The sequence below is a fragment of the Peribacillus sp. NPDC006672 genome (assembly GCF_050274955.1).
In the GTDB taxonomy this organism is placed as follows: Bacteria; Bacillota; Bacilli; order Bacillales; family DSM-1321; genus Peribacillus.
The window spans coordinates 403,433-460,228 of sequence record NZ_JBNNOR010000002.1; the positions used below are offsets into that span (position 1 = coordinate 403,433).

Below are 56,796 nucleotides of genomic sequence, written 5' to 3' on the forward strand. Positions count from 1 at the left end.
TTTCCCGTCTTTTCCATTTCATTTCTCCCCTTAAGATAGATTTGTTTCGCAAACTTACCAAGGTTTTGAACAGTCATGAAATAACAGCCCAAAAAGTTTTCATTGGTCTTTTATGTCTGTGAATGATTACTGTTTCATAAACTACATTTGCTTATATAAAAGGATAATACATCCAAGATTTTAATAATATGTTAAATAGAAGGAATTTTTAGTATATTTCCTTTATTTAGAATGTGTTTTCTTATAAATCACCTTCATTTTGAAAATAAGCCCCATTATGGAAAAATTTAAGGTGAAATTAGCGGGTTACCGGCATGTCGGGGATATGCCTCGACCGTTCCAAGTTACTCATTAGCTAGCATCCATTCAAGGGTTGCCTAAATTAAAACAAGTACATCCCTTATCATCAAAATCAGGATCCAGCACAAAAAGACCCATTGTAATCATGGGTCTCAGACTGTTTATAATCTCGATAAATAATGGAGTTTGTCTACGGTTTATTTGAGGCTTTGTAGAATTTGAACGTGATTGGAACGTAGGGCATTCGCGTTCCGCGGCGCCCTTTTCGCCTGCTTGGTCTCCCTTGGACAATCAGCTTTGGTTTAACATGTAGATAGAACGCCAACAGTCTTTTTTGTTTTAAAATAGAAGCATAAAAACTTGAGTGATAAGGATGCTTTCTGAACATGATTCCATTCAGCGGGATCAACTGGAAATGATTACGTAGATCAACTGGTGCCAGCGAACCATTTGGTTCGTAAAATGGAGGCCGCCATTAATTTCTCGTTCATTTATGACTTGGTGAAAGACATGTATTCCGAGGTAGGCCGCTCAGGTATAAATCCAGTTATTTTAGTTAAACTGACATTCATTCAATATATCTTAGGTATTCGCTCGATTGAGGATTACTTTACCAACAAGATTTCATTTCCTTTACCCACTACACGGGTATTAGAAAAATCTATTTTTCAAATGTTCCTTTCACGACCGCTTCACCATTTTTGACCATAATCTGCCCCATCGCGATAACACTATTTATTTCTAATGTTTGTTTCTTCATTATGATGATATCGGCGTCATTTCCTGCCTCAAGCCGCCCCTTTTTTGTAAGTTTTAAAATATTGGCCGGATTTTCCGTCACAACTCTTATGGCATCCGCAAGTGTCACTCCATCCTCGATGACCGCATCTACGACAGAATCATATAAGGACATGCATGTACCAATGTTCAAACCGCGGAGGTTGCCGCTGCCATCGAAGTCAGGCAGGCTAGCTTGCCCATCTGAAGTTAAGGTGATCTGCCTGATATCTACCCCTTCTTCTAGTGCTTTCTTTATTGCTGTACTTGCTTTGACTTCCCCTTCTTCAAGGAACTTCTTGATCGTACTTGTCGTAAAATCAATATAGCCCCCTTTTTTTGCATATTCCATCCCTGCTTTGAATAAATGCGGATTTCGATTTATATGTGTAGGGTAAAACTGTGTGATCGGTATTTCCGTTGTCTCGACAACTTCTTCAATTACCTGCAAATGGTTTTGACTGTCGCCGACATGAATATTGACGATACCGCTTTTCCCGGACAACAGACCTCCATTACGTGACTGAGAAGCCAGTTTAGCAAGTTCAGCAGCAGTCGGCTGCGAAGAACGATGATCGGCAATGGCGATTTCGCCCACACCGATAATTTTATCCACTAGAATTAAATCATCTTCAATTTTACCGGTTAACGTCTTGACTGGGACTTGATATGAACCTGTCTGAACGAAGCAGCTAATTCCTTCTTCTTCAAGCGCTCTGGCTTTAGCAAGCAGCGCCGGCATCGTCCTTGTCGTACCGTCTGTTCCGATGACCCCTACCAATGTCGTTATACCTGCTAACGTTGCATCTGTTAATTGGATTTCAGGTGTCCTCGTTTTAAAGCCCCCTTCCCCCCCTCCGCCGATAATATGTACGTGAGCATCTATAAAACCCGGAACAACGATTTGCCCACTCGCATCAATCACCTCAAATTCAACGAAATTGGCAGGTACATCAATCATGTCCTCAATGAAGCCAATTTTATTTCCAACCAAAAGGATATCTTTTTGGCCCATATATTCTGGACCATAAATCTCCCCATTTTTTATAAGTGTGAGCATTGTTCCTTCTCCCTTCAAAAAATTGAAATTTTCAAATAGGTTTTAAAATCTTTTACTCGGGTAAATATACAACATAACCCGCTAACAATTACATAAAAGAGACCAACATTCTTGTTCGATTTTAAAAATTGTAGCTGAATTGACATCTTGATTATGCTTTTCCAAAAGTATACAAACAAAAGGGGTAAACGACATGAATAAAGTGATTTCTTCTGACATTAAAACAAATAAAAGATTATCCATGCGACAAATCATGAACCTATATCAAGTTACGAAAGAATTTAAAGGAAATATATATTTTATCTGCAACCATAAATTGGTCGATGCCAAGAAACTTTCAACATTTGTATCCTTTGTGCTAATTCTTCAAGAGTGTGCAACCATGAAAGTCATACTTGAAGGCAAGAATGTACATGCCATGCTCGAAAAAGTACAGGATATCTGTAAAGAAAATGATGACTTCGGTTTCCAATCGAACCAAACCGTTAACATTTAAATGCTAACAGAAAAGGAGTGTATAGAATGAGAACCATTTTAATGGTCATAGGCGCAATCGCCGTAATCGGAATAATAGCGAATCTTATTTTTTAATGAATGATGAAAGACTGTCAATGATTGACAGTCTTTTTTGGTTAATTTATTGGAAAGTACGCGCATGCCATGCTCCCTTTTCATGAAAATTACCACGGTACATCCCAATCCCTCCATTTATTCAAACCATCCCGAATTTCTTTTCCTTTATCAATCCAATATTGCTTCCTTTTCTCCCCTTCTTCCTTTGCCTGTTGCTCAGCTATAACTGCCTGTTTTTCAGCTATAAGCGGTCCGATATCTTGAGTCTTAAAAGATTGAGACGCTTGATTCTGTAAAGCTTTCGACATTATTTTTTGAAAGATGATTGCACTTCCCTGACTGCTGTGTGTCGTTAAATAATGTTTTTCATCCGTCTTATCATATCCAGCCCATACAGCACCGACCAACGATGGTGAATAACCGATGAACCATTGATCTTTAACCCCTGATATTCCTTTGATGGGAACTTGTGTGGAACCTGTTTTACCTGCTATTTCATAACCCGAAACAGCTGCGTTTTTCCCTGTGCCATATTCCACTGTACCAAGCAGCATGGAATTCATTTTATCGACGACGCCTTTAGAGGTTACTTTGGTGCTTTCCTTTTTCCAGGCGGCTACCTCTTTTCCATCATTATTTTCTATTCTTACAATGGCATGGGTTTCCATACGTTCCCCGCTGTTGGCGAATGCTGAAAAGGCTCCTGCCATCTGCAGCGGGGACACACCTTTCTTCATCCCTCCTAAAGCAAGCGACAGATTTCGATCATCCTTCTCATACGGAATCCCAAACCGTTTAAGTGAAGCCAGCCCCTTATCGATGCCAATCTCATTCAAAAGCCAAACCGTTGGTACATTCAAGGAATTCATCACCGCTTCATACATGGGCACTTCCCCTTTATATACACCGCTCAGGTTTGTTGGCTCATATTCCCCGAAGCTCATTTTTTCATCCTTTAAAGGAGCAGTGATATCGTATCCCTCTTCAACCGCTGGAGTATAAACTACAAGTGGTTTAATGGATGAACCTGGAGATCTTGTCAGCTGGGTTGCCCGGTTATATCCCATAAATTGATGCTTTCCTCTCCCACCGACAAGTGCCTTTATCCCGCCCGTTTCAGGATCAAGGAGGACTGATCCACTTTGAACCATTTCTTCTGTACTCGTTCCAACTGGAAAATTTGCATCATTTACATATACGGATTCTGTAGCCTGCTGCATGGATTGGTCCAGTGTCGTGTATATTTTATAGCCCTTTGAAAGCAGATCCTCAAGCTGTATTCCATATTTGCTTGATGCTTCTGATAAAACATGATCGACAAAATAAGGGTACTTTCCTTTTAATGGATCGGTTTCCTTCTTCCCCATGAGAAGTGTCACTGCATCTTTTTTTGCAGCCGTTTCTTCATCTTTCGTCAAGTATCCATGTTCCGCCATTCTAGAAAGAACCAAATCACGCCGCTTCACTGCCCCGTCTAAATTCTTGTATGGATCAAGTTTGGATGGCAAGTTGATGACACCTGCCAGCAAGGCTCCCTCGGCAACGGTCAATTCAGAGACCTCTTTGGAAAAGTAAATATTTGCGGCCTTTTTAATTCCCCATGCCCCATGGCCAAAATAAACTTGATTCAAATACATTTCCAGAATTTCATCTTTTGTATATTCATCTTCAACTTCCTGGGCCAGAAAAAACTCTTCAATCTTTCTCTTCAGTGTTCGATTCGACTCCAGCATCGTAATCTTCACAAGCTGCTGGGTAAGCGTGCTCCCTCCTTCAACAACACTTCCGGCTTTTGCATTTTTAACCAACGCTCGCAAAATCCCTTGATAATCGATGCCGTGATGTTCATAAAAACGGTGATCCTCAATGGAAACCACCGCTTGTTTCATATGTTCCGGTATTTCATCTATCGAAACACCTTCGGATTTATTTGCCGTGATCGTGCTGGCAAGATTTCCATCCTGATCATAAATTCCTGTTGGTTGCTGAAGACTATTTTGAAGATGGCTTATATCTGCACCCTGTCTGAAATAAAATAGTAAACCGGCGCCTAAAACCACAATCGCCAATATAATAATTAGACCTAATTTCACTAACCCTCTCATTTGTACCCCCATTTTCCCATCTGCGACATGTTTCATTAAAAATATTTTACCCCTTTTATTAAAGAAAACTCGTCGATTGACTAAAAGACCTAAGCTAAGTCACCTTTTCTTTAGCACTATACCCGGGTATCGGCTTCCTTGCTGATGATACCCCCTTCATCGAATGAACTAATTGAAGGATCAGGGTTTCATCCTACCATTTTTAACAATGGCCGTATCTATCCTTTACCCGTAATTTGCGATCCATATACCGATTAAAAGCGTGAAGCCCTTTAAAAGTGGGTATAACACTTTAAAGACTTATAAAAGGGGAGAGAGGGTATGAAAGATTTAAAACATATTGTCGTCGCTTTTGATGGAAATGAAGAGAGTAAACGTGCCGTGGAATATGGAGCAACATTGAAAAAGGCCTTTCCTGAAGCCGAGCTGACCGTAGTTCATGTCCTACTTGATAAGGTTGAGCAGCGTATCATGGGAAACGCCTCGGCTCCGGGGTTCGTACCGGCTGCGGGGTTTTATGTGGATCCCGTCCAGACACATCCCGTCGTTGAAGTCGAACAACCAAAACATCAAAGGGTAAATGATACCCCTTCCGCCATCGAGAGTAGTGTTCAGAACGCAAAAAGTAATATGTTGAGATTGCTAAGTGAATGTCAAGTCAAGGGGAAATTCGAGATATTGGAAGGACATGCGCCAGAAAGCGTATGTGATTATGCGGCAAGAACTGCTGCCGACCTCATCGTTGTAGGCAATAGCGCTAAAAGCGGTTTGGAAAAATTCTTTCTTGGCAGTACTAGCAGTTCCATTGCGAAAAACGCACCTTGTTCGGTATTCATTGCAAAATGAAGATTGAGCCGTTCTGCCCTGTTGCAGCTTATAAAACGCCTGTGATTACTGGAAACTTATTTGTACAGGAGATTACACCTGCCTTACCATATTACCACTAGTGGAAAACGTAATTAGAGGAGTTATAAAACATAAGCACGTGTTTCTTTCCGAAAGATTTTCTTTTCAAAATTGCGCTTATTCGCCTTTACATGTGTGGAATGAATTCCAATCAACGTTCAAAATTTATAAACCTTCAAAAAAACTGTAGACAAACTCAATTATTTATCGAATTTGTCTACAGTCTGAAGCCGGATTCATTATAGAATCCGGCTTTTTTATTAATAGGCTTTTTTCAGTAATACACTTGAAGCAGCCGAATATAACATCATCACCACAAGGGCAGATAAAATAAAACTGATCAGCATATAAGTCCCATTATAAATGAATGAATAAATCGCTACTGGCTGTCCTTTTGGAGCTGCAGAGCCAAAAAACACGATTCCGGATACGAAATGACACAGAAACCTCAGAAAACTGCCCAAAAACATACCGCAAATCCCAAACCACTTCGCTTTGGAACGCTTTTCCTCTTTATAGCTATTTACAAACTTATTCATGAATACACCGGATATCCCGACAACCGTAAAAGCAAGATAATAATCAATAAAGCCTTGAATCGGCGTGCTGATCCATGCTGTACCACTGACGATTTGCAAAAGCCCAAGTAACAATCCGGTTAACATCCCACCTTTGATGCCCCAACGATATGCCATCAGAAAAATCGGTACCATGGCTATTGATATCGAGCCCCCTTGCGGCCAGATTCTTGAAAAAATGAATCCAGAAACCAAATCCAGTAATAAAGCCAGTGAAGCAAAAATGGCAACCTCTGTCATGAATAACGTTTTATTTTTCATCATGTCTCTCCCTTCTCCAAAAATGAAAAGTGTACACGAGTTCCCTCCCTGCCAAATTTTACACAAACAAAAAAGCAACACCGGGGCGGTAATGGATGCCCAGTATTGCTTGTATCCAAAACCACATCCCTACGCTAGTGCTAACTATCAGGTTCATAGGGTCTGAACTTTAACCGTTCACTCTCAGCCTTTTGGCTCCCCTTGTGGAAGTATTTAATATTCGATCCTCGGTTAGAATATACTACTAGTTTCTAAAAAAGACAACTTAAAGAAAATGTCATATCATAAAAACTTGCCACTCCCATATTTATGGGAATACCCTTTCTTTTAACCAACTTCAATTAACCAAGTTAGATGGCTAAATGCAACAACTTTTCTAAGGTTTGTTTCCTAATTTACATCGGGGAGGGATTAGACATGGATAAACATTCGATTTCAGCCGAAAAAGGCGCCTACATAAGCATTGCCGCTTACATATTCTTGTCTGCTCTTAAATTATCATTTGGTTATTTCGGTGATTCTAAAGGGCTTTGGGCAGATGGTTTAAATAATACGACCGACATCATCGCTTCCATAGCCGTATTGATTGGTTTGAAAATTTCGAAGAGGCCTCCTGATGATAATCATTCATATGGTCATTTACGGGCGGAAACCGTAGCCTCGTTGGTAGCTGCCTTCATCATGATTACCGTGGGCATCCAGGTTGCTTACAGTGCTATAGAATCCTTCTTCCAGCAAGATTCAAAAACTGTTCCAAATATGCTGACCGGCTATGTCGCTATATTCTCTGCAATTTTCATGTACGGAATCTACCGTTATAACTTAGCGTTAAGTAAAAAGATCAACAGCTCTTCCATCTACGCCGTTGCACAGGATAATCGTTCCGATGCCCTTGTCAGTGTTGGCGCTTTTATAGGAATCATCGGTACTAAGATGGGAATCCCCTGGCTGGATGCGATAGCTGCAGCTGTAGTAGGGATCATCATCTGCAAAACGGCCTGGGATATCTTCCGTGATGCATCCATCTCTTTAACCGATGGTTTCGACGAGCAGCTCCTGCAAAAGATCGGACAAACCATTATATTGACAGAAGGTGTTAAGGACATGAGTGAAATTAAAGCACGTATGCACGGAAGTGAAATCCTGCTCGAAACTACCGTACATGTTAACCCTCTTTTGACCGTCATCCAAGGTCACGATATTACGGTTAAAATCGAAGAGAATCTTTTGAAGGAATATAACATCCAGCATGTAATCGTTCACATCGAACCATATGCATTCAATAAAAAAGGTAACCGTCATTAACTTTGCGGATACCTTTTTTTATTATTAAATCCTGTAATTCCTTTAATAAAAATGTGTCAAAAAAAGGTATTTATCGACTATTTGCCGAATATTTATTCCAATTGACACATGTGTAAAGAACTCTAATCTGTTATCATAAAAAACAAAATGTAATTATTTTAATATTTTGTAATTTTATTCAAATAAATTAATTTCTGGGCGAAAGTAAAATTCATTTTCCTACAGTATGGAGGGCAAAATGGTATCTAATCGAGAAATGACCATTCACTTTTTATCTTCTCAAAAAAACAGCATCATTTCCAAATGGAAAGATGAGTTGCTCCATTTACCGGACGGATATATGGGGTATTTTAAAGGAGAAGTGGAAAAAATTTTTAATCTGCTAATGGATCAGCTTGAAAAATCGGATACTGACATAGACGATGTGCTGAAGGTCGTAGGTGAAAAAATTGCGTGTGATCGAGTTAATAAACAATTAGATATGGAAAAATTCTTTTCCACAGCAACCATCGGCAGATCCACCATCGTTGAGCACGTTTTGAATTCCGAGGCAACTAAAGAAGAAGTATCCGATTTAATTAAGCAAATAAACGTTTACTTCGATAAACTCATTCATTTTGCATTATCCCGTTATACCGAATTGAAAACGATGGAACTTGAAGAACGCTATCATTTCATTAGCCCAAACCATAAAGACCGTTTGACGCTCCTTGGCCAAATGACATCAAGCTTCGTCCATGAATTCCGAAATCCACTGACTTCCATCATGGGATTCATCCAATTGTTACAGGCAGAACAACCGCAGATAAAATATCTTGATATCATTTCAAAAGAATTGGATCAGCTCAATTACCGGATCACTCAATTTCTTAATATTTCCAAAAAGGAAACTTCAGAAGCGCAACCTGATCTATTTTCGATTGCTCAGCTAGTGAATGAGGTGATCGAATTTCTATATCCCAGCATTTTGGAAGTAAATGCTTCGATTACATGTAATATTGCCGATGATGCCGTCATTTCCGGCTCTAAAGAAGAGTTTCGCCAAGTTTTACTTAATATCATTTTAAATGCCCTTGACGTGGTTGCAGGGATGCCTTCCCCGTCCATTTATATATCAGGCTCTGAATCACCACCCGGCATCCTTACTTTAAACATTTCCAACAATGGGCCTAAGATACCGGACGAAGTCATGCCGAATATTTTTGAACCATTCATCACCACAAAAAAAAGGGGAACGGGATTGGGACTATTCGTCTGTAAAGAAATCGTTTTAAAACATCAAGGAACCTTATCCTGCCACTCTACCGATTTCCTGACGACCTTTTCCATACAATTGAAAACTAAATAATGGATGAATATCCTTTTTTCCTTGGGTTTTCAGTTTGAATTTTTTGACTGATTGACGTCCAGTTACTTATACTAATAGTTAGGTTCCACTACTAATCGAGGTGAATGACCCTATAGATTGAAAATAAAAACCATCATAATTTCATACAAGATAAACGATACTTATTTTTCTTCTAACATTTAATACACACACCATCAGTTCATTCATTATTGGTTTTGGGAGGTGACTGGGATAATTAAGTCGTTCGGTACATCAGGCGATTCAATTAAGTCCCACACTAATTGGACATATTAAGTTTTTTATTAGTCATTATTTTAATCGCTTTAACTGCCTTTTTTGTAGCTTCGGAATTTTCGATCATAAGGGTTCGTAGCTCCAGGATCGATCAATTGATTGAAGAGGGAAACAAAAAAGCCATTGCGGCCAAAAAGGTTACATCCGATCTGGATGAATACCTATCCGCCACACAGCTTGGAATCACCGTTACCGCTCTAGGATTGGGGTGGCTTGGACAACCGACCATCCTCAAATTGGTCGGGCCTTTATTCAATGCCTTGAACATCCCACAAGAAGTTACAAGCATTCTGACATTTGTCATTTCGTTTTCCCTGATAACGTTCCTTAATGTGGTTGTAGGTGAATTGGCTCCAAAGACCGTTGCCATCCAAAAGGCCGAGCAAGTTGCCTTGGCTATTGCCAGCCCTCTGATTTTTTTCCATAAGATTGCCTTTCCCTTCATCTGGATATTGAATCATTCTTCTCGTTTCGTTGTCGGATTATTTGGCTTCAAGCCTGCATCCGAAAGTGAAATAGCACATACGGAAGAAGAGTTGCGTTTAATCCTATCAGATAGCTATAAAAGCGGAGAGATTAACCAATCGGAATTTAAATATGTCAGCAACATTTTTGAATTCGATGACCGTGTTGCTAAAGAAATCATGGTTCCAAGGACAGAAATCATGACCATATCAAAAGATGAAACGGTACAGGAATTCGTCGATGTGGCAAAATTGGAGAAATACACTCGATATCCTGTTGTCGAAGGTGATAAAGACCATGTCATCGGCTTAGTGAACTTAAAGGAAGTCTTCTCGGATCTTATCAAGAATCGTGAAATCCACAACAAAGCGATTGAAAATTACGCTCGTCCGATCATTCGAGTCATGGAGAATATACCCATCCACGATTTGCTGTTGAAAATGCAAAAAGAACGCATTCATATGGCTATTTTGATGGATGAATACGGCGGAACTTCAGGCCTTGTCACAGTTGAAGACATCCTAGAGGAAATCGTTGGGGAAATTCGTGATGAATTCGATATCGATGAAGTTGCATCAATCAGGAAAATTAAGGATGGACACTATATTTTAGACTCTAAACTTCTTGTAAAGGAAGTGAATGATTTACTTGGCATTCACTTAGAAGAAGATGATGTCGATACTATAGGGGGATGGGTCCTTACTGAGAATTATGATGTGAATGTAGGGGACATCATGGAAAAAGACGGATTCTGCTTTAAAGTGATTGAAATGGAAGATCACGCCATTCGTTCCATCGAGGTAACAAAAAAGGTCGTACAGCTTCATTTGGAAGAAGACCTTCCCCAAGGGTAAATTATTAAGAAAAACCACGTAAAAAGTCATTTTACGTGGCTTTTTTTGTGATGTGTTCACTTATCGGATAACCGCCCCATTTTTTTGACCGTTACGATTGGAGGTGTAGTATTTTTTTTCCATATGATATAAAGCAAAATAAGGGCAACGGAAAAACCAGCTCCAGGAATGATATAAGGTGCAGTTATTTCCCTGATTTGCTGCCAATTTTCGCCGAGTATCCGTCCTATGGATAGAAACAATATGGTCCAAGGGATGACAGCGGCAACCGTATAAAATATAAACTTCCATACAGACATCCTTGCAATTCCCGCAGGGATTGAAATGGCATGTCGTACCACAGGAATGAATCGAGCCGTAAAAATCACGCCTACCCCATAACGTTGAAACCACTCTTCAGCCATTACGATATGATTTTCTTTAATTAAAATATATTTTCCATACTTCAAGAGAAAAGGCCGTCCGCCATAATAACCAGCCCAATAGAGAAATAATTGTGCCATCGTCCCACCTACCACACCTGCAAGGACAGCTCCCCAAAAAGTCATTTTCCCCAGGCCAACCAAATAACCACCGTATCCGAGAACAAGCTCACTCGGGATGATTTCAACCATCAGCCCCAATAAAATCCCCATATACCCCATTTCTGCAAACCAATTCAATATAGTCATAATAAGCTGTGATATCATACAATCAGACTCCCCTTACCGCTGATTTCAAATTGTTTGTCCTTCTATCCTATTTCAGCTTCTAAGGTTCTATTCGATTTTTCATATCCTGCTTCACTGTATATCACTTTTAGGAATGCACAAAAAAAGACCAGCTGATATGTGCTCCGGTCTCATTGCATCAATATTCTTTTAGCTCCCGTTTTTGGGAAAATTGAGAAAAAGCAGCCGTGGTGAGTAAGGATGAATCATTTTGTGAAACATTAGTGAAAATCTCCTGGCGTGATTTCGTTTTTTCAATATGAATCCCGAGATTTTTATACTTGTTGATCATTTGATTATTCATGCTTACCCTCCTTTTCTACTGTATCGTTATCCTTTAACTTCCCATTTAACAAAAGGATAAAACCTATTTAAAACATTCCATCAAAAAACATTTTACACGGAGTCAATTTACTTGAATGGTTTGCAGTTGATGTTCATGCACTTCATCTTTTTCTACATGTACCTGCACCTTATATGTTCCCGATTCTTCAAATGATACCTTATTTTGATATGTCCCATTTCCATCTTCTTCTGCTTTGGTGAAATGACTCTCTTCACTGCCTTCCTTCCACACCTCGAAATTTACATCTGCATTTGTCAGCGGCTTCCCATCCAATTCTACGTTTGCTTCAAAGTTCGAACTGTTTCCTGCCTTTACAGGGTTACTTTGAAACTCGATTGATACATCCGTACTTGGATGAACTGATGCACCTGCACCTTCACTTTCATGTTCTGGAACGACCACTTCTTTTTCCGGCATCACATGAAGGTCTTTGGCAGTTACATGGGAAACTACAATATATTTGCCTTGTTCATCAAATGTATGCATCACTTGATATGTGCCACTTCCAGTATTCTTCGCTTCCAGCATTTGCCGTTTATCCTGTCCGGACTTTCTCACTTCAAACATTACTTCATCAGCTTCATTCACAAATTGGCTTCCTTGTTTTACTGTAGTTTCAAGAATGACTTCTTTTCCAGGCTCCAATTTCCCTTTAATGACGATCGATGCATCCATCGATTCTGGAACAGCACTGTTCACTTCTTTATCCTCTGGCATTTCAGACTCTTGGCACCCAGCCAGCATGAATAACAACGCAGTACACATATAGAATTTTTTCATAAGAACTTCCCTTTACAATTTATTTGACTAGAAATCTGCTCTTTCCATATTCCCCATCCTTTCCTTTTTTCGGAATTTTATACTTAATCCACTTCAACCAGTTCTCATCACGGTAACTGAAGTCAGCATGGCTACCGCGATGATGGTTAAAAATGAATATAAAAAAATTGAAGTACCGACAACGCTCAGTCCGCAAAGCAGTACGCAACCATCAATGATAAAAATCAGCAAACCGACATTGAGCCCACTCTTCCTGGAAAGGATCTGTGCCAACATATCCGTTCCGCCTGTAGAGGTCCCATACCGAAGCATCAAGCCTATTCCAAGTCCAATCAACCCTCCCCCAATTATTGCACTTGCATAAATTGGAAGACCCCATCCAGTGACGGCGTCGGAAAAAATATCGATGCATAAAGAGGAAAAAAGCAAGCCATGTAAGCTGTTCAGAAATAGTTTTTTTTCAAAGTACCAAGCATATATATATAATGGAATGCTGCTCAAAATCACAGACATGCCTGTTGGCAGTCCTAAATAGTAATGAAAAATCAGGCCAATCCCTATCATGCCCCCATCCAATAAATGAAAAGGTATCAGAAAAAAATTGATACCCACACCTACTAGCATGCTGCCGGCAATGATTGCTGCCATCCTTTCCATGATTTTCATGGCTGCCACCCCCATTAATCTGCATTAAAACCTGTCCAGTTTCTATAGAATATGTTTATACCGTCCAAAAAATAATGAAACTGATTAATTTTTTATGAAGCAGGTCTTCGGTTTTCTGAATATTCTATAATATAATGCAATAAAGTAGAGAAAACAGTCAAATATCGCTAAATATTAGCTCAAAATGATCCTTTACAAGCAATTTACCGGATTTAAGGAGCCGTAAGCTGTTTGACTCAATCATTAACTCTTTCTATAATGAAAGTATTTAAATTAATTAAATTGAGGTGATTTGATGGGGCATTAAAGAATGTTCGTTTTGACGGACGGACGCTGCTTTGCGTAACGGATATGTGCATACTCTTGAAAAATAGCTGCACTCCTTCATACAGAGATTCTTCTATTTCCCGTCTACGCATCGCTTATCGGCATATACTTTTATTCTCTTCATCACTTAAAAAAGTGGGAGTTCAAGCAGCTGCACATCCATTTACCGCAGCTAGTTTTAATGATTCCCGAAAATATTCAGCAAGGCAAAAAAAATATACTTGTATATTTTAAAAATGTAGGAGGTGGACTCCTTATTCGTCTCGTAGGCGAGTTAAGGGAGACTATTTGGACATAATAAACTTGGTTCTTATTGCCATTTTAATTGCTTTAACAGCATTTTTTGTAGCTACGGAGTTTGCGATTGTTAAAGTGAGAAGCACGAGGGTCGATCAATTAATTGAAGAAGGAAGGCCGAATGCACTTTCAGCAAAGAAGGTAATATCCAACCTGGATGAATACCTCTCAACATGCCAGCTCGGGATTACAGTTACCGCTTTAGGGCTTGGGGTGCTTGGGGAACCGACAGTTGAAAACATTTTGAACCCGCTCTTAAATCAATTGAATCTTCCGGATTCCGCTTCACATGCACTCTCAGTTGCAATTGCCTTTTCTTTCATTACCTTCATACATGTGGTTGTTGGGGAATTGGCACCGAAAACATTGGCGATTCAAAAAGCGGAGCAAATAACTTTATTGGTTTCCAAACCTTTAATTGGTTTTAACAAAGTCATGTATCCTTTCATCTGGGTACTGAACGGCTCTGCAAGGACGCTTACAAAAATGCTAGGATTAAAAGCAGTTTCCGAACATGATTTGGCTCATACAGAAGAAGAGCTACGTATCATTGTTTCTGAAAGCTACAAAAGTGGCGAAATTAACCAATCAGAGTTTAAATATGTGAATAAAATTTTTGAATTCGATGATCGGATTGCAAAAGAAATTATGGTACCACGTACAGAAATAGCAACGGTATCCAAAGATGATACAATTCAACAGTTTTTCACCGTTATGGCGGAAGAGAACTTTACACGATATCCTGTCATCGATGGGGATAAAGATCATGTTATCGGAATGGTCAATATCAAAGAGCTATTCACTGAAATGATCGACAAGAACAATCAGGCAGCATCAGCGATCAACCGATATGTTCGTCCGATCATCCGTGTCATTGACAGTATCCCTATTCATGATTTACTTTTAAAAATGCAAAAGGAACGCATTCACATGGCTATCCTCATGGATGAATACGGAGGTACATCAGGTTTGGTGACCGTTGAAGATATCCTTGAGGAAATCGTCGGCGATATCCGCGATGAGTTCGACCTGGATGAAGTGCCGGATGTCCGCAAATTAAAAGAAGATCACTATATCATCGATGCCAAGGTATTAATCAGTGAAGTGAATGATTTACTTGGATTGGATATCAACGATGAAGATATTGATACGATGGGCGGATGGATCCTTACCGAGAATTACGAGGCCAAACAAGGTGATATCCTGACTTATGGTCCCTATAACTTTAGGATAAAAGAAATGGAAGATCACCATATCTGTTATATTGAAATATATAAACCAGCTAAAGTCGTAAGCGAAGTAAAAGAATTTCCGATGATATCACAAACTGAAATCGTTTCATGATAATAACCCGCGTTCCTAATTGACATCAGGAACGCGGGTTATTTTTTTCCAACTGGTACACGAAATAAAAAAATACATATTATATAAAACCTGCTGCATTTAGATTGAATGATAATAATTAAGTATAGTTCTACCTTTATTGTTTCATACTGGTAGAAAAGCGATACTTTTTGAAGGAGTGAGGAATTATGAAACTCATAACCATTTGCCAACACTGCAAAGGGAAAGGGAAAACCCGTTATCTGCAATTCTTTTCCCGGGACTGCAATCATTGCAAGGGGCAAGGTAAAGCGGTAAAAGATATGTCAAATTTAAGAAATGAGGCAAAAAACCTCTAATAATCTTTCATATTTTGAAGTTCAATTTAATGACACCAGTCTTTTTTAACGTATCATAAACGATCAATATCGAAGGTCCAAGGAAAAGCCCAAGGAAACCAAGCATTTTAAACCCTAAATAAAGACTGACCAACGATGCCAATGGGCTCAATCCCATATTTGCTGAATAAATTTTTGGTTCGATGGTCCTTCTTATAATGGTAATGACCAGGAACAGGATAACGAGGCCAATCCCTAGATGATGGTTTCCTTGCGCCCAAACAATTACGGACCAAGGAACCAGTACAGACCCCGTCCCCAAGATAGGAAGAATATCCACAACAACTATTAACAGCGCCAACGGGATCGTATACTTCACATTTAACAACCATAGTCCTCCATAAGCCATGATGAACGTAATTAAACTCAATAGGATTTGTGCCTTGATGAAGCCAACTGCTGCCCTACTTAAATCTTGATAAACTAGCGATATCTTTTGATAGGTGGATATCTTTAAATAATGGAATGCTTTTTTTCTTAACTTAGGCAATTCAAGACTAATTAAGAATAAAGCGATTAAATAAATTAAAAAATCAATAAAAAAACCCGGAATAAGCGTAACGAACTGAACCATATCCTGAACAAAGCCCTCTGTGAACCCCTCTAGAGCCTTGACTCCCTTTTCTATCGTTTGTTCTATTGACAGAATGAGATTTGGCGGCAATGTTTGGGAATATCGTTCCCACTGCCTTATGACTGGCAATATCGCCGTCAAATACATTTCACGTATGAATCCAGGAAATTCTTCAGAATAAACAATGATCTTCTTGATTAAAACCGAAAAGGAAAAATAAGTGATGCTCATAAGCCCGCCTACATATAAAACAAATGAAATCAATACTGCCCAAAGCCGATGCAGTTTTGCCGTTTCACCAATCATGCGGACCAATCCATCCAATAGAATGGCTGTGAGTAATGCTAAAATCAATGCCCATGAATAGGGAATGACGATTAATATGCCTAAAAGGAAAATACCCCTCCAAAACCAGCGGAAAAAGACAGCGACATTCACTGAACAAACCCTCCTTGCACTTTCTTGTTCTCCTTATATTTATGAAACGGGGTCACATATATTTCGTTTATACGTTTTATTTTCTCAATAAAGGGAAAAAGAGTTATAAAGAGATGGAGGGATTGACATTGGATAGTAAAGATAAAGAAAAGTATCTTGAAGAGCGTAATGATAAATCCAAGGCATTCAAAAAAAATCAGGAAAAACAGCTGGAACGTGATCAAGTAGTCATGCCCATTGAAGATTTACCAATTGATGAAATTAATTATGAACGACAAGAAGAAAGAAATAAAAAGGAAACCAAACACCGCTCCACCAGCGAGAGGTTTTAAAGCAAAAACCAGCCACTAAAGAGGCTGGTTTTTGTTTGCAGGATATACTTCAAAGTATGCCATATGCTTGAATAAATACAGGTACCGATATGGGCAGCCTTTTGAATGATGATATTTCCCATCCCCGCTTCCACCATTGCTTTTTTTATCGCATCTGCTTTTCATGGGTAAAAAGTCCGTTTTCCGTCAAGTTACGGCAAAAATATTATTAAGCTTCCTATCGTCAGCTTGTATATCCTTCCCCCATTGTTTTTTGAGGATTTAGCGAGACTGAGCTCTCGCTTAATTCAATTCATTCAGCCATTAATCTTTCCCATTCCTGGATCGTTTCCAAAAATAAACATTGACTGAAATAAATGATTCATTACAATAGACTTTTAAGAATTAAAGAATATAATGGATTGGTCAACCATTATAAAGGAGAATCATATGACGAACCCTACTCAATTATTTCATCAATATTTACAAGTATCCAGATCATTAGTTAGTAAAATGAATGAACAAATTACAGCCCTTGAAATTTATCATAATCAGTGGACGATCTTGAATTATTTAAAGAACTGTGGATATTCCACCATACCCGATATTTGCAATTACTTGGATGTAGATAGTGTTATCATCACACGTTCGGTCAACAGTATGGAACAGAATAATATGATTAAGCAGGTCCCTGGTAAAGATGAACAGGAAAAGCGAATTGAGCTAACTCCCCGGGGCAAAGAGGTACATACAAAATGCCTTAAAATTGCAGAGAAAATTGAAGGAAAAGCCCTGGATGGCATTACTGAAGAAGAACAGGACTTGTTTTTCCAGACGGTCCTTAAAATCCTCAATAATATAAGAAACTAAATTGGGTGTCTTATATTATTGTTAAGAGAATCACGGCCTTTCCATTTTCCAGTACGAACCGATCTATAGCCATGCCTTTTTTAAAAGTCGGATTCCTTCTTCGATTTCCCTTTCGGTTAAACCACCATACCCAATTAAAATAGTAGGGTCTTTTACCTTCTTTGAATGATAAACCGAAGTTGGATGGACTCTCACGCCAACACTAGCAGCGGTTTGAATGAGCTCTGACTCTGTGCTACTGTTTTTAACTTTTAACAGAACGTGTAATCCTGACTTTTCACCGATTACAGTTACAAGATCATTAAAGTTCTCTTCAATTGCATTCAGCAACACCTTATTCTTTTTACGGTAAATCGTACGCATTTTATTCAGGTGGCGTTCCCAATGGCCATTTTTCATAAAAAGACAGAGCGTTTCTTGAATCATTCTAGAAACGGTCTGTTTGTAACCTTTTAACTTTTCATGATAAAGAATAGCTAACTCCTTTGGTAACACCATATAGCCCACTCTAATCGTTGGAATCAACGATTTTGAAAAGGTGCCTAGGTATAGATGACCCTTCCATTTGTCTCCAACCCCTGCAAGGATGGAATCGGTTTACCTACATGACGGAATTCGCCGTCATAATCATCTTCAATAATATAACCCTCTTTTTCTACTGCCCAATTCAATAATTCCACCCTTCTCGTTATCGGCATGATCATGCCGGAAGGAAATTGATGGGAAGGAGTGACATAGGCAACATTCGCTGCACTCTCTTTCAAAGAGTCCACACTAATTCCACCTTCATCTAATGGAATGAAAGCAACATTGGCTCCCTCCAACCTTAGTACCTCCCTAACCCGATGAAATCCAGGGTCTTCCAACCCAAATATCCGCTCATTTCCAAGAAGCAACCGCAGAAGATGTATGAAATACTGTGTACCTGCCCCAATGATGATTTGATCAGCGCCGCAGCGAACTCCTCTCGATTGAAATAGATAGGAAGAGATCTCAGCCCGGAGCTCCCATTCCCCTTGGGGATCACCACTCATGAACATTTTTCTTTCCTGGAGATACAAAGTATTGTTTAAACATTTTTTCCACACAGCATGCGGGAAAGAATCCATTTCCACCCGGCCATGATTGTAATCGATCATTTTCCTTTCATGCATAGGGCCCTTCACCCCTTCGGTAACATGCAGCGGTTCATTCAAAGGTGAGATCGGGTCTAAATCAGCTACGTAAAAACCTTTCCTTAATTGACTTTCCACATACCCTTCTGCCATCAACTGCTGATAAGCAGTATCTACTGTATTAAGGCCTATCCCTAAATGCATGGCTAGTTTTCGTTTAGAAGGAAGTTTCATACCAGCCTTTATTTGCCCATTCTGGATTTCCATTTTAAAGTATTTATACAATTGGACATATAAAGCTTCTTTATTCGTTTTATCTAAGGTTAGAGTGATTTCAAACATTTGGTCCTCCTTAAAACTGGTTCCATAAAGCATATCAGACTTGGTCCTTATTATAGGACCAGAATATTTTTATAATGAATATATCAATCAAGAGGAGGAGACTATGAAACATATCGAATTACTCGGGAAACACGTGATACTCACCCCAATGATGGAACATCATATCGAACCGCTTTACGCTGCTTCCCTTCCATCTGAAATATGGAAATGGAGCGCAACAAAGATCTTGTCATATGAAGAGGCGATTTCCTATGTAAAGGAAGGCATCCGAGCAAGGGAGCAGGAACTTCATCATCCATTTGTCGTTATCGATCAGACTAATGATGCGATAGTTGGCAGCACTAGCTTAAGGAATATTCAATTTCATAATCAGTCCCTGGAAATCGGTGCGACTTGGTATCATCCCGATAAATGGCGGACAGCCATTAACACAGAATGTAAGTATCTGCTATTGCAGCATGCTTTTGAAAAGTGGCACATGACACGGGTTGAATTCAGGACGGACGAATTGAACAAAAGGTCGCGTGCAGCAATAGCCAGGCTCGGCGCCCTTGAAGAAGGCATTTTACGGATGGAGAAAAAACTGCAAGATGGAAGGATAAGGAATACGGTGGTCTACAGCATTCTCGAGCACGAATGGCCCTGTGTGAAAAAGAACTTGGAAGCTTTTTTGGAAAGGTAAAGATGGAGAAAAAGAGTGCCGCTTATTTGGGACACTCTTTTCCTCTTGCTGCTATTTTTCAGGTGAGTCTTTATGATCCGATTCAATTTTAGTTAATGAATCCTTTTGCCTTTTCGTGGATCGAATGAATATTAAAACGCCAATCGCAAATAAAAGCGGCATTAGTAAAGCAAATAGAAGATAAATCATATCTCCAAAGAACAAGTTCATTCCCCCCTAAGCATTTCAATCCACACTTTTGTCCGTAAAGCTTTTCCGTCAAACTGGAATATCACTGCTTAGTCTCACGGTTCCATCAAATGCTTCGTGACAAGCGAACCATATCCTGGCACTGAATCCCATTTTCATAAAATGCTTCGGAATAATGTCTATTAAAAAAGTCGCGATCGATGCCAATCATTCTAAATCCGCATTTTTGATATAAAGCAAGCTGTCCAATACTTGAATTCCCAGTGCCAATTTCCATCATTTTATACCCTTGTTCCCTTGCATAGCTAATGGCATGTCCAATCAGCTGTCTTCCGATTCCCCTTCCATGATGCCTTTCATCCACTGCAATGTTCATTATCTCTATCAATTCCGGTCCTTTTTGCAGCAAAACATAAACTCCGATGATTCGCTTATCCATCTCGGCAACAAAGCATGTCCCACTTTCCAAATATGCTTTTACCAATTCCCTTGAAGGATCAGCCAATAGCAACAAATGCATCGGCGGTGACTCATCTGCCAATAATTCCCTTATCTTCATCCCCATACAAACCCTTCTCATTTTAGTTCTTCTACAAGAAGCTCCATCAATTCTGATGCCGGAAGTTCCCTGCTCAATTTATACCCTTGCCCTGCCCACAAGGCCATCAATTCAGGATTGTTTTTTTGTCCCGCCGCTTTTCGCATTTGCTTGGTCATGTGATGGACATAAGGATAAGCGACGGGTGCAATGCTATCATATTCCGTTAAAAAGTGATTCATCAACCCGCGTGCCCTCCGGCCGCTAAAGGCGCGGGTAACTGAGGTCTGGGTAAAATGGGGATTTCCGAGAGCTGCCTTATGGACGGGACTTGCCCCGCTTTCGGGACAGCGAAGGAAAGCTGTTCCCAATTGTGCGGCTGTTGCTCCCGCTGAAAGCACGGCAGCGATATCCTTTCCATGCATCAGTCCACCCGCTGCAATGATTGGTAACTTCAGTTCATTTTCAATCATCCGTATTAATACTAAAAGACCGTAATCATCTTCTGTGCCGTTTTCGAAGCTGGCTCGATGGCCCCCTGCCTCAATCCCCTGTACACATAAAACATCCGTACCTGCATCCGCTGCCCTTTTTGCTTCCTGAAGGTTGGTTACTGTCACTACAATAAGGGAACCGACGCTTTTGAGCTCCCTTATTACGTCTTCCGCAGGACAACCAAACGTAAAACTGACGACATCCACCCGAGCTTCTTTTAATGCTGTTAGTTTATTTTCCCAATCATCATCATCACTATCGGCTTTTCCAATCTCAACCCCTACACTCTCGGCCTCTTTTTCAATTTTTTTACGATAGGCAGATAATAAAGTTTCATCCACCACTTCGTTACCTGGCACAAATACATTCACGCCAAATGGGCGCTGGGTCAAGTTACGAGTCCGCCCTATCTCGTCTTTCATCTGTTCTGCAGTCTTATAGCCAGCGGCGAGAAATCCCAATCCTCCCGCATTGGACACTGAAGCCGCAAGCCTTGGAGTGGAGGCTCCTCCAGCCATCGGTGCTTGAATGATTGGATATCTCATTAAATCTTTGAACATTCGATACAACTCCCTTTTCATTTTTCTACATGCTCTTATCATTTTTACGTTTTCTTGGTATAATGATTGTCTGTAAGAGAAAAGTGTCTTAATGATCACCCTTTATATCTTGCAAATATAAAACATAGGTGGTAAATCAAAAATGGAAACAAAGCCCTATAGAGTTTTACTGTACTATTTATATGTACCAATCGAGAACCACGAGGAATTCGCAGCCGAACATCTTGAAGCTTGTAAAGAGCTTGAATTAAAAGGCCGAATCCTGGTGGCATCAGAAGGAATCAATGGAACTGTTTCAGGTACGATTGAACAAACCAACCAATATATGGACATGATGAGAAGCGATTCCCGCTTTGCTGATATCGTGTTTAAAATAGATGAAGCAGATGGCCATGCTTTCAAAAAAATGCATGTTCGTCCGAAAAATGAACTTGTCACGCTTCGATTGGAAGATGACATCAATCCTAATCAGACAACAGGCAACTACTTGAGCCCGAAGGAATTTTTCGAGCAAATGCAAGATGAGAATACAGTCGTCCTTGATGCCAGAAATGACTATGAATTTGATTTAGGACATTTCAGGGGCGCAATCAAGCCGGAAATCACGAATTTCCGCGAACTTCCGGATTGGGTCCGTGAAAATAAACAAATGTTCGAAGGCAAAAAAATCCTTACGTATTGCACAGGCGGTATCCGCTGTGAGAAATTCTCAGGCTGGCTTGTCGAAGAAGGCTTTGAGGATGTTAGCCAGCTGCATGGCGGCATCGCAACATACGGGAAGGATCCCGAAGTCCAAGGTGACCTTTGGGATGGACAAATGTATGTATTCGATGAAAGAATTGCCGTACCCATCAATCAAAAGGAACACGTCATTGTCGGACGCGATATTTATTCCGGCGAGCCTTGTGAACGCTATGTCAATTGCGCCAACCCTGAATGCAACAAGAAAATCCTATGCAGTGAAGAGAACGAACACAAACATATGCGCAGCTGCACTCACGAATGCCGAGTGCATCCGCGTAACCGCTATGTAGTCGAGCATAACCTTTCTGAAGAAGAAGTGGCTGAGAGATTACAGCGAATCGAAGAAACCATCACGGCAAAATGATTAAGCAAACCCGAATCAGTGGACATGATCCCTATTCGGGTTTTTTTATAGCCTGCATCCAATCCCCAAATGGAACCAAATCTTATTTTCCCAATATTAAAACTGTTAACTCTTCAGAACTGCCCAAACCGGATATTACTTACATTCTTACTTCTATATCAAAATAGAAAAAACCTTCTTTTAATGTAAAAGAAAGAATTAATCCACTAACTTCTATTGCTTTTTCATGATTGTCCCTGCATGAAAAAAGCGATTCCTCTTAAGAAGAATCGCTCCGCATCAATAATTTCATTTTGCCTCTGCACCAACAACAATTCCGCAAGCTTGTCTATCGCCTGCATCACCAGTTTTCAAGGTATCTCCATCAGATCCTTTTTCTCCACTGGCTTCATAACGATCAGGAATATTGGCAAAGTTGTCTGGATTTGCATGAACGATGACAGCCAACTCTTCTTTCTTCAGTTGGTCTATTGTCATGTTATCCAATGTTGCCGTATATTTCGCTGTCCCATCTTCTTTTACATAGAGAGGGGGCATGTCCCCTGCATGATTCGAGTGCGTTTCATCAGTTGGATTGAAGTGTCCTCCCGCTGTAGTGAAAGGGCCTTCCTTAGCACGTGCGTCACATGCTGCGTTTTCGTGAATATGGAATCCATGATAGCCTGGCTCAAGGCCTTCCAAAGCGGTTTCGATCACCACAGCATTCTCTTCCGCGGTAAAGTTTACAGTACCAAGGGTTTTACCTTTTATATCTTTTACTTCCGCTTTCACCTGCGGATCCACCTCTGTATCTGTTCCTTGTCCCACTGTATTCATATCCTCGGCATTTTTGTCGGTTTGATTTGAATCATCCGCTGAATTACATCCATACAGTAAAAGGGCAGCACACATAGGCAGCACAAGTTTTTGCTTATAGTTCATGATAATTTCCCTCCCTCTCTTATATGTATCTTCCTCTTATTACTTTCCACCATTATGGAAAAATAAACAGGTAGAGTTATAAATAGGCAAATAGATTACACCAGCGAGTAGAATACCTTACTAAATTCACAGACAAAGATCTTATAATATAGCTTAATGGGCTCACATTTTACAAAGTGATGACACCGAAAGCAATGGCTGCAATCGTCATGATAATGGTTGTCCCAAACGCCCATTTAAACAGGAATTTTTGGTGATCCCCAAAGTCCACCCCTACAAGACCAATCAATATGAATGTGGCAGGCACCAATGGCGATAATGGGAATCCTGTGGTCGAATGACCTAATAAAGCCGCCCTTCCGATTTCAACAGGGGCAATACCGAAGTTCGATGCCGCTTCACTGATAATCGGTAGAATGCCAAAGTAATAGGCATCAGGTGAAAAAATGAACCCCATCGGAATGCTCGTAAGCGCTACGACCAGCGGCAAATGTGCCCCAAGCCAATCCGGAATGACGGTTACGATTGAAGCTGCCATCGAGTCCATCATCTTCGTTTCTGTGAATACACCCGTAAATATCCCTGCAGCAAAAATGAGTGTACAGATCATCACAAAACTATTGGCATGACTTAAAATCCTTTCCTGCTGTTCTTGTGGGTTCGGAAAGTTAACAAATAACGCAATCGCAAAAGCGGAGGCAAATAGGATTTGGATTGGCAGCACTTCCATCACCAGCAATACCATCAGTAAAATCGTCAAGATCCAATTAAACCAAAATAACTTGGATGTTCCTTCAGGTGTGGTTTCAACAGCTGCAGCCTGTTCACTCATACCAGGTGGCATGGTCCTCCCCATCGACCTGACTCCTAATCTCTCTCTTTCCTTTTTGCCAAGTACATATGCCGAAAGAAGTGTCCATAAAAGCCCGCAAATCATGACTGGAATGAGAGGAATGAATAACTCCGATACTTGAACTTGAAGGCTCGCGGCCGCTCTCACCAAAGGTCCTCCCCAAGGAATCATATTCATGACCCCAGCACCTAAACCAACGACACAGGCCAATACAAGTCTGTTCATTCCTAATTTCATATAAAGCGGCAGCATGGCCGAAACCGTGATCATGAATGTGGAAGAACCATCCCCATCCAAACCTACCAACATGGTTATAATGGCAGTTGCCATGACAACCTTTAGCGGGTCGCCTTTTACAAAACTCAGTATTTTAGCGATCATGGGCTCGAATAAACCAACGTCAATCATTAAACCAAAATATAAAATAGCAAAAACAATCATGACTGCTGTTGGTGTCACCTTTAAAATACCTGCCACCATCATATCTCCCATTTCAGATGCAAACCCGCCAACCACACCAAAAACTATCGCCGTGAGGATAAAAGCGACGACTACGGATAGACGCTTTGTGATGACTAATACCAGAAACGTTAAAATCATGCAAAATCCTAAAATAGTTAACATGTAAAAAACTCCTTTAATTCCCTTTTGTTTTATCTAACTTTTCTGAAAAATCAATATTTTCACATTATATCATTTGCACATTCATTAAAAAACCAGTTTTTGTAAACTGAAATCAAATTCGTTTAATAAATTAGTTAATTTCTGTATACTATTATTTAGGAACCCGAAGTTTTTTCGGAGGAAAGAAGTGTTGCATGTAAAATGAATGCTCATAAAGTAGCTAAACGGAATCTTTTCATCATGTGGTTCGCCAACTTCTTCATCGGCGGAAGCATGACGATGGTTCTTCCATTCATATCTTTATACATTGGTACATTCGGGGATTATTCGACCCAATATATCCAGCATTGGTCCGGATGGACATTTGGTATCACTTTTGTGACTGCCTTTTTATTTTCTCCTATTTGGGGACGGATTGGCGACCGGTATGGCAGGAAGAAAATCTTGATTGCCTGTGCCTTTGGGATGGGACTGTCCATCTTCTTGATGGGATTCGTTGAAAATGTTTGGCAGCTATTCGTCTTAAGGATGTTCACGGGAATATTCACTGGATTCATTTCCATGTCACAGGCCTTCATATCAACGCAGACTCCGAAAGAGATTGCCGGACGCGTACTGGGAACACTGCAAACGGGTAATATAACTGGTTCACTTTTCGGACCATTGCTTGGCGGCATTCTTGCAGACACACTCGGCTATTCAACCGCCTTTAAATTCACCTCTATCACCATTTTCATCTCTGGACTTCTAGTTTTTGCAACTAAGGAGTATCAAATGGAACGGCAAAAGGGAACAAAGTCGAGCTATACAAGCAAGGAGGTTCTCTCGCATATCATGCGGAATCCGATCCTAGTGAATGTCATGCTCATTTCGACACTTGTTCAAGTAGCCCACTTCAGCATCCAGCCCATTCTTTCTTTATACGTTGGCGAGCTGCATGGAACTTCCAATCTTGGATTTTATTCAGGTATCGCCTTTTCTGCGGCAGGCCTAGGGAATTTATTGATGGCGCGTCACTGGGGCAAGATAGGTGATCGGCATGGACATGTGAAGATTCTTGTGTTGCTTCTTTTTCTGACCGCTACTGTCTACTTGCCTGGCGCCTTCATCAATCATTTTTGGCAGCTTGTTTTTGTACGTTTCATACTTGGCATGGCAATAGGCGGCATCATCCCTGTAAGGATTGCCTACATTCGCCAAGAAGCGCCAGTCGCAATGCAGGGGGAAGTACTTGGGTACAATACAAGCCTGCGCTTTTTAGGCAATATCATCGGACCTGCAATGGGCGGTATGGTAGCTGGTTTCTATGGATTCTCCGCTGTTTTCATCACGACCAGTACCTTGCTCCTCATCGCCGGCCTAGTCCTCTATTACGCGATGCACCGCAATCCGGAGCTGGCCAGATCACATTAATCTTCGGGCGAAAAAACCTGCTTCCAGATGGAAGCAGGTTTTTATCGTTTAACGCACATACAGCCGTATTGCCAGATACATCTGGAACTGGATTTTGTTTTGGTCAGATTCCGATCCAGGCAGTGTTGCCGTTATTCAATAGTACATAATCATCAAGCATCAGAGTTATTGTGAATGCGGAATCATCGAAGGAAACCAGAAAATGATTTGAAACGGGTCACTTTCAAGCCTATCAATGAAATAACATGCTTTATAAAAATAGGTTAAAAGAAATGAATCAAACTGCCTGAAGGGCCTAGCTGAGGCTGACTACTTTAATATCTTCCTACCCACCCATAAACTGATAAGTATTTTTTCTGCACTTCAATTTTATGTTAAGATTATTTTAGGCAAATTTTATGAAAGTAAAAGACGCAAAGCCACGGGCCTAAACCAACAACTTAGTTGTCATGGCAGCCGGGCCGCCATGATTTATCTTGATTAGATCGCTTATTCATTTATTTCGTCCCCTTTTTAATTTGCCTAAAAATTAGAAAAAAGAGGGTTATATATGTTTTTTCCAACCATTTATTCAGCTGCTACGGATGAGAGACACATCGTTAAAGATAAAAATACATGTGCATGCGGCACAAGATATAATGTATTCGCAATGTTGACCAGAAGCGACCTTCGAAAGATCAGGTTCAAGCATTATAAAGAAGTGACATGTCCAACATGTAAATCCAGTATCTTTGATAAGGAATAGCCACTTAATGGTGGTGCCCATCCCAATATGTATCGCCAAGGAAAGCTTCTTGAAAATGGCTGTCCATTAAGATAATGATATATCTCCTCCCTATACGGAGTTGCGAGTTCACTTTCCCTTCCACGGATACCATCCCTTTTAGTCATGATGATTTCTTTATATTTATGATACAGTTGTTCTTTCATTTGATCCCATTCCAAGGCTTTTTCTGCCTGCCTTACAATCAGGTTCGAATGGTAAGGCAGTGACTCCTCTTCCAGTTTCAGCCCCAATGTAAATCATTTCTGCAGTCTTGAGAACCACTACCAACAGAATCGGCAACTGAAACCCACCCAATTTTTCAGACAAAAGGAAATAGGCTGTAATTCATTCTCCTCCCATTACCATAATCGTTTACTAAAGTTTTGGAGATCCTATAAACATAGTTTACCGATTCTTCGTATAGATAAATCGAGGCATCTTCAGCCTTGGTTCCCCCACCTGATAACTCAAGCACTTTTTGCATCAATGCTTCCTTCTTAAGGCATGAATAGTCCTGGATATATCCATATAGATAGAAAGAAGGTCACATGCTATAATTTAGTGCGTTAACAAAGAAAGTAACACACATATATAAAAGAAAGAAGGAGTGTTTCTTTGAATACATCAGCTTACAAACAGGAATGGTTCGGCAACGTGCGGGGAGATGTTCTTTCCGGAATTGTCGTTGCCTTGGCATTGATTCCAGAGGCGATTGCCTTTTCGATCATTGCTGGTGTTGACCCAATGGTAGGTCTATATGCCTCATTCTGCATTGCCATCGCCATCTCATTTGTCGGCGGAAGACCGGGAATGATATCGGCTGCCACTGGAGCAATGGCACTCGTCATGGTCGATCTTGTTAAAGATCACGGATTGAACTATTTACTTGCGGCAACTATATTGACTGGTTTGCTGCAAATTTCACTAGGGGTCTTTAAAATCGGAAAATTATTGAAGTTCATCCCAAAGCCAGTCATGACCGGTTTTGTGAATTCTCTAGCCATCTTGATTTTCACGGCACAGCTCACCCATTTCGTGGGCGAAACATGGATTATGTATCTCATGACAGCCGTTTCATTAGCTATCATTTATCTTTTTCCGCTGATCACGAAAGTCATTCCTTCACCACTGGTCGCCATCATATTCATGACGATCGTTGCAGTTACTACGGGCGCTACGGTGCGGACGGTTGGGGATATGGGGCAATTGACCGAAGCGCTTCCGATGTTCATGCTTCCAGACATCCCTTTGACCTTCGAAACTTTGGCGATCATTTTCCCTTATTCCATAGCCCTTGCGTTTGTGGGGTTGCTAGAATCGTTATTGACAGCTCAAATAGTCGATGAGATGACTGACACGGACAGTAATAAAAATAAGGAAGCCAAAGGCCAGGGGATTGCGAACATCATCGCCGGATGCTTTGGCGGCATGGCAGGATGTGCGATGATCGGTCAATCCGGTATCAATATTAAGTCGGGAGGAAGGGGCCGGCTCTCAACTTTTGTAGCAGGCGCATTCCTTATGGTATTAATCGTATTATTGAATGACGTCCTTATTAAAATACCGATGGCCGCACTTGTCGCAGTCATGATCATGGTTTCGATCGGGACCTTTGACTGGTCTTCCCTAAAGCGGCTCAACAAGGCTCCAAGGACGGATGCAGCCGTGATGATCGTGACAGTCCTCATTGTTCTTTATACGCATGACTTATCAAAAGGGGTTTTTGCTGGAGTGCTATTGAGCATGATTTTCTTCTCGGCTAAAATTTCTAAAGTGGCTGTTGAGAAAACGGAAGACATCCATGCTAAGAAAATCACTTATCGTATCAGCGGACAAATATTTTTCGCCTCGGTTCAGGACTTTGTTTCTAAGTTCGATTTCAAGGAAAAAGCCGAAGCGGTCATCATTGATTTTTCCCATTCTAAAATATGGGATGCTTCTGCAGTCGGCGCTGTTGATACGGTTGTCCTTAAATATCAGCTTCAAGGTATACCTGTCCAGGTGCAAGGCCTAGACGAGGAGAGTTTGTTATTGCTCGAAAAACTCGCCACCTCAGAAAGTAAAATATCTTGAAGAAGTAAAGTTCTGCTGAATAGAAACTTTTCAAACCGACAAAATAGATAACATGAAATATTTCCTTTTGAAAGGAGCGAAAAGCATGACATCCGAGCAGGATTATACAGCAGCGAATCTGTCACCAGATTTATTGAATGAACTGAAAAGTTTTGAAAGCAAACTCGCCGAGGAAGCCAATAAAGAATTGATTGTCATCGCCTATGAAAAAGAAAAGGAAACCTTAAATTAAGAAAAAAGACTCAAACACCTTTAAATAGATGGTTGAGTCTTTTTTTGATGTACAGAAAAAGAGGGCCCAAAGTTTTTAATGAGCACTCCTTTTCCTATATTATTTACTGAATACGTCCGTTAAGACCGGAACAATTTGTTTTTTACGCGATACAACGCCCTCTAAGACGGCAATGTTATTGTTCAATGAAACGTCATATGCCTTTTCCACTGCATCAGCCGCTTTTCCAAGAGCCAAGGCCACAGAATCATTGGTCAAGATATCCGTTACGACGAATAGGAATAAATCCAATTCCTTCGCAGCGATGACCGATTCAATGGCTGCTTCTATTTCGGCTTGCTTAGCAAGAACTTCGTTTGGATCTACAGCATTGACCTGAGCTATCTCCACTTTAGCCATTCCCATGGAGAATTCTTTTGCATCAAGAGTGATTAACTGGGCAATCGTCTTGTCGCTCAAGTCAGCTCCCGCCTTCAACATTTCCAAGCCATATGTTTCAGCGTTGACTCCTGCAATATCAGCCAGTTCCATAGCTGCTGCAACGTCTTGATCTGTGCATGTCGGGGATTTGAACAATAAAGAATCGGAAATGATGGCAGATAGCATAAGTCCGGCGATTGCTTTAGGGACTTCAATGCCGTTTTCTTTATAGATTTTATTTAAAATGGTTGCCGTACAGCCAACTGGTTCCGCACGGTAATATAAAGGATCGCTTGTTTCAAAGTTAGCGATACGGTGATGGTCGATAACTTCCAGCACACGGACTTGGTCAATATCTTCTGCACTTTGCTGGCGTTCGTTGTGGTCGACCAGGATTACGCCATCCGCTTCCCCTGCCACTTTTTCCACAAGGCGGGGAGCTTCGAATTTGAATTGGTCCAACGCATATTGAGTTTCACCATTCACTTCACCCAGACGAACTGGTTCAGCGTTGATTCCTAGCTGCTTTTTAAGATCTGCATAAGCGATTGCTGAACAGATTGTGTCTGTATCCGGGTTTTTATGTCCAAAAACTAATACTTTTTCCAAGATTTTATCTCCTTTTTCATAAATATTTTTCCGCGAATCCCCTTATCGCAATAAGGGAGAGTCACCATTACTATACACTTTATTTTAACACAAAATCCCGTAAATTCAGTGCTCGAATTACCCATTCCCCAATAAAATCTTTCATTCTCTATCCCTCTACATTCACTTTGTCAATAGATAAGGGTTGGTTTTTTTCAAATATATTAGTTGAATTATCATCGTATATGGCTTACGATAATATAAGCAGAAATACTAGATATTGATTACATAAACAACAATAATAACTATATATAGAATATTTTATAATCCAAGGTGCCAGTGATGGCTGAAAAGGGAATCCGGTGTAAACCCGGAACTGTCCCCGCAACTGTAAATGTGACGAAATGAGAAACCACTGTATAGCTCTCTATATGGGAAGGACTCAAAGTAGGATGATCATGAGTCAGGAGACCTGCCTTGATTTTTTCACGTTTCTTATTCTTCGGGGATTGAGATGATGAAACGATAGTATAATGGCTATTTTTTCATGGTTCTTTTATTCTATCGTTTGATCCGCTCAATCCATTGGGCGGTTTTTTTATTTTAACGGAAGTTTACAAGGAGGATTATTAATGACTCAAACATATAACTCTACCATAAGCGAAAATGACACCGAAACGAATTCAATCCAGCTTGAGATGTTATCAAAGGAATTCGAAGGCCGTCTCGATATGGAAAAGTTCAAAAAGCGTTTTATAAAATGGCTTGATCGCAAAAGTGACACAACCGATGAACAGGCATCAAAAAAACTGATTCAGCTCGCTCTTGAAAGTGTGGATATAGATGCTCCCGATTGGACGTTTGTTGCTGCAGCAGAACTATTGAATACGATGTATAGGGATGCACAGGCCAATCGGGGTTATGAAGGCATGAGTTATGGCCCGTTCTATGAACTGATCACGGAACTCTCCCAACTTTCAGAAGGCCAGCGTTATCCCATTTATAAATCAGAACTGCTAGCTTCTTATACGAAAGCGGAAATTGAGGAATTGGGTTCGGTGATCGACCCGGAAAAGGATAAATTATTTTCTTACATAGGCATCTACTTATTAAACGATCGCTACCTAGCCCGCCCCAAAAAAGACAAGGTCTACGAACTGCCTCAAGAGCGCTTCATGATCATCGCGATGGAAATCATGCGAATGGAAAAAACGGAGCATCGCCTTCAACTTATAAAAGAAGCTTACTGGGCTATGTCCAACCTTTATATGACTGTTGCGACGCCTACTCTATCCAATGCAGGTAAAACGCATGGACAGTTAAGCTCTTGTTTTATCGACGCAATTGAAGATTCCATTGACGGCATCTATCTATCTAACTACGATGCCGCAAAAGTATCAAAATTCGGCGGCGGTGTAGGTCTTTACGTTGGTAAGATTCGTTCGCTTGGTTCTGATATCCGAGGTTTCTCTGGAAACAGTTCCGGCACTACTCCCTGGATCCGACTATTCAACCAGACAGCTGTCAGTGTCGATCAATTGGGGCAACGTAAAGGTGCCATCGCGATTTACTTGGATGCCTGGCATAAAGATATCATGAGCTTCCTTGATTTGAAGACGCAAAACGGGGATGACAGATTAAAAGCCCATGATATTTTTACAGGTGTATGTATTCCTGATTTGTTCATGGAGGCTGTACGCGACAGAAAAGAATGGTATCTTTTCGATCCGCATACCGTCAAGCAAACCCTTGGATTCTCACTTGAAGATCTTTATGACGAGAAGAAAGGCGAAGGAAGCTTCAGGAATCATTATGCACTTGCTGTCGAGGCCGCAGAAAATGGTACACTTCCAAACTATAGCTTTGAAAAAATCAATGCGATGGACATCATGAAAAGCATCATGATTTCTCAATTAGAAGAAGGCGTACCATATATGTTCTATCGCGATGAAGTGAACCGGAAGAATCCTAATAAACATAAAGGCATGATTTATTGTTCTAACCTTTGTACGGAGATTGCTCAAAACTTAAGCCCTTCGACGATCACGGATGAATATGAAACAGAAGATGGAGATGTCGTTGTGGTCCGTAAAAGCGGCGATTTCGTTGTCTGCAACCTATCATCCATTAACTTGCCCCGTGCGGTGAGCAGCGATGTTTTGGAGAGGTTAATTCCCATTCAGATCCGGATGCTGGATAACGTCATTGATGTGAATAATCTTCCGGTCAAGCAAGCATCCATCTCGAACAAACGTTACCGGGCAATTGGTTTAGGAACGTTTGGATGGCATCATTTACTTGCCACTCAGAATATTTATTGGGAATCGGATGAGGCTGTTCACTATGCCGATGCTTTATACGAAAAGATCGCTTACTTAACAATCAAAGCATCCAACGAGTTGGCCAAGGAAAAAGGATCCTACCCATATTTCGAAGGATCAGATTGGCATACAGGGGAATATTTCGAACTTCGTGACTATACAGATCAAAAATGGATGGATTTAAAAGCAAATGTGCAGGAACACGGTACCCGTAATGGATATTTAATGGCTATTGCCCCCAATTCATCGACTGCTAAGATCGGTAATTCAACGGATGGAATTGATCCTTTGTATGAAATTGAATTTTACGAAGAAAAGAAAAACTTCAAATTCAAGGTGACCGCACCAGGCTTGACGCCAAATACGTATGAATATTATAAAAAGACCCGCTTTAATTTGGACCAACTGGAGAGCATCAGGCAAAATGCAGCCCGCCAACGCCATATTGACCAGGCAATCAGCTTTAATCTGTATGTACACAACACAATCAAAGCGAAGGTCCTATTGGATATCCATTTAACGGCGTGGGAATCCGGGTTGAAATCAACGTATTATGTTCGTTCGACTTCTTCCGAATATGACAATGCCTGCGAAAGCTGTTCTAGTTAACGACGATCATAACCTTAGTAATCTATTCTTAAAGGAGTTTTCACGAATGACCAATCATATAAAAAAGATCCGGATGCTGGAACCAACGCATCCAACTAAAGCGACCGGTGTTTTCAAAGGAGAAGCTTCAGGCTTTCTCCTTTGGAACGATATTCAGTATGAGAAATTCTATGATACCTATACACAGCTCATCAATAACTTTTGGAAGCCTTCGAGCGTGAACATGATTCAGGATAAAAAGCAGTGGGGAGAATTGGACGAAGATATACAGGACGCTTTTCTTGATATCCTTACGATGATTGCTGGAATGGACAGTCTACAAACGCCTACTTTAGTAGAAATCCTTCGGTACATAAAGGATCCTGCGGCAAAAGCTATCCTGGCAAACATGGCCCAGCAGGAATCCATCCATAATGAATCCTATTCCTATATCCTTGCTTCCCTGATACCGGTAGGCAAGCAAAAACAGCTTTTCGACCGCATTAAAGAACATCCGGAAGTGATTAAGCGTAATCAACCGATCGTGGATGCCTATCAAAAGTTCGTGGACGATCCAAGCCCTCAGCATTTATTCGAGGCACTGATCCATTCAACGAACCTCGAAGGGATTTATTTCTATCTGGCTTTCGCCTTCTATTATAATTTAGGACGCCAGAACCTTATGACCGGCTCGGCTACGATGATATCCTATATCCATCGCGATGAAATGGTCCATTTCGATTTCATTGGAATGCTCGTTCAAATCTTGATGTATGAATATCCAGAGTTAAATAATGAAGAAAACACGAAATTCATCTATACAACGATTGAAAAAGCCGTCGAACTCGAAAAGGAATGGTCTGAATATATGCTTGAAGATATCCAAACCAAAGCCGATCTCGATTTGGAAGAGTTCAATGAATACATCGAATATATCGCCAACAAACGGTTACGTATGCTAGGCCTTGAAAACTTGTATAAAGAGTATAGCGAAAACCCGATGCCATGGATCAAAACGTTCGATGATGAATCAATCGGCCTTACCAAAACCGATTTCTTCGAACAGAAATCAAGGACCTACAGTCAAGTAAATGCCAGCAATGGATTCGATGAGCTATAAAGTTGCCATTGTCTACCATTCTGCCGGAGGAAATACAAAAGCTCTTGCTGAAGCCATCGCTTCCCTATTACCTGGAGCTGGACTATTTCGAATGCATGAATTCGATTTACGTACATTGCCGGATTACGATGCATTGATCGTCGGTACCTATACATGGGGAAATGGAGAGCTGCCTGCCAAATCAGCAGCCCTTTACAAAGAACTGGAGCAGCTGCCTATTGCTCATCTGAAAACAGGAGTCTTCGGGACTGGTGAAACAAACTACAATCATTTTTGCGGGGCGGTCGATCATTTCCGTGACATGTTATTTGCCAAGAGCCAGTTATTGGTAACACTGAAGATAGAACAGATGTATCAAGAATCAGACTTGCCCAGGCTTCAAAAGTTCGCCTCGCTATTCCAGAACTGACTGAAAGGGATATGCATTTTCGCATGTCCCTTCTTTCAGTTGTTTTTTTAAAAAATTGGCATCCAATATCATAGTAAGGGTAAACATGAAGTATAATGATGGAAAAAAGGAGATATACCATGACTGATAATATTGTCCAGCTCCTCCCTATCCTGTTTATGTTAGTGCTTGTCGTATTCGTTATATTCATCGTTTTTTTCCTGGCAGGGCATTATAATCGTTCTAAACGAATCGAAGAAAAATTGGACAAAGCATTAAGGGGAATGGCCGAAAAAAATGAAGAATAAACGTGGTTTCCCTTACAGGGAAAAATAAAAAGACTCCAGTATCGGAGTCTTTTTTTATATGTGTTCAATTATTTTTGAACGTTAGCTGCTTGTGGTCCACGAGCGCCTTGCTCGATTTCGAAAGAAACTTCTTGGCCTTCTTCAAGAGTTTTGAAGCCTTCGCCTTGGATAGCTGAGAAATGTACGAATACATCGTCTTGGCCTTCAACTTCGATGAAACCGAAACCTTTTTCTGCGTTAAACCATTTTACTTTACCTTGTACCATGATAGTTCCTCCTGTGTTTGGAAAAATCCATTTTATTACTATTTTTGGTTCTGGATAATGTTTCAAGAGGAATCCTATAACAGTAAATCCTTCTATCAAACTTATTCCGAACAAAAATAATTACTCATATTATATCATGGAAAATCCAAAAAAAACAAGATTATCGTAGTAATTCCACCGACAAATTATCCTAAAATTCTACATTTTCCGCTTCTTGCTTTGACGGAAACCTTCGTCCAATAAGTAGCGCTCCGCCTCTACTGGACTCTCGAAACACTCCTCAAGATTCGACCCTGAATACACGTTCCAAAGCTGGTCTTCCCTTTCAAGTGAAAGCTCTTGCTTTTCACGGCCAATCCATGTTCCTTCCAACCTAGCGAACTCGTTTTCCTCTTCTTCGATTTCAACAGGAGGTTCAGAAAGATAATCCATGCTTTTTTGGATCAATTCTTTTAATTCCGCTTCATTATAGTCACGGATATTGATAAATCCTTTACGGTCAGTATCTTTTTTTCTCATATGGCCAGCGTAAACGAATCCATTTCCATTGGGATGCAAATGCTGAACGACTATCTTTTTCTCCTGGGCACTTTCTGGGTAATGGAAATTCACACGCCCCAATGAAACGTCTTTTCGCTGTAATTCCGGAAAAGTTTCAATGATGCTCAATTTTTCTTCAAATGTTAACAAATTTCTTCCTCATTTCATTAGTTCATATTGTTTGTCGATTATAACACAGACTGATAAGAAACAATAATCTCCCTTTTCCTTTATAATGTAATGAAAGGAAGTGATATGATTTGATCATGAAAATTCGGGACTTGGATTCCGATTTTGGCCAGCAGCTTTTTAAACTTCAAAAAAAATCCTATAAGGTGGAAGCGGATTTGATCGGCTTTGCCGATATCCCTCCTTTATTGGAAACATATGAACAATTCATACATTGTAATGAATCGTTCATATGCTTTTTAGAAGGTGATGCCTTGGTTGGAGCGGTATCCTATACAAAAGAAAATAGACTAATACGGATTTGCAGAATGGTCGTTCATCCCGATTATTTTCGTCAGGGTATTGCGGATGCCCTTCTGAATGATCTTCAATTACAAGGCGGCTGGGAAAAGATATCCGTTTCGACCGGTAAAATGAACCTGCCTGCACGGAAGCTATATGAAAAAAACGGCTTCATCCATAAAGAAGACAAAGAAGCCGCACCTCATCTTTTCATAAGCATATTTGAGAAACAGCATTCATTTTATGTACGTCACGACAAAAAGCATCATAAATGAGATGACGATGATCACAGCAACCCATAGCCAAGCCAATGTCATATTCCCGGAGTCCATGGCGACATAAATCGCGGTTGGTATGGTCTGTGTCTGTCCGGGGATGTTTCCGGCAAACATGAGTGTTGCCCCGAATTCCCCCAATGCACGTGCAGAACTCAATATGGCACCTGTGACGATGGATCTGACTGCCAATGGAAGGGATACAAAAAGGAACAATCTCCACTCGCCTGCCCCGTCAACTCTTGCTGCATTTTCGATTTCTTCATCGATACCTTCAAAGCCTGTTTTAGCGGATTGATACATAAGCGGAAAAGCTACCACGGTGGATGCAATGACCGCCGCCCACCAAGTGAACATTAAGGGCTGATCAAAAACCCTTTCAATGAATTGGCCTGGCATTCCATTCTTCCCAAAAATCACAATCAATAAAAAACCTACGACAGAAGGTGGCAGAACGAGCGGCAATAAAAATGCTGTTTCCAACAGGACTCTTCCCCTGAATTGCTTTTTTGCCATCATTCGCGCCAGGATAATCCCTAAAATGAAAACAAGGATACCCGCTAGTCCCGCTACCTGTATCGATAGCCTGACAGGTGACCAAAAATCCCCGGTCATGGTATTATCCGCACATCCATGTAAAATATCAGCCTATGCAGGTCCCTGTTCATCCTTATTACCGAATCGCTTTTTTTTTCATTAAAGGCAGATTGCATTTCATTTTCTCCCTTTCCTTTTGAAATAACTTTTAAGTTTATTTTTCTTGACATCTTGCTGACACATAGGAACGTTAAAGTAAGAGTATCACAAATATAAAAATAATTTCATTCCAATAAACTTTAAAATTTTGAAGGAGTCGATTTTAAATGGTTACAATTTATACTACACCAAGCAGTTTAGCCTGTCGTAAAGCAAAATCTTGGCTTAAGAAAAACGAAATTTCCTACAATGAACGCAACCTATATTCCCAACCTCTTTCTATTGAAGAAATAAAAGAGATTTTACGTAAAACGGAAGGCGGAACAGATGAAATCATCTCAACCCGTTCCAAAAAATTCAAAAGCTTGAATATCGATATAAATAATACTCCACTTAATGATCTTTGCAAGCTTATTCAAGATAACCCGGATTTACTTCGCCGGCCGATCATTTTCGACCATAAGAACTTGCATGCTGGATATAATGAAGAAGAAATGGGACGCTTCCTTCCAAGGCAGGTCCGTCATGTACAGTTATGGCGTGCAATCAGCCAATTGGCTTAATCAGTTAGCATGTACACAGTCGCATAAAAAGGGTTGTCCGATAATGGACAACCCTTTTTTATATTTGATCCGCTTTCTTCATAACGATCGTGAAGGTGGTGCCTTGTTCATTGCTTTCCTTAAGCACAAGATCTCCCTTTTGCGCTTTTGCGAGCATCTTACTGAATGGCAGTCCCAGACCTAAACCGCGTACCTTCAACTTTTTGTTTTCACCACGATAAAATGGTTCGAACACATATTGTTGTTCATGTTTTGGGATTCCCCGGCCACTGTCCAGTACATCAATGCAGATTCGTTCTTCATCCGTTTCATAAAGGTGAATCGTTATTTTCCCGTTGCCATCAAGTGCATGCCTGGCATTATTCAAAAGGTTAATGACGATTTGCTGCATCCGCAATGAATCAATTTGACCAAAGACCGGTTCATCAGGAACTTTTATATCAAAAGCGAACGCTTGATCATCCTGGGTCACTTGCCAGCGATAGGCAATTTCCTTGATAAATATATTGATATTCTCTTTCTGCACCCGAATTTTAAAAGCACCTGCCGATATGGCATTATAATTAAGTAAATCCTCTATCATACCTTGTAGACGTTGAGTTTCCTTTAAAGAAATATCGAGGAATTCCTTACTTTGCTCTCCTGTAACGACCTCATCCTTAACCGCTTGTATAAGTCCGCTAATGGAAGTGACTGGCGTTTTCAAATCATGGGTTACACCTGCAAGCAACTCCGCCCGCAACTTCTCCATGACCTTCAATCGATTTGTCATTTCCTTAAACGATTCTATCAGTTCATAAATTTCTTCTTCCTTGATTTCCTCTTCCTCTTTGAAATGGATATCATAGTTGCCTTCACGAACCTGGACAGCGGCGTTAGCTACATCTTGGATTGGCCGCGAAATCTGCCTGGAAAGAAAATAAATGACTCCCGTCCCCAGAACTAGAAGGCCTCCAATCATGATCGCCAACAAGCCATGATCTTGGTTGATTTCCTTCAATGCCCCTTCTTCCTGCGCAATGACCACCCAACCTCTCGTCTCATCGTTAAACGTAATGGGTGATTTGACGACATATACTTTGTTGTCGGAAATCTTGACCTTCTGGACTAACTCCCTATTTTTCATAATGACGTCTGGGAGCTTATTATCATTCGGATCAATATACAATTGAGGCATCGTATAAATGATGTTGGCATCAGGGTCGACGATATAGATGATTGGCTGTTGGTTCAGATGAAGGATTTTCTCCCTTTCCTCAACAATCTCCGAAAGGACCGGACCAACGACAATCTGACCATTTTCCTTTATCGCGCGATCGGATGTTTCATCAGCTAAGTACTTAAGCAGGCTAAGCCTATATTCCAAAGCTGTTTTTTCCATCCACCACAAGGAAAAAACAGATAATAATATCAAACCTGAAATCAAGGTCAATACGTATCTCTTAGTCCAATAGCGTTGTAAAGTGGTTCTTTTTTTAATTTTCATAGACACTCAATTGATACCCCAATCCACGCAATGTTTTTATTTCCCCCTCAGTTACAGGCCATGCATCTATCGCCTTCCTGATTCGTTTGATAGCAAGGTCCACCGCACGGTCACTGCCATCATAATCCATGCCCCACACTTGATCGAGCAGCTGTTCTCTCGTGAAAATTTGATTAGGGTGCTTAGCGAAAAAAATGAGCAGCGACAAATCACGCGGCGTCAAGTTTATTTCTTCCCCATTCAAATGCACCATATACGACTGATCATCGATGGTTAAACTCCCAAACTCATGTACATGATCATCTTCCGCAACAACCGATGAGGACCTTCTTAAAACTGCATGCACCCGGGCCACGACTTCTTCGGCAACAAATGGTTTGGAGATGTAATCATCCGCACCTGACTTGAATCCCGATAATCTGTAATCGACATCTGTGAGTGCAGTCAACATGATAACCGGACATGTATCTTCCTCCCGTATTTCCATCAATATATCCCAGCCTTCCTTACCAGGCAGCATGACATCAAGCAGGACCAGGTCTGGCTTCGTTTCTTCAAAAACCGGAATGGCCTTTAGTCCATCGTATACTTGGACTACATTAAAACCTTCACGCTCCAAATATGCTTTCAATACCATCGATATGGCAATTTCATCTTCTACTACAAGAATTTTCTTCATATAGGGATTCCTCCTTCCTGAATTATAGTGGAATAATTTTGTATATGCTAATTATTAAAATCATCAAAGCTTTTTTCCTCAATCTTACTCTTTTAATGTGTCAGGATTATGTTCGCAGTAAAATTCACCAATGTTTTTACTTAGTATTTTCCAACTTATTTTGTACAAGTAATCTCGATTCATTTTAACAGGTATGGCTTCTAAATGTTCGGTAAAAGTCATATGGAAAGGGATATATAAAGTTGCTTGCCCAAAACACTCTTAAGAGGCTGGCTCTAACATGAGCCAGCCCTTTTTTTCAATTACATGTCTCGTGTGGATTCGGACAGCCTACTTCCTGTCTTTCTACTTGAATCGTGCTATGTTCAATGCCAAACTGATCGTGAAGAAGTTTTTGCGCTTCTGCTAAAACTGAATCGTGATTACCGCTCGCATCTATGACAACATGGCAGCTCATTGTCAAAAAACCAGAGGTGATCGTCCAGATATGGAGATCATGGACTTCGGAAACACTGACCAATTCCAGCAAGGATGCTTTCACTTCATCCATATCGACTTGGTCGGGTGTGCCCTCCATCAAGATATGGAAAGAATCCCTCACTACCCTAAAACCGCTAATAATAATTAAAACCGCGACTATGACGCTCGCAATCGGATCTGCTATTCCCCAATCGAAAAAATAAATCAAGAGTGCAGCAGCAATGGCACCCACCGATCCAAGCATATCACCAATCACATGTAAAAAAGCACTCCGTACATTCAAATTGTCTTCCTTATCTCCGCTCATTAAAATCCAAGCCGCAATGATATTAACCAGTAAGCCGATGATTGAAATCATTAGCATTCCCAAGCTTTGCACTTCAGGGGGATCCACGAACCTCTTAATTGCCTCTATGAAAATGAATACGGATATAACGATCAAGGTCAATCCATTCAAGCAAGCAGCAATTATTTCAAACCGTTTATATCCATACGATTTGGACGATGTCGCTTTCCTTTCCCCCAACCTTATCGCTGTATAACTAAGTCCTAAAGCTGCCGCATCGCTAAGCATGTGACCTGCATCTGACAGTAAAGCCAGACTATTTGTCATGAATCCCCCAATAACCTCGACTACCATAAATGTGGAGATTAATAAGAAAGATGCCAACAATGCTTTTTTATTATTAGAATGATGGTGGTGTCCGTGCCCATGTTCATCGGATTGACCATGATGATGTCCCATGCCATTCCTCCTCTCGGATTTTAAACTTATATATAGTATGGGATAAATCCAGAATGGTTTCAAATGATTCAATTCGCGGGTTCACTGCTGTAATAAGAGTCCAGGAAATAGGTTGGCCGTGACCATTATGCGTAAATCAAGAATCTGCCTTCAACCATTTTAAAGTAAAAATAAACGCTACAGAGAATTCTGCAGCGTTTTTTCCAGTTTACCTTTCCTCTTGCATCGTATCATCGACAATGGCGTATAAATCTTTATTAAACAATTCATTATTACAGACAAGACTATGCTCTTCCATCACTTCTTGCTCTTGATTTACCTGTTCTTTTTCCTTCATACCCTGCCTCCAGTATCATCATGTTTTGCTATTATCGTATCCCCAGGCATGTACCTTTATGCTGAACATTTCCCCCTATTTCATCATTTATAAACGTATTAGGCCTGTTGTCCGCCATGGAAGGCCCGGATAATGAATTCATGCTCGGGAACTTGTAAGCTTTTATACGATAACAGGAACGATGAATTATCATAGTTTACTTTTTCAAGCTTTATCTGGATACCAGTATTTTCAATCGTAACAAGGGCATAAGGGGCAACTGGTTCACCATTACAGCCAAGAGATCCTGGGTTCAGGAATATCGTTCGGTCATTTCTAAAAAGGTGGATAGGATGGTGATGTCCAAATCCAATTAAATCGTAGTGATGATCTTTGAAAAGCATTTCTAAGTTAATTAAATTCGGGTCAACGATTTTACTAAAAGGATTTTGGCTTATGTGTTCATCCAATTTCTTCGATTCCATGTGATAATGGGTGAAGTAAACGGAGTGATCATTAATGATATGCTGTATGGTGCGAGGCAATTTTTCCAGTTTGGTTATGAAATTCGGATGCATTCTTTCAGCTATCCATTCATGATGCTCCTTTACGTGAATATGACCGTCCGGATGCGGCTCCCCGTTAATGATGGCCAGGACAGCTTCATCATGATTTCCAGTTAGCATCGACAAATCATTTCTTGCAAATAATAGTTCAAGGACTTCATTTGTATCCGGTCCAATTCCAACCATATCTCCTAAACAATAGATATGATCTATATCGTCCCTTTGATCAATAACTCTTAAAACGGCTTTTAGCGCTGAAGCATTACCATGCACATCCGTTATAATGGCAACTTTCATGACTAAGTTCAGCTCCCTTCCCCATATTCCACATGGTATATTATAACATTTTAAACGAGATCAAAAAATATTCGGGCTTATTCTCCCGATTTGCCAACGCCCATTTTTTATGAATAAGCAAACACTTCGGCCTATAATACATAGTATGAAGTATTCCCGGTAAAGATGTTTTGCTAGGTATGCAATTCCATAATATGTATGAGGAGGAAATTGAATGGGTGGACATAGAAATGAATGTTGTGACGACGGTCGCGGTTGCGGCGGTTTCGATAACGGGTTTGCTCTGCTGATCGTATTATTTATCCTGTTAGTCATCATTGGATGCAGTTGGGGATTCGGCGGCGGTGGTTGCGGTGGCGGCTATGGTGGCGGCTACGGCGGCTACGGCGGCGGCTACGGTGGATTCTGCTAATAATGACATAATGAAAAAGGCGCCTGATCATGGCGCCTTCTTTGTCAGTGATTGACTTTTAGTTTTTGTCTTTGTTTTTGAGTCTTCATAATGAACCAAATGACTATAAGTCCGATGGGGTTAAGCAAGAAATTAGCATATTGTGAAAAGATGGCTCCTGCCTGCTCCCATTTCGGTCCTAAACTGATAAACATAAACGCTATATAGTTTAAATAAATATTTATTGAAATAAAAGGTTTCTGTAAAATCGTACGTTTAGACACAATTTGAATACACTTCATCTCTTTTGCTGCAAATTAAGAACTGACTTCCATCTGTCCAGAAAATTCTATGTTAGCGAAAGGGGATGAAAAATGTAGTAAAACCAATACATTATGCCTCTTCCTTGTCAATAAATCCTATCTACAATGTCCATATTCAACCGTGTCATTTATCTTTGGACATGCTCAATGTCAGCTATATTTAAGGGACAAACTCATAGTAACGGTTCTTACTCCAAATCCTAATTTTTCATACAGTTTAATAGCTTGATTCCCAGCAAATGCACTTAGACGAACCTCTGTAAATCCAGCTTGTTTTAGATTGTCAATGCCAGTTGTCATTAACCGTTTGGAAATCCCTTTCCCTCTAAATTTTTCTAAAACAAATAGTTCATAAATAAATCCATTTTTCTTATCAGTAAATTGGTCTTTGCTTGTTCCAATAAGAATCCAGCCCATTAAAACATCATCTTCTGTTGCTATTAAATAATAACTTCCCTTATCCAATAGTGGTTCAACAAGTTGTTTAATTTTTTCAGTAGTAGGTTTTACTTCACCCAATGTGCCGTCTAATACAGCTATTGGGGAAAGTAACATAACCTTTTTAAGTTCTGCATCGTTAGGTTTTCTAATGTCCATTTTTAATGTCCTGTCCTTTCAATTATCCTTTTAATTAGCTTAGTTTTTATCTTCAAAATTTATCGTAGACTATACCACGTAGTTTCAATAATTCATTTTTCAAGAGTTTATTTTCCTCTTCAAGCTTTTTTATTCGGTTATTTTTAGCAGCGATAAAAGAATCTTTACTGGCATCCGTCATATTACGTTTTATAGTTTGCGGAGAATTCAACCCTTCTTGTGCTTTCTTAATCCTTCAATTCGGTTTCGTATTTCTTAATTGTTATAGAGAAATGCCTTAGATACACCTGATTCCATCGCAACCTGTTTAAAGTTAATTTTAGCTTTCGTTTTTATAAGACGATGTTTAGCCTGGTCCATCTTTTGAGATGCCTCTTGGCTTTTCATTAGTGCGTGTTTTTTAACACCTTCGGTATTTCTAATATGTTTACTTCTCATAAGTACGTTCCCTCCAATATACTCGCGTCCTTTTTTCCCAGCGAAATGATGCGTTGTACCATCCTTCAAAGTTTCTAGAATGGGCTCTAACGATCTAGAGTAGTTTGATTCTTATCTATCCAAGCTTGACGTCCAAAAGCCACACATCGCTCAATTACACTTCTCATCGTAGTACAAATTCAAGTCGAATTTTGTCTAAAATTATTTAAAAATTCTAATATATTAAGCTGACTATTTTAGTTTCGTTCGTTAGTATAATAATGGATATGCCTTCAATAATATACCAATAAAGAAAGTTATTAATATTGAAGAAAAAATTTATTTGTCTTTTTCTTGTCGTTCTAGCTTTATTTACTGGGTGTTTCTACTGGCATTTAGTAGAAAGTGGTAATTTCGAAGGCGCACAACAAGCATCCGCTGTTGTGCCGAAAGTTCTTCCTGCTATAGCAGCAATTGGTACCGCAGCTATAGTTGCACAAGCAGGAGTAAGAGTAGCGACAGGAGTAGGTAAAGCTGTTGGAGCTTGATCCAAAGTCGACGTAAAATCAACAATAAGAAAATAAGTTCAAACTGGAGATGTATATGATTGAAGAAGTCTATAAATATTGATTATTGGTATGAAAACACACTAAGTAATAAAGTGGAATTATGGATGATACTTCCGGAAAAAGTCATCAAACAATCAAAAAAAACTAAACAAGTACATAATGTTCCAACAGGTGAGATTTTAAGTTATTTCGTCCTCCAAAAAAATGAGAAAATACATTTTAACTTTGATGTGGACTGGTATAAGCCCGAAAATCATGGTACTTCATTGACAAATGAAGAAAAAAAATATTATTTAAGAAATACCATTCTCTCTCCTATTAATGAAGAAACAACAACTCTTGCAAAGAAAATTACTGAAGGTGAAAAGAGCGAAAAAGATCAAGCATATGAAATCTTTAAACATATTGTGAAAAGCTACAAATATAAATATCCTCCGATTAGTAGAGGTACACTATCTTTTTTAAAAGAAAGAAAAGGAGATTGTGGAGAGTTCTCCTTTTTATTTTCTTCATTATGTAGATCTATTGGGATACCCACAAGGACGGTTTTTGGTGGATGGTCAGATGGAAAAATGAATGGTCATGCTTGGAACGAAATTTTTTTATCCGGTGTGGGCTGGTTTCCGGTAGACACAAGTATGGCCAATATACTAAGAAAAAATTGCTTTAGTTTTTTAACTAGTAACATAAAGACCATGCATTGGAAAAAATATTTTGGCCAAACAGAGGAACAACGAGTTGTTTTTTCTAGAGATGCAGAAATAAAACTCTCACCTTCTTATAATGATAGTGTGGACAAATCAATGTTGCTTCAACCGTTTTATATTAATGATGCGCCCTTTTATTGGGGACAAGAATCTTTGAATGGTAACGCTCCTTATTTGCAACCAGCATATGTAAAGTTTAATGGGGATTTAGATATTTCTATTACTACAGTTAAATCAGATAATCTAATTGGAAATTGGAAGACAAAAGAAAACGGACTTAGAGGTGTCTTAAATTCAATAAAAAAAGGACTTCTTTTCCCCTCTGTAATAATTATGATAATGAGTTTCCTTTTGGACAATCTCATTTTAGATCTAGTCTATAAGATTGGTTTCATTAGTGTATTCCTATGTTTTATTTTAAGAAAAGAGAGGCCTGTTATATTTAGTATTCTATTAGCTTTAATGGTTCTCTCCATGCTATCTACAATATCTCGATTGAGTACATAACCCTTGTGAGGTGATTGTAAGAGAGCGTAAAATATCTTGTGTAAATGAATAAATAGAAAAAGGAAGACCTTTTCTTGTAGAATTAAGTCACCACAACACAATTCAAAGAAAAGAGGTCTTCCCTTGAATCAGTTTACAACAGATATTGTCCAAGCTCTAGTAAAAACGAAGATATTACGAAGGCTTTTCGTAGCCATTTAGAATTGGCTGTCTACACGCTCTTATTGAGCGAACTAACATTAGATTACGAAAAATATGACCGGATTGGCTTTAACTCTGGCAATTCTAGAAATGGTTCCTATACGCGTATCTGCATACTGAGTTTGGAGATCTTCAACTTGCTATCCATCGAGATCGTAATGGAGAATTTAAACAACAAACCGTAGCGCCCTATCGTCGTTCAAACGATACACTAGAAGCATTCGTGATTCATATGTTTCAAAAGGCGTGACAACCTCTGAAATTGCCGATCTCATCGAGCGTATGGAAATAGATTCTTCAAGACATTAAAGAACATGGTGCGGAAGAAATCTTATTATTTGTATCAGATGATTTAAAAGGCATCACAGATGCCATTCTCTCCATTTAACTGAATTAAAAGAACTAATTGGTTACGACGAGAATTCTATTGCAGAAACCCTAAATGTACTTATTCTAGATGAACTAGTAACAGATAATGGTGAGAAGATATATATAACTCAAAAGGGAAAAGAAATTCTAGCTAAACTTTGGTTTATACATGAATAAGTGGAAGGCTTAGCACAAAAGAAAAGAACAATTTTACTGATTATTTAATTTGTGTAAGACAAAATTTGGCACTTACTAGTCTTTGAATATTTTTATTACAAAGCGAACAAAAGAAGGATTCTGCTAATAATGACATAATGAAAAAGGCGCCTGATTATGGCGCCTTCTTTGTCATTGATTGACTTTTAGTTTTTGTCTTTGTTTTTGAGTCTTCATAATGAACCAAATGACTATAAGTCCGATGGGGATAAGCAAGAAATTAGCATATTGTGAAAAGATGGCTCCTGCCTGCTCCCATTTCGGTCCTAATTTATACCCTAGATATACATAAACGCTTGTTACAGGAAGCATCGCCATATAGGTATATAAAATGAATTTCCAAATACTCATTTTCAATATTCCGCATGGCAGCGAGACAGCGGTACGAATTCCTGGTACAAACCGTCCAAAGAAGGCAATTCCCCCACCATACCTTTCAAAAAAGCGGTCGGCCCTGTTCAACTGCTCATCTTTGATCAGAAAGTATTTCCCAAACTTTAATACAAGCGGCCTTCCGCCATACTTACCTAGAGCATAAAGCGTCAATGGGCCCGTTACCCCACCAAGCGAACCGGCAAGTATAGTCAAGTATAGATTCATATCACCTTGATAAACCCAGTATCCGGCCAGTGGCAAGACTATTTCAGCAGGAATGAATTCAAAAGTTAAAGCTAGCAAAACACCGAAATAGGATAAAGATTTAAACGCTTCAATCATATCCATTATTAAAGTTTCCATAGAGGTTTCCCCTTTTCTAACTTTTTTTACATATGAAAAGGGGTGCTCCCAAATTGAATTCGGGCACCCCTTAATTTCAAAAAGTTCATTTTCCATTGTATCACAAATACATTAACAATTTTCCATAATAAAGCTTTCGGTGGTTTACCATGGGAATCACTAATGACCGGATTGGTACCTAACGCTAGTTCTCAAATCATAAAGGGGGTGGAAAGCCTACTCAATCCATCCTCCATTTGTTTTTTGGCATCTTTCATCATGCCATCAAGTAATTCCTTAACCGTGGGTATATTGTCAATCAATCCGGCAACCTGGCCGCTGTTCATAAAACCATTGTTAACATCCCCGTTCATTGCACCATTAATATGATGGACTTCGGAGGTCATTTCACGATAATTCATAGGAGACAGTCCCTGTTTTTCCAAATCCAGAACTTTTTCCGTGTATGGATCCTTCAATACTCTTCTGACCTGTCCAACGGATCTGCCCAATATAAACGTATCATCACCCATCGCTTCGATTAATTTCTGTTTATATGATGGATGGAACGGTGCTTCTTGTGTAGCGATCAGCCTGGTTCCTAACTGGACTCCTGAAGCTCCCAGCATCAATGCAGCTGCCACCCCCTGTCCATTGCCGATTCCGCCAGCTGCCAAAACTGGCAGCGTCACATGCTTGCTAATTTGCGGAATGAGTGTAAAGGTCGTCAATTCCAGGTTCGAATTGATGCCGGCAGCTTCAAACCCTTCCGCAACCAACACATCGGCCCCTGCAGCTTGCGCTTTTTGCGCGTGCTTGACCGATGCGACTATGGCTATCACTTTTATATTCTTTTTTTGCAATAATGGAATGAAAGGGGCAGGATTTCCTGCAGATAAGGATACTACAGGTATATCATGCTTAAGGACAAGATTGATTAACTCATCTGTATATGGACTAACATTGATTGGAATATTCAATGCGAAATTGTTATTGGTTTTATCTTTGGTTTCGAGAATGATGGCTTCTACCTGTTCGGGATTCATGGTACCGCACCCTATTGTCCCTAGGCCCCCTGAATTGGATACTGCTGCCGCAAGACTTGCATTGCTTATATTTCCCATGCCCCCTTGAATAATTGGGTATTTTATCGAAAAAAGTTCACAAATATATTTCACTTTTATCCCTCCCTGTCCAATTAATGTTATACTATATTCATTAGAAAAACAATTCTGACTTTTCCAAAAGGAGCGAGACTATGATTATTCCGTACAATAATAAGAAACCTTCTATTCACGAAACCGTTTTCATTGCACCCGGCGCTCATTTAATTGGTGATATTTCGATTGGGAAAGAATCGACCATTTGGTTTAACTCCGTTCTGCGCGGTGATGAAGATTCAATCACAATAGGAGATAAATGCAGTATTCAAGATAATTCCACCATTCATTTATTTGAAGGATGCCCAGTTTTCATTGAAGACGAAGTGACTGTCGGTCATAACGTTATCCTACATGGTTGTAAAATTGGCAAACGATCCATTATCGGCATGGGTTCAACGATATTGGATAATGTAGAAATCGGCGAGGAATGCATTGTCGGTGCGAATACATTGATTTCCTCCGGGAAAAGCATACCTCCACGTTCGCTGGTTGTTGGCTCCCCAGGGAAAGTGGTTCGCAGATTGAATGATAAGGATCTTGAATTGATCCAACTTTCGATTGATACATATGTTCAAAAAGGAAAGGACTTCAAAGGGATACTTGATTAATTATCACAAAGAGAAATTCCCTGTTGTCTTTGTTGAATATAATAATGTAGAAAAGAGCTTCGGCAAGTCGTCATTAGCAACTGGCTGAAGCTCTTTTTCACTTGATGATAAGAGGATGATCTTTAGCATCATAGGTTTCGTCTTTCCGGCATAAATCATTGTTTTCCTGAAATACGCTTTCAAAGAAACGGCTAGCTGGTTCAGCCAAGACTTGATAATACTGGCTAAATAAAAGAGCAGCATGATTCCCATTCCACTTTGAAGGCAGAAGTTCCTTTGGCAGGCCCGGATCGATAAATAAAAATTTACGGTATTCATGCACCAAGTTCGTTCGTTCCACAAAACAATCAGCATCGGACATTTCCCCCCTGCTAATGATGCTTTGATGAACGATGAATTGCTTGCTGTATTTCTCGATGAATTCTTCATATTTATTTTCAATCTCTTCTAAATGCCAGCTCTTCTCGACAAGCGATTGATTTTCTTTTGGGCCCTTGTACTCTGAAATGAAAAAGTCTACATACTCATTAATGTCATATTTCTCAATCAAGCGATGGATTTGTTTCTCCAAATCATTAGGGGAAATCCAGCAACCACTGGAAAAACTGCCAAACCCGCTCCATATTAATTCTTTACGAAAATCATCCCGTAATTGCCGCTTATCTTCAGGGATCGTATACATTAAGACACGCCATTTTCCGTCCCAATCATTTGGTTTCATCTTATAAATGCGATTCGCCGCTTCATCCATTCGCTGTACACCGCGATCGGTCAAAAAGTAATAGCTTTTATTTCCCTGCTTCTCTGACTGAATCCACCCTTGCTTGACCATTCGTGAAACGGCTACACGTACGCCCTGCTCATTATGACCGAATTCCTTTAATAACCGAATTAAACTGCCTATCCAGATTTTACTTCCATAGTTACGGATATAATCGCCGTAAATCGTAAAAATCATGGATTGCGTATTAGTTCCTATTTTTCTCACCTCATTCTCACATTGTTACTAATTTCATACGGACGACATAATTGTTATTATATCTTTTTAAAATGAAACCGCAATATCATTTACCCGTAAAATGCGTTTTCCTCCGTTCACTAAATGCTTGGAGTGCTTCCAATCTGTCTTGAGTCGGGATGGTCAATTCATAGGCTTTTCCCTCTATGGCCATTCCAGTTTGCAAGTCTGTATTCATTCCTTGGGTAATCGCATATTTGGCTTGTTTGACTGCAATCGGCCCATTTTTCATGATATCGGCTGCCAATTCCTCACAGACTGCCATAAGTTGATCCCTTGGCACGACCTTCAAAAGGATCCCTAACCGACATGCCTCTTCTGCAGTCAATTTTTTAGCAGTGAATATTAATTGCTTTGCTTTCATTTCCCCAATCAACCTAGGCAGCCGCTGTGTACCGCCTGCTCCTGGAATAATGGCCCAGCTAGTTTCAGTGAGCCCCAAAGAAACACCTTCTGCAGCAATTGCAAAGTCACATGAAAGCAGCCATTCAAAGCCTCCCCCCAATGCATATCCATTGACGGCAGCTATCGTTGGCTGCGGAAGCCCTGCTATACTATTAAAAACATCGCGAATCGATTTAACGTTCCTTCTTACTTCCACATCATTCAAAGTCTTCCTTTCCTTCAAATCCGCTCCTGCGCTGAACGCTTTTTCCCCTGCACCCGTGAAAATGACGACACGGATATCGTCGTCCGCATAAACTGCATCGATGACTTCCTGCAGTTCAGAAAGTGTCCCATAGTCGAAGCAATTCAATACGTCGGGTCGATTCACTGTTATATAGCCGATTTGATTTTCCACTTTATAAATAACATTTGACATGTTTCTTCCCCCTTTTTTAAAAAATGCCCCTTAGTAAACAAAACTAATAAGGGCCCATCATCCATCATTTTCAATATTTTCTATAATGGCGGATACGCCTTGGCCAACGCCTACACACATCGTCGCAAGACCATAGCGTACTTTCCGCTTTTTCATTTCGTGGACAAGTGTTGTTAAAATGCGCGCCCCACTTGCACCAAGCGGATGGCCAAACGCTATTGCCCCGCCGTTGACATTCACTTTCTCCTGATCCAATTTCAATTGGCGGATGCACTCCACGGATTGGGAAGCGAATGCTTCATTCAATTCCACTAGCCCGATGTCTTCAATCGTCAAACCTGCTCTCTCCAATGCCTTTTTAGTGGCATAAATTGGACCAAGGCCCATAATGGATGGTTCTAAGCCCGCTACCGCCCCTACAACATATTTTGCCAGAGGTTTTAATCCAAGCTCCCGTGCTTTTTCTGCACTCATCAAAAGTAATGCCGAGGCTCCATCATTTACACCTGAAGCATTACCCGCCGTTACACTTCCACCTTTAAAGATTGGTTTGAGTTTTTCCAACTTTTCGATGGTCGTGTCAGGACGGGGGTGTTCATCTTTATCGAAAATGACCTCATTCCCTTTACGATCCGTATATCGAACAGGTACGATTTCATTAATGAAACGCTCATTTTCCACTGCGTTTTTCGCTCTTTGCTGGCTTTGAAACGCGAATCGATCTTGGTCCTCCCTCGAAACCGAAAAACGCCCTGCGACGTTTTCAGCCGTTTGAGGCATGGAATCCGTGCCATACATTTCTTTAAGTTTCTCATTCGTGAAACGCCATCCGATCGTTGTATCCTGAAGCTCCATTGAACCCCGCGGAAATTCACTCTCAGGTTTGGCCATGACGTACGGCGCCCTTGTCATGCTTTCAGTCCCGCCTGCGATATAAATATCGCCTTCACCTACAGCAATGGAGCGTGCAGCATACATAACGGCATCCAGTCCGGATCCACACAAACGATTTATTGTCGTTCCAGCTACGTTTACCGGAAGACCAGCTAAAAGGGCGGACATCCGGGCCACATCGCGATTATCCTCTCCTGCTTGATTTGCATTCCCGAAGATGACATCTTCAATTTGATCTGGCGGCAGCTCTGGATTGCGATCGGTCAGCGCCTTGATTACAATTGCACCGAGGTCATCCGGGCGAACGCTTTTCAACGCGCCTTTATATCTTCCAATTGGTGTTCTAACAGCATCGATAATCACAACATCCTTCATTTCCTCACCAGCTCGCCATCTTTTGTATAATCGTACACACCTTTACCTGACTTACGGCCGAGCCTGCCAGCTTTAACATACTGTTCAAGGAGGGGGGCCGGGCGGTATTTCTCACCAAGTTTACTATGTAAGTATTTTAAATTATTCAAACGGGCATCCAATCCCACCAAATCACCTAGCTCAAATGGTCCCATTGGGTAATTCAGCCCTAACTTTATTGCCTTATCTATTTCTTCTGGTGTTCCTAAACCTTCTTGAAGCATAAAGAACGCTTCATTACCTACCAGACAGCTGATCCTGCTGGTAACAAACCCAGGGAATTCATTTATGACCACGGTTTCTTTTCCCATTTTTCCGGCTACCTCTTTTACTATGGCTGCCGTTTCATCGCTGGTTTCAAGACCACGTACAATTTCAACGAGTGGCATCTTTTGTACAGGATTGAAAAAATGCATGGCGATCGTTTTTTCGGGACGCTTTCCATAAGAACCAATTTCCGTAGGGCTCATCGTAGAAGTATTGGTTGCAAAGTAACAGTCCTCTTTTGCATGGACTTCAATCGTTTCGAAGACTGCCCTCTTAATTTCCGCCTTTTCCGGAACTGCTTCTATGATCAAGTCGGCATATGCTGCTGATTCTTTCAAATTGGAAGAATAGGAAAATCTGCTTTTTGCAGCTGTAGCTTCTTCCTGGGTGATTTTTTGGTAGCGCACACCCTTCTCAAAAATGGCATCGATTTCTTTTCTTGCACTTTCCAAAGCATCCTGATTCACATCCACCAGTACTACATTAAAGCCTCCTGTTGCTCCTACATAAGCTATTCCCCTGCCCATGACACCAGATCCGACAATCACTAGATTTCTAATCATTCGTTCATTCCTCCTTCAAAAATAAATAGGGCTGGCTACGATGAATCAGATCAGCATTCATCCATTTCTGAATTACTTTTCCGACATACCGTTCAGCCAGCCTCCTATTTTATGTTTTATTAAATTCCAAAGGGATTTAAGGGACGGCTTCCATGATAGGAAATGATGCTTTTCGTTTCTGTATAAAGATCAAGTGTCTCAATACAAAGTTCCCGGCCGAATCCTGACTGTTTATACCCTCCGAAAGGTGTTCCAGGAAATGCGGAGAATGGGCAATTCACCATGACGATTCCCGCTTCTATTTGATTGGCCACTCTAGTCGCACGCCCGCCATCCTTTGTCCATAGCGCTGAACCCAAACCGAATTCTGTATCATTCGCGAGTCTCACGGCTTCTTTTTCATCTTTGAATTTCATTATGACAACGACCGGCCCGAATATTTCCTCTTTCACTACATCCATTTCATGATTGACATTCGCTATGACCGTCGGCTCATACCAATAACCGTTTTCGAAACCTTCAATGACAGCTAGCTTTCCTCCTGTCAGGATTTTCGCTCCATCAGTAATGGCAGATTGTACATAATTGTCGATGACATCCAATTGCCCTTGATCTATGACTGCACCGACATGTGTTTCTTTGTCGAGTGGATTGCCCAATTTCAATTTTTTCGTTTTTTCTACGAATCTGGCAACGAACTCATCATATATGTCTTCGTGAACGTATAAACGGGATCTAGCTTCGCAAGACTGCCCAGTATTGTAGAAAATGCCATATAATGATCCATCTATAGCTGCTTCAAGGTCTGCATCTTCAAAGACAATATTAGGGGACTTACCGCCAAGCTCCAATGTCACCCTTTTTAATGTCTCTGAAGCTTTGCCCATCAGATCCCTGCCGATTGGAGTAGAACCCGTGAAGGCCACCTTATTCACTTTCGGATGCTCGACAAGGTAATTCCCTACGTCCGACCCAGGACCTGGAATGATATTGACAACGCCGGAAGGAACACCAGCTTCTAAACAGATTTCCCCTAATACAATGGCAGTCAGCGGCGTTAACGAAGCTGGCTTAACAATGACTGAACAACCAACTGCGATTGCAGGAGCAATTTTCCAAGCTGCCATCATCATCGGGTAATTCCAAGGGATGATTTGAGCACAAACACCTACCGGCTCTTTTTCCGTATAGTTATGGAATTGACCAGGTACATTATTGACGGATCCGCGGTGTGCAACTAAAGCGCCTGCATAAAACTCGAAATCTTCAATTGCCTGCATGACTTGGCCTTGCGCTGCAGAAATGGATTTACCGCTGTTCAGAACCTCCAACTCTACCAATTCATTAAATCGTGAACGCATGATTGCTGCAATTTTGTTCAAAACACGAGACCGTTTATTAATCGGGGTCCTCTTCCATTTCCCGTTATCAAATGCTTCTCGTGCAGCTTGAACAGCTTTTTCTGCATCTTCCTTGGTCGCCTTGGCAACCTTGGCAATGATTTCCCCTGTCGCAGGATTGTATGCATCAATAGTGGAACCATCAGAGCTTTCAACTCTTTCTCCATTAATGATCAGATGATAATAATCACGCTTCATTTCCGCTTTTTCAAATGCTGCCTCTTGAACTCTAACCATATAATCCCACTCCCTTTTCTATATTACTTACCTATGAATTGAGCCTTCCTTTTTTCAGTGAATGCTGCCACACCTTCAGCATAATCCTTCGTTAAGCCAGCAATTCGCTGACCCTCCGCTTCTTCTTTTAAGTATTCTTCCAATGAAAGGTGATAGGAAGCCTCTAAGTATCTTTTGATTAACCCGATTGCTTTAGTTGGCTTGTTCGCGATATTCTCTGCAAAGGCTTTCAATTGCTCGTTCCATTCTTCCACACCGATCACTTTTGTAGCGAGCCCGATATTTTTCGCCTCGCTAGCCGTAACCTTTTCCCCCAATAAAGATAATTCCAAGGCTTTCGCATGACCAACGATCCGCGAAAGGTAATACAGATTCCCCGAATCAGGTATCAAACCGATATTGACAAAAGCATTTACAAAACTGGCTTTTTCAGAAACAAGCCGGAAATCGCATGCCAGTGCCAGGCTGAAGCCAGCCCCTGCTGCTACTCCATTGACTGCTGCAATGATCGGTTTTTCACAGCTTGCTATTTGTTGCATCATTGGACCGTAATTCTCACGCAGCATCTGACCTAAATTCATGCTTTCATCAACATCCGATAAATCTTGCCCAGAACAAAAGGCCCTGCCTTCGCCAGTAATGGTAATGGCCCGTACTTCATCGGACCCCGCAGATATTTTGATCGCTTTCTGTATTTCCTTATTCATCTGGGACGTAAATGCATTAAGTTTATCAGGACGGTTCAAAGTAAGCCAAGCCACTCCGTTTTCAACCCTATATTTGATTGTTTCGTACATAGAGCACCCCTTATCGGCCTGTAAAATTAGGCTCTCTTTTTTCAACGAATGCTTTCATTCCTTCTTTTTGGTCCTCTGATGCAAAAAGAAGATAGAAGTTCTTCCGTTCAAATTGCATGCCCTCATATAAGGGATAATCAACGGCTTTATTGACGGATTCTTTAATAAGCCTTACGGCTAACGGGGGTTGCTTTGCTATCCTTTTAGCAAAATCAACCGTTTCTTCCATTAACAATTCAGGAGCAACGATTTTATTAATGAAACCATATTGCAGAGCTGCCTTTGCGTTTATCCTTTCAGCCGTCAATATCCATTCAAGTGCTTTCGTCTTGCCTACCAATTTCGTCAACCTTTGGGTTCCTCCTGCACCAGGCATCACTCCCAGTGTCACTTCAGGAAAGGAAAATTGGGTATCGCTGGCGGCAATCAGGAAATCGCAGGATAAAGCAAGTTCAAAACCTCCGCCGAATACAAAACTTTTCACCGCACCAATCACAGGCTTCTTGACTTGGCTAATTCGGTCCCAATCGGCAAATTGGTTCGTTAACTCCATACTGATAGGATTGTCGTTCACCATCTCGTCAATATCAGCGCCTGCAGAAAATGCTTTTCCATTGCCCGTAAGCAAGATCACCTTCACTTGTGGGTCCCGGTCGAATTCTTCCATGGTGGAAACTATTTCTCTGACCATTTTCCTGTTAAGGGCAT

General features: G+C 40.5%; 62 protein-coding genes, 2 pseudogenes and 3 riboswitches (2 of these 67 only partly in view). Of the genes and pseudogenes, 25 read left to right on the top strand and 39 right to left on the bottom strand.

Annotated features, from left to right (window positions below; genetic code table 11):
- Positions 1-17: the 5' portion of a pyruvate dehydrogenase (acetyl-transferring) E1 component subunit alpha gene (gene pdhA, locus ACQKKK_RS05340; RefSeq protein WP_427614601.1), read on the bottom strand. Its footprint begins 1,096 nt before the window's first position; 17 of the gene's 1,113 nt are visible here — the first part of the coding sequence; its start codon is at positions 15-17; the stop codon falls past the left edge of the window.
- 656 nt (positions 18-673) lie between these two features.
- Here pdhA and ACQKKK_RS05345 point away from each other — a divergent pair.
- Positions 674-900, top strand: a pseudogene (locus ACQKKK_RS05345) (IS5/IS1182 family transposase); the annotation flags it as partial.
- A gap of 61 nt (positions 901-961) precedes the next feature.
- Here the strand turns inward: ACQKKK_RS05345 and iadA are convergent.
- Positions 962-2,137 (bottom strand): beta-aspartyl-peptidase, encoded by a 1,176-nt coding sequence (iadA, locus tag ACQKKK_RS05350; RefSeq protein WP_427614603.1) that lies wholly within the window; start codon positions 2,135-2,137, stop codon positions 962-964.
- A 193-nt stretch (positions 2,138-2,330) separates the two neighbouring features.
- Between iadA and ACQKKK_RS05355 the strand changes: the two genes are divergently transcribed.
- On the top strand, positions 2,331-2,633 hold the full coding sequence (locus tag ACQKKK_RS05355) for a hypothetical protein (RefSeq protein ID WP_427614605.1): 303 nt from the start codon (positions 2,331-2,333) through the stop codon (positions 2,631-2,633).
- Positions 2,634-2,817: 184 nt separating this feature from the next.
- Here ACQKKK_RS05355 and ACQKKK_RS05360 read toward each other — a convergent pair whose 3' ends face one another.
- Complete coding sequence (locus ACQKKK_RS05360) at positions 2,818-4,851, bottom strand: transglycosylase domain-containing protein (protein ID WP_427614607.1); 2,034 nt, start codon at positions 4,849-4,851, stop codon at positions 2,818-2,820.
- Between the two features lie 285 nt (positions 4,852-5,136).
- On the opposite strand from ACQKKK_RS05360, the gene ACQKKK_RS05365 reads away from it, so the two are divergent.
- Positions 5,137-5,661, top strand: a complete 525-nt coding sequence (locus ACQKKK_RS05365; RefSeq protein WP_427614608.1) for a universal stress protein — start codon at positions 5,137-5,139, stop codon at positions 5,659-5,661.
- Positions 5,662-5,981: 320 nt separating this feature from the next.
- Here the strand turns inward: ACQKKK_RS05365 and thiT are convergent, their stop codons facing one another.
- Positions 5,982-6,563: an energy-coupled thiamine transporter ThiT gene (thiT, locus tag ACQKKK_RS05370; protein WP_427614610.1), complete on the bottom strand. Its 582-nt coding sequence runs from the start codon at positions 6,561-6,563 to the stop codon at positions 5,982-5,984.
- 106 nt (positions 6,564-6,669) lie between these two features.
- Positions 6,670-6,772, bottom strand: a riboswitch (TPP riboswitch).
- Positions 6,773-6,977: 205 nt separating this feature from the next.
- Here thiT and ACQKKK_RS05375 point away from each other — a divergent pair.
- The 3 genes from ACQKKK_RS05375 (at position 6,978) to ACQKKK_RS05385 (ending at position 10,826) form a co-directional block, all read left to right on the top strand.
- Entirely contained in the window at positions 6,978-7,865 is an 888-nt protein-coding gene (locus tag ACQKKK_RS05375) for a cation diffusion facilitator family transporter (protein ID WP_427614612.1), read from the top strand.
- 238 nt (positions 7,866-8,103) lie between these two features.
- Positions 8,104-9,213: a histidine kinase N-terminal domain-containing protein gene (locus tag ACQKKK_RS05380; protein ID WP_427614614.1), complete on the top strand. Its 1,110-nt coding sequence runs from the start codon at positions 8,104-8,106 to the stop codon at positions 9,211-9,213.
- A gap of 281 nt (positions 9,214-9,494) precedes the next feature.
- Positions 9,495-10,826 carry a hemolysin family protein gene (locus tag ACQKKK_RS05385; protein WP_427614616.1) on the top strand — a complete coding sequence of 444 codons (1,332 nt, stop codon included), beginning with the start codon at positions 9,495-9,497 and terminating at the stop codon, positions 10,824-10,826.
- Between the two features lie 56 nt (positions 10,827-10,882).
- On the opposite strand, the gene ACQKKK_RS05390 is transcribed toward ACQKKK_RS05385, so the two are convergent.
- From ACQKKK_RS05390 to ACQKKK_RS05405, 4 genes are all read right to left on the bottom strand, one after another.
- Positions 10,883-11,515 carry a DedA family protein gene (locus ACQKKK_RS05390; protein WP_427614617.1) on the bottom strand — a complete coding sequence of 211 codons (633 nt, stop codon included), beginning with the start codon at positions 11,513-11,515 and terminating at the stop codon, positions 10,883-10,885.
- A gap of 160 nt (positions 11,516-11,675) precedes the next feature.
- Positions 11,676-11,840, bottom strand: a complete 165-nt coding sequence (locus ACQKKK_RS05395) for an Lmo0850 family protein (protein WP_185147867.1) — start codon at positions 11,838-11,840, stop codon at positions 11,676-11,678.
- A gap of 102 nt (positions 11,841-11,942) precedes the next feature.
- On the bottom strand, positions 11,943-12,662 hold the full coding sequence (locus ACQKKK_RS05400) for a FixH family protein (RefSeq protein WP_427614619.1): 720 nt from the start codon (positions 12,660-12,662) through the stop codon (positions 11,943-11,945).
- Positions 12,663-12,755: 93 nt separating this feature from the next.
- Complete coding sequence (locus tag ACQKKK_RS05405; RefSeq protein ID WP_427614621.1) at positions 12,756-13,328, bottom strand: YitT family protein; 573 nt, start codon at positions 13,326-13,328, stop codon at positions 12,756-12,758.
- 615 nt (positions 13,329-13,943) lie between these two features.
- Here ACQKKK_RS05405 and ACQKKK_RS05410 point away from each other — a divergent pair.
- A complete protein-coding gene (locus tag ACQKKK_RS05410; RefSeq protein ID WP_427614623.1) occupies positions 13,944-15,296 on the top strand; it encodes a hemolysin family protein in 1,353 nt (450 codons plus the stop codon).
- 345 nt (positions 15,297-15,641) lie between these two features.
- Here the strand turns inward: ACQKKK_RS05410 and ytvI are convergent, their stop codons facing one another.
- Positions 15,642-16,685 carry a sporulation integral membrane protein YtvI gene (ytvI, locus tag ACQKKK_RS05415; RefSeq protein WP_427614625.1) on the bottom strand — a complete coding sequence of 348 codons (1,044 nt, stop codon included), beginning with the start codon at positions 16,683-16,685 and terminating at the stop codon, positions 15,642-15,644.
- Positions 16,686-16,813: 128 nt separating this feature from the next.
- On the opposite strand from ytvI, the gene ACQKKK_RS05420 reads away from it, so the two are divergent.
- Together ACQKKK_RS05420 and ACQKKK_RS05425 are read left to right on the top strand one after the other, a co-directional pair.
- Positions 16,814-17,017 (top strand): hypothetical protein, encoded by a 204-nt coding sequence (locus tag ACQKKK_RS05420; RefSeq protein WP_427614626.1) that lies wholly within the window; start codon positions 16,814-16,816, stop codon positions 17,015-17,017.
- A 429-nt stretch (positions 17,018-17,446) separates the two neighbouring features.
- Positions 17,447-17,866: a MarR family winged helix-turn-helix transcriptional regulator gene (locus ACQKKK_RS05425; protein WP_427614628.1), complete on the top strand. Its 420-nt coding sequence runs from the start codon at positions 17,447-17,449 to the stop codon at positions 17,864-17,866.
- A gap of 63 nt (positions 17,867-17,929) precedes the next feature.
- Here the strand turns inward: ACQKKK_RS05425 and ACQKKK_RS05430 are convergent, their stop codons facing one another.
- Together ACQKKK_RS05430 and ACQKKK_RS05435 are read right to left on the bottom strand one after the other, a co-directional pair.
- Positions 17,930-18,364, bottom strand: coding sequence for a hypothetical protein (locus ACQKKK_RS05430; protein WP_427614630.1), 435 nt, complete (start codon positions 18,362-18,364; stop codon positions 17,930-17,932).
- Between the two features lie 44 nt (positions 18,365-18,408).
- A complete protein-coding gene (locus tag ACQKKK_RS05435; RefSeq protein WP_427614631.1) occupies positions 18,409-19,323 on the bottom strand; it encodes a PLP-dependent aminotransferase family protein in 915 nt (304 codons plus the stop codon).
- A 103-nt stretch (positions 19,324-19,426) separates the two neighbouring features.
- On the opposite strand from ACQKKK_RS05435, the gene ACQKKK_RS05440 reads away from it, so the two are divergent.
- Complete coding sequence (locus ACQKKK_RS05440) at positions 19,427-20,005, top strand: GNAT family N-acetyltransferase (RefSeq protein ID WP_427614632.1); 579 nt, start codon at positions 19,427-19,429, stop codon at positions 20,003-20,005.
- Positions 20,006-20,056: 51 nt separating this feature from the next.
- Here ACQKKK_RS05440 and ACQKKK_RS05445 read toward each other — a convergent pair whose 3' ends face one another.
- The 3 genes from ACQKKK_RS05445 to ACQKKK_RS05455 all read right to left on the bottom strand — a co-directional run bounded on the left by ACQKKK_RS05445 (position 20,057) and on the right by ACQKKK_RS05455 (position 21,787).
- Entirely contained in the window at positions 20,057-20,209 is a 153-nt protein-coding gene (locus tag ACQKKK_RS05445) for a hypothetical protein (RefSeq protein ID WP_427614633.1), read from the bottom strand.
- Positions 20,210-20,300: 91 nt separating this feature from the next.
- Positions 20,301-20,753, bottom strand: a complete 453-nt coding sequence (locus ACQKKK_RS05450) for a GNAT family N-acetyltransferase (protein WP_427614807.1) — start codon at positions 20,751-20,753, stop codon at positions 20,301-20,303.
- 17 nt (positions 20,754-20,770) lie between these two features.
- Positions 20,771-21,787: a nitronate monooxygenase gene (locus ACQKKK_RS05455; protein WP_427614635.1), complete on the bottom strand. Its 1,017-nt coding sequence runs from the start codon at positions 21,785-21,787 to the stop codon at positions 20,771-20,773.
- Positions 21,788-21,929: 142 nt separating this feature from the next.
- Here ACQKKK_RS05455 and ACQKKK_RS05460 point away from each other — a divergent pair, with 142 nt between their 5' ends.
- Complete coding sequence (locus tag ACQKKK_RS05460; protein ID WP_427614637.1) at positions 21,930-22,895, top strand: rhodanese-related sulfurtransferase; 966 nt, start codon at positions 21,930-21,932, stop codon at positions 22,893-22,895.
- A gap of 288 nt (positions 22,896-23,183) precedes the next feature.
- Here the strand turns inward: ACQKKK_RS05460 and ACQKKK_RS05465 are convergent, their stop codons facing one another.
- Both ACQKKK_RS05465 and ACQKKK_RS05470 read right to left on the bottom strand, forming a co-directional pair.
- Positions 23,184-23,816, bottom strand: a complete 633-nt coding sequence (locus tag ACQKKK_RS05465; protein ID WP_427614638.1) for a superoxide dismutase family protein — start codon at positions 23,814-23,816, stop codon at positions 23,184-23,186.
- Positions 23,817-23,985: 169 nt separating this feature from the next.
- Positions 23,986-25,293 carry a CitMHS family transporter gene (locus ACQKKK_RS05470; protein WP_427614642.1) on the bottom strand — a complete coding sequence of 436 codons (1,308 nt, stop codon included), beginning with the start codon at positions 25,291-25,293 and terminating at the stop codon, positions 23,986-23,988.
- Between the two features lie 201 nt (positions 25,294-25,494).
- Between ACQKKK_RS05470 and ACQKKK_RS05475 the strand changes: the two genes are divergently transcribed.
- On the top strand, positions 25,495-26,706 hold the full coding sequence (locus ACQKKK_RS05475) for an MFS transporter (RefSeq protein ID WP_125161078.1): 1,212 nt from the start codon (positions 25,495-25,497) through the stop codon (positions 26,704-26,706).
- Between the two features lie 378 nt (positions 26,707-27,084).
- Positions 27,085-27,175, top strand: a riboswitch (cyclic di-GMP riboswitch).
- 221 nt (positions 27,176-27,396) lie between these two features.
- Here ACQKKK_RS05475 and ACQKKK_RS05480 read toward each other — a convergent pair.
- Genes ACQKKK_RS05480 through ACQKKK_RS05490 form a run of 3 tightly spaced genes read right to left on the bottom strand, consistent with a single transcriptional unit; the run spans position 27,397 to position 27,956 of the window.
- Entirely contained in the window at positions 27,397-27,636 is a 240-nt protein-coding gene (locus tag ACQKKK_RS05480) for a hypothetical protein (RefSeq protein WP_427614644.1), read from the bottom strand.
- On the bottom strand, positions 27,614-27,772 hold the full coding sequence (locus ACQKKK_RS05485; protein WP_427614646.1) for a hypothetical protein: 159 nt from the start codon (positions 27,770-27,772) through the stop codon (positions 27,614-27,616). Before ACQKKK_RS05485 ends, ACQKKK_RS05480 begins: the two co-directional genes overlap by 23 nt.
- 19 nt (positions 27,773-27,791) lie before the next feature.
- Positions 27,792-27,956, bottom strand: coding sequence for a hypothetical protein (locus ACQKKK_RS05490; protein WP_427614648.1), 165 nt, complete (start codon positions 27,954-27,956; stop codon positions 27,792-27,794).
- Between the two features lie 131 nt (positions 27,957-28,087).
- On the opposite strand from ACQKKK_RS05490, the gene ACQKKK_RS05495 reads away from it, so the two are divergent.
- Together ACQKKK_RS05495 and ACQKKK_RS05500 are read left to right on the top strand one after the other, a co-directional pair.
- Positions 28,088-29,545 (top strand): SulP family inorganic anion transporter, encoded by a 1,458-nt coding sequence (locus tag ACQKKK_RS05495; RefSeq protein WP_427614650.1) that lies wholly within the window; start codon positions 28,088-28,090, stop codon positions 29,543-29,545.
- 85 nt (positions 29,546-29,630) lie between these two features.
- Complete coding sequence (locus ACQKKK_RS05500; RefSeq protein WP_427614651.1) at positions 29,631-29,777, top strand: hypothetical protein; 147 nt, start codon at positions 29,631-29,633, stop codon at positions 29,775-29,777.
- Positions 29,778-29,876: 99 nt separating this feature from the next.
- On the opposite strand, the gene ACQKKK_RS05505 is transcribed toward ACQKKK_RS05500, so the two are convergent.
- Positions 29,877-30,806 carry a manganese-dependent inorganic pyrophosphatase gene (locus ACQKKK_RS05505; protein ID WP_427614652.1) on the bottom strand — a complete coding sequence of 310 codons (930 nt, stop codon included), beginning with the start codon at positions 30,804-30,806 and terminating at the stop codon, positions 29,877-29,879.
- 293 nt (positions 30,807-31,099) lie between these two features.
- A riboswitch (cobalamin riboswitch) is annotated at positions 31,100-31,279 on the top strand.
- Between the two features lie 138 nt (positions 31,280-31,417).
- Here ACQKKK_RS05505 and ACQKKK_RS05510 point away from each other — a divergent pair.
- The 4 genes from ACQKKK_RS05510 (at position 31,418) to ACQKKK_RS05525 (ending at position 35,510) form a co-directional block, all read left to right on the top strand.
- Entirely contained in the window at positions 31,418-33,715 is a 2,298-nt protein-coding gene (locus tag ACQKKK_RS05510; protein ID WP_427614654.1) for a ribonucleoside-diphosphate reductase subunit alpha, read from the top strand.
- A gap of 46 nt (positions 33,716-33,761) precedes the next feature.
- Complete coding sequence (locus ACQKKK_RS05515) at positions 33,762-34,814, top strand: ribonucleotide-diphosphate reductase subunit beta (protein WP_427614656.1); 1,053 nt, start codon at positions 33,762-33,764, stop codon at positions 34,812-34,814.
- A complete protein-coding gene (locus ACQKKK_RS05520) occupies positions 34,786-35,223 on the top strand; it encodes a flavodoxin domain-containing protein (protein WP_427614658.1) in 438 nt (145 codons plus the stop codon). The genes ACQKKK_RS05515 and ACQKKK_RS05520 overlap by 29 nt, the downstream gene beginning before the upstream one ends.
- Before the next feature lie 119 nt (positions 35,224-35,342).
- Positions 35,343-35,510, top strand: a complete 168-nt coding sequence (locus tag ACQKKK_RS05525) for a hypothetical protein (protein WP_427614660.1) — start codon at positions 35,343-35,345, stop codon at positions 35,508-35,510.
- A gap of 68 nt (positions 35,511-35,578) precedes the next feature.
- On the opposite strand, the gene ACQKKK_RS05530 is transcribed toward ACQKKK_RS05525, so the two are convergent.
- Positions 35,579-35,776 (bottom strand): cold-shock protein, encoded by a 198-nt coding sequence (locus ACQKKK_RS05530; protein ID WP_028393295.1) that lies wholly within the window; start codon positions 35,774-35,776, stop codon positions 35,579-35,581.
- A 198-nt stretch (positions 35,777-35,974) separates the two neighbouring features.
- Positions 35,975-36,466 (bottom strand): hypothetical protein, encoded by a 492-nt coding sequence (locus ACQKKK_RS05535; protein ID WP_427614662.1) that lies wholly within the window; start codon positions 36,464-36,466, stop codon positions 35,975-35,977.
- 116 nt (positions 36,467-36,582) lie between these two features.
- Here ACQKKK_RS05535 and ACQKKK_RS05540 point away from each other — a divergent pair, with 116 nt between their 5' ends.
- On the top strand, positions 36,583-37,062 hold the full coding sequence (locus tag ACQKKK_RS05540) for a GNAT family N-acetyltransferase (protein WP_427614809.1): 480 nt from the start codon (positions 36,583-36,585) through the stop codon (positions 37,060-37,062).
- Here ACQKKK_RS05540 and modB read toward each other — a convergent pair.
- The gene (gene modB / locus ACQKKK_RS05545; RefSeq protein ID WP_427614664.1) at positions 37,024-37,677 is read right to left on the bottom strand and encodes a molybdate ABC transporter permease subunit; all 654 of its coding nucleotides are present in this window, start codon (positions 37,675-37,677) and stop codon (positions 37,024-37,026) included. The genes ACQKKK_RS05540 and modB overlap by 39 nt on opposite strands.
- 248 nt (positions 37,678-37,925) lie before the next feature.
- Between modB and spx the strand changes: the two genes are divergently transcribed.
- The gene (gene spx, locus ACQKKK_RS05550) at positions 37,926-38,321 is read left to right on the top strand and encodes a transcriptional regulator Spx (RefSeq protein ID WP_427614666.1); all 396 of its coding nucleotides are present in this window, start codon (positions 37,926-37,928) and stop codon (positions 38,319-38,321) included.
- A gap of 58 nt (positions 38,322-38,379) precedes the next feature.
- Here spx and ACQKKK_RS05555 read toward each other — a convergent pair whose 3' ends face one another.
- The 5 genes from ACQKKK_RS05555 to ACQKKK_RS05575 form a co-directional block, all read right to left on the bottom strand.
- Complete coding sequence (locus tag ACQKKK_RS05555) at positions 38,380-39,807, bottom strand: sensor histidine kinase (protein ID WP_427614810.1); 1,428 nt, start codon at positions 39,805-39,807, stop codon at positions 38,380-38,382.
- A complete protein-coding gene (locus ACQKKK_RS05560) occupies positions 39,797-40,486 on the bottom strand; it encodes a response regulator transcription factor (RefSeq protein WP_427614668.1) in 690 nt (229 codons plus the stop codon). The genes ACQKKK_RS05555 and ACQKKK_RS05560 overlap by 11 nt, the downstream gene beginning before the upstream one ends.
- Positions 40,487-40,784: 298 nt before the next feature.
- Positions 40,785-41,711: a cation diffusion facilitator family transporter gene (locus tag ACQKKK_RS05565; RefSeq protein ID WP_427614670.1), complete on the bottom strand. Its 927-nt coding sequence runs from the start codon at positions 41,709-41,711 to the stop codon at positions 40,785-40,787.
- Positions 41,712-41,919: 208 nt separating this feature from the next.
- Positions 41,920-42,048: a hypothetical protein gene (locus tag ACQKKK_RS05570; protein ID WP_427614672.1), complete on the bottom strand. Its 129-nt coding sequence runs from the start codon at positions 42,046-42,048 to the stop codon at positions 41,920-41,922.
- Between the two features lie 98 nt (positions 42,049-42,146).
- On the bottom strand, positions 42,147-42,890 hold the full coding sequence (locus tag ACQKKK_RS05575) for a metallophosphoesterase family protein (RefSeq protein WP_427614673.1): 744 nt from the start codon (positions 42,888-42,890) through the stop codon (positions 42,147-42,149).
- 214 nt (positions 42,891-43,104) lie between these two features.
- On the opposite strand from ACQKKK_RS05575, the gene ACQKKK_RS05580 reads away from it, so the two are divergent.
- Positions 43,105-43,302, top strand: a complete 198-nt coding sequence (locus ACQKKK_RS05580; RefSeq protein ID WP_427614674.1) for a YjcZ family sporulation protein — start codon at positions 43,105-43,107, stop codon at positions 43,300-43,302.
- Positions 43,303-43,754: 452 nt separating this feature from the next.
- Here ACQKKK_RS05580 and ACQKKK_RS05585 read toward each other — a convergent pair whose 3' ends face one another.
- A complete protein-coding gene (locus ACQKKK_RS05585; protein ID WP_427614675.1) occupies positions 43,755-44,201 on the bottom strand; it encodes an N-acetyltransferase family protein in 447 nt (148 codons plus the stop codon).
- Between the two features lie 255 nt (positions 44,202-44,456).
- Positions 44,457-44,639: a hypothetical protein gene (locus ACQKKK_RS05590; protein ID WP_427614677.1), complete on the bottom strand. Its 183-nt coding sequence runs from the start codon at positions 44,637-44,639 to the stop codon at positions 44,457-44,459.
- A gap of 305 nt (positions 44,640-44,944) precedes the next feature.
- Between ACQKKK_RS05590 and ACQKKK_RS05595 the strand changes: the two genes are divergently transcribed.
- The 3 genes and pseudogenes from ACQKKK_RS05595 to ACQKKK_RS05605 all read left to right on the top strand — a co-directional run.
- Entirely contained in the window at positions 44,945-45,166 is a 222-nt protein-coding gene (locus ACQKKK_RS05595) for a hypothetical protein (RefSeq protein WP_427614678.1), read from the top strand.
- Positions 45,167-45,225: 59 nt separating this feature from the next.
- The gene (locus tag ACQKKK_RS05600; protein ID WP_427614680.1) at positions 45,226-46,401 is read left to right on the top strand and encodes a transglutaminase-like domain-containing protein; all 1,176 of its coding nucleotides are present in this window, start codon (positions 45,226-45,228) and stop codon (positions 46,399-46,401) included.
- Positions 46,402-46,524: 123 nt separating this feature from the next.
- Positions 46,525-46,887, top strand: a pseudogene (locus ACQKKK_RS05605) (transposase); the annotation flags it as partial.
- A gap of 432 nt (positions 46,888-47,319) precedes the next feature.
- Here the strand turns inward: ACQKKK_RS05605 and ACQKKK_RS05610 are convergent.
- Both ACQKKK_RS05610 and ACQKKK_RS05615 read right to left on the bottom strand, forming a co-directional pair.
- Positions 47,320-47,925, bottom strand: a complete 606-nt coding sequence (locus ACQKKK_RS05610; protein ID WP_427614682.1) for a DedA family protein — start codon at positions 47,923-47,925, stop codon at positions 47,320-47,322.
- A 191-nt stretch (positions 47,926-48,116) separates the two neighbouring features.
- Positions 48,117-49,082, bottom strand: a complete 966-nt coding sequence (locus ACQKKK_RS05615; RefSeq protein ID WP_427614684.1) for an NAD(P)H-dependent flavin oxidoreductase — start codon at positions 49,080-49,082, stop codon at positions 48,117-48,119.
- A gap of 80 nt (positions 49,083-49,162) precedes the next feature.
- On the opposite strand from ACQKKK_RS05615, the gene ACQKKK_RS05620 reads away from it, so the two are divergent.
- Complete coding sequence (locus ACQKKK_RS05620; RefSeq protein ID WP_427614685.1) at positions 49,163-49,675, top strand: gamma carbonic anhydrase family protein; 513 nt, start codon at positions 49,163-49,165, stop codon at positions 49,673-49,675.
- Between the two features lie 97 nt (positions 49,676-49,772).
- Here the strand turns inward: ACQKKK_RS05620 and paaX are convergent, their stop codons facing one another.
- From paaX to ACQKKK_RS05655, 7 genes are all read right to left on the bottom strand, one after another.
- Positions 49,773-50,654: a phenylacetic acid degradation operon negative regulatory protein PaaX gene (paaX, locus tag ACQKKK_RS05625; RefSeq protein WP_125161165.1), complete on the bottom strand. Its 882-nt coding sequence runs from the start codon at positions 50,652-50,654 to the stop codon at positions 49,773-49,775.
- Positions 50,655-50,739: 85 nt separating this feature from the next.
- Positions 50,740-51,516: an enoyl-CoA hydratase-related protein gene (locus tag ACQKKK_RS05630; RefSeq protein WP_427614687.1), complete on the bottom strand. Its 777-nt coding sequence runs from the start codon at positions 51,514-51,516 to the stop codon at positions 50,740-50,742.
- A gap of 57 nt (positions 51,517-51,573) precedes the next feature.
- On the bottom strand, positions 51,574-52,785 hold the full coding sequence (locus tag ACQKKK_RS05635; protein ID WP_427614689.1) for an acetyl-CoA C-acyltransferase: 1,212 nt from the start codon (positions 52,783-52,785) through the stop codon (positions 51,574-51,576).
- The gene (locus ACQKKK_RS05640; RefSeq protein WP_427614691.1) at positions 52,782-53,654 is read right to left on the bottom strand and encodes a 3-hydroxyacyl-CoA dehydrogenase; all 873 of its coding nucleotides are present in this window, start codon (positions 53,652-53,654) and stop codon (positions 52,782-52,784) included. The genes ACQKKK_RS05635 and ACQKKK_RS05640 overlap by 4 nt, the downstream gene beginning before the upstream one ends.
- A gap of 119 nt (positions 53,655-53,773) precedes the next feature.
- Positions 53,774-55,291 (bottom strand): aldehyde dehydrogenase family protein, encoded by a 1,518-nt coding sequence (locus ACQKKK_RS05645; RefSeq protein ID WP_427614693.1) that lies wholly within the window; start codon positions 55,289-55,291, stop codon positions 53,774-53,776.
- Positions 55,292-55,314: 23 nt separating this feature from the next.
- Positions 55,315-56,088, bottom strand: a complete 774-nt coding sequence (locus ACQKKK_RS05650; protein ID WP_427614694.1) for an enoyl-CoA hydratase-related protein — start codon at positions 56,086-56,088, stop codon at positions 55,315-55,317.
- Between the two features lie 10 nt (positions 56,089-56,098).
- Positions 56,099-56,796, bottom strand: partial view of an enoyl-CoA hydratase/isomerase family protein gene (locus ACQKKK_RS05655; protein WP_427614696.1) — the 3' portion only. The gene runs 79 nt beyond the window's last position; 698 of the gene's 777 nt are visible here — the last part of the coding sequence; its start codon lies beyond the right edge, outside the window; its stop codon occupies positions 56,099-56,101.

Coding starts and splice junctions, on each gene's coding strand:
- ACQKKK_RS05450 (WP_427614807.1), bottom strand. CDS start 20,753: ATGAAGATAAGGGAATTATTGGCAGATGAGTCACCGCCGATGCATTTG.
- ACQKKK_RS05555 (WP_427614810.1), bottom strand. CDS start 39,807: ATGAAAATTAAAAAAAGAACCACTTTACAACGCTATTGGACTAAGAGA.
- ACQKKK_RS05375 (WP_427614612.1), top strand. CDS start 6,978: ATGGATAAACATTCGATTTCAGCCGAAAAAGGCGCCTACATAAGCATT.
- ACQKKK_RS05395 (WP_185147867.1), bottom strand. CDS start 11,840: ATGAATAATCAAATGATCAACAAGTATAAAAATCTCGGGATTCATATT.
- ACQKKK_RS05570 (WP_427614672.1), bottom strand. CDS start 42,048: ATGAAGGAAAAAGAACAGGTAAATCAAGAGCAAGAAGTGATGGAAGAG.
- ACQKKK_RS05580 (WP_427614674.1), top strand. CDS start 43,105: ATGGGTGGACATAGAAATGAATGTTGTGACGACGGTCGCGGTTGCGGC.
- ACQKKK_RS05585 (WP_427614675.1), bottom strand. CDS start 44,201: ATGGACATTAGAAAACCTAACGATGCAGAACTTAAAAAGGTTATGTTA.
- modB (WP_427614664.1), bottom strand. CDS start 37,677: ATGACCGGGGATTTTTGGTCACCTGTCAGGCTATCGATACAGGTAGCG.
- iadA (WP_427614603.1), bottom strand. CDS start 2,137: ATGCTCACACTTATAAAAAATGGGGAGATTTATGGTCCAGAATATATG.
- ACQKKK_RS05460 (WP_427614637.1), top strand. CDS start 21,930: ATGGAAACAAAGCCCTATAGAGTTTTACTGTACTATTTATATGTACCA.
- ACQKKK_RS05465 (WP_427614638.1), bottom strand. CDS start 23,816: ATGAACTATAAGCAAAAACTTGTGCTGCCTATGTGTGCTGCCCTTTTA.
- ACQKKK_RS05635 (WP_427614689.1), bottom strand. CDS start 52,785: ATGAAGGATGTTGTGATTATCGATGCTGTTAGAACACCAATTGGAAGA.
- ACQKKK_RS05515 (WP_427614656.1), top strand. CDS start 33,762: ATGACCAATCATATAAAAAAGATCCGGATGCTGGAACCAACGCATCCA.
- ACQKKK_RS05430 (WP_427614630.1), bottom strand. CDS start 18,364: ATGGTGTTACCAAAGGAGTTAGCTATTCTTTATCATGAAAAGTTAAAA.
- ACQKKK_RS05365 (WP_427614608.1), top strand. CDS start 5,137: ATGAAAGATTTAAAACATATTGTCGTCGCTTTTGATGGAAATGAAGAG.
- ACQKKK_RS05525 (WP_427614660.1), top strand. CDS start 35,343: ATGACTGATAATATTGTCCAGCTCCTCCCTATCCTGTTTATGTTAGTG.
- ACQKKK_RS05575 (WP_427614673.1), bottom strand. CDS start 42,890: ATGAAAGTTGCCATTATAACGGATGTGCATGGTAATGCTTCAGCGCTA.
- ACQKKK_RS05380 (WP_427614614.1), top strand. CDS start 8,104: ATGGTATCTAATCGAGAAATGACCATTCACTTTTTATCTTCTCAAAAA.
- ACQKKK_RS05510 (WP_427614654.1), top strand. CDS start 31,418: ATGACTCAAACATATAACTCTACCATAAGCGAAAATGACACCGAAACG.
- ACQKKK_RS05565 (WP_427614670.1), bottom strand. CDS start 41,711: ATGGGACATCATCATGGTCAATCCGATGAACATGGGCACGGACACCAC.
- ACQKKK_RS05475 (WP_125161078.1), top strand. CDS start 25,495: ATGAATGCTCATAAAGTAGCTAAACGGAATCTTTTCATCATGTGGTTC.
- ACQKKK_RS05540 (WP_427614809.1), top strand. CDS start 36,583: ATGAAAATTCGGGACTTGGATTCCGATTTTGGCCAGCAGCTTTTTAAA.
- ACQKKK_RS05630 (WP_427614687.1), bottom strand. CDS start 51,516: ATGTCAAATGTTATTTATAAAGTGGAAAATCAAATCGGCTATATAACA.
- spx (WP_427614666.1), top strand. CDS start 37,926: ATGGTTACAATTTATACTACACCAAGCAGTTTAGCCTGTCGTAAAGCA.
- ACQKKK_RS05645 (WP_427614693.1), bottom strand. CDS start 55,291: ATGGTTAGAGTTCAAGAGGCAGCATTTGAAAAAGCGGAAATGAAGCGT.
- ACQKKK_RS05400 (WP_427614619.1), bottom strand. CDS start 12,662: ATGAAAAAATTCTATATGTGTACTGCGTTGTTATTCATGCTGGCTGGG.
- ACQKKK_RS05610 (WP_427614682.1), bottom strand. CDS start 47,925: ATGGAAACTTTAATAATGGATATGATTGAAGCGTTTAAATCTTTATCC.
- ACQKKK_RS05470 (WP_427614642.1), bottom strand. CDS start 25,293: ATGTTAACTATTTTAGGATTTTGCATGATTTTAACGTTTCTGGTATTA.
- ACQKKK_RS05390 (WP_427614617.1), bottom strand. CDS start 11,515: ATGATATCACAGCTTATTATGACTATATTGAATTGGTTTGCAGAAATG.
- ACQKKK_RS05500 (WP_427614651.1), top strand. CDS start 29,631: ATGACATCCGAGCAGGATTATACAGCAGCGAATCTGTCACCAGATTTA.
- ACQKKK_RS05590 (WP_427614677.1), bottom strand. CDS start 44,639: ATGAGAAGTAAACATATTAGAAATACCGAAGGTGTTAAAAAACACGCA.
- ACQKKK_RS05455 (WP_427614635.1), bottom strand. CDS start 21,787: ATGTTCAAAGATTTAATGAGATATCCAATCATTCAAGCACCGATGGCT.
- ACQKKK_RS05560 (WP_427614668.1), bottom strand. CDS start 40,486: ATGAAGAAAATTCTTGTAGTAGAAGATGAAATTGCCATATCGATGGTA.
- ACQKKK_RS05425 (WP_427614628.1), top strand. CDS start 17,447: ATGACGAACCCTACTCAATTATTTCATCAATATTTACAAGTATCCAGA.
- ACQKKK_RS05620 (WP_427614685.1), top strand. CDS start 49,163: ATGATTATTCCGTACAATAATAAGAAACCTTCTATTCACGAAACCGTT.
- ACQKKK_RS05355 (WP_427614605.1), top strand. CDS start 2,331: ATGAATAAAGTGATTTCTTCTGACATTAAAACAAATAAAAGATTATCC.
- ACQKKK_RS05520 (WP_427614658.1), top strand. CDS start 34,786: ATGCCAGCAATGGATTCGATGAGCTATAAAGTTGCCATTGTCTACCAT.
- ACQKKK_RS05530 (WP_028393295.1), bottom strand. CDS start 35,776: ATGGTACAAGGTAAAGTAAAATGGTTTAACGCAGAAAAAGGTTTCGGT.
- ACQKKK_RS05480 (WP_427614644.1), bottom strand. CDS start 27,636: ATGAAAGAACAACTGTATCATAAATATAAAGAAATCATCATGACTAAA.
- ACQKKK_RS05360 (WP_427614607.1), bottom strand. CDS start 4,851: ATGAAACATGTCGCAGATGGGAAAATGGGGGTACAAATGAGAGGGTTA.
- thiT (WP_427614610.1), bottom strand. CDS start 6,563: ATGATGAAAAATAAAACGTTATTCATGACAGAGGTTGCCATTTTTGCT.
- ACQKKK_RS05405 (WP_427614621.1), bottom strand. CDS start 13,328: ATGAAAATCATGGAAAGGATGGCAGCAATCATTGCCGGCAGCATGCTA.
- ACQKKK_RS05440 (WP_427614632.1), top strand. CDS start 19,427: ATGAAACATATCGAATTACTCGGGAAACACGTGATACTCACCCCAATG.
- ACQKKK_RS05435 (WP_427614631.1), bottom strand. CDS start 19,323: ATGTTTGAAATCACTCTAACCTTAGATAAAACGAATAAAGAAGCTTTA.
- ACQKKK_RS05650 (WP_427614694.1), bottom strand. CDS start 56,088: ATGTACGAAACAATCAAATATAGGGTTGAAAACGGAGTGGCTTGGCTT.
- ACQKKK_RS05640 (WP_427614691.1), bottom strand. CDS start 53,654: ATGATTAGAAATCTAGTGATTGTCGGATCTGGTGTCATGGGCAGGGGA.
- ACQKKK_RS05490 (WP_427614648.1), bottom strand. CDS start 27,956: ATGCAAAAAGTGCTTGAGTTATCAGGTGGGGGAACCAAGGCTGAAGAT.